At 74.5% G+C, this 57671-nt stretch carries 47 protein-coding genes (2 of these 47 cut by a window edge); 32 read left to right on the top strand and 15 right to left on the bottom strand.

The features are described 5' to 3' along the window. From ACGFXC_RS24770 to ACGFXC_RS24745, 6 genes are all read left to right on the top strand, one after another. Positions 1-1311 carry the 3' portion of an ABC transporter substrate-binding protein gene (locus tag ACGFXC_RS24770; RefSeq protein WP_393716194.1) on the top strand. The gene continues 282 nt to the left of window position 1, outside the view, so only the last 1311 of its 1593 coding nucleotides appear in the window; its start codon lies beyond the left edge, outside the window; its stop codon occupies positions 1309-1311. 32 nt (positions 1312-1343) lie between these two features. Then, entirely contained in the window at positions 1344-2300 is a 957-nt protein-coding gene (locus tag ACGFXC_RS24765; RefSeq protein ID WP_393716384.1) for an ABC transporter permease, read from the top strand. Then, on the top strand, positions 2293-3174 hold the full coding sequence (locus ACGFXC_RS24760) for an ABC transporter permease (protein ID WP_393716192.1): 882 nt from the start codon (positions 2293-2295) through the stop codon (positions 3172-3174). Before ACGFXC_RS24765 ends, ACGFXC_RS24760 begins: the two co-directional genes overlap by 8 nt. A gap of 65 nt (positions 3175-3239) precedes the next feature. After that, complete coding sequence (locus tag ACGFXC_RS24755; RefSeq protein WP_393716382.1) at positions 3240-4136, top strand: ABC transporter ATP-binding protein; 897 nt, start codon at positions 3240-3242, stop codon at positions 4134-4136. Next, complete coding sequence (locus ACGFXC_RS24750; protein WP_393716190.1) at positions 4129-4797, top strand: ABC transporter ATP-binding protein; 669 nt, start codon at positions 4129-4131, stop codon at positions 4795-4797. The genes ACGFXC_RS24755 and ACGFXC_RS24750 overlap by 8 nt, the downstream gene beginning before the upstream one ends. A 140-nt stretch (positions 4798-4937) precedes the next feature. Continuing rightward, positions 4938-6506, top strand: coding sequence for a hypothetical protein (locus ACGFXC_RS24745; protein WP_393716188.1), 1569 nt, complete (start codon positions 4938-4940; stop codon positions 6504-6506). A gap of 83 nt (positions 6507-6589) precedes the next feature. On the opposite strand, the gene ACGFXC_RS24740 is transcribed toward ACGFXC_RS24745, so the two are convergent. From ACGFXC_RS24740 to ACGFXC_RS24720, 5 genes are all read right to left on the bottom strand, one after another. After that, positions 6590-7201, bottom strand: coding sequence for a cytochrome b/b6 domain-containing protein (locus tag ACGFXC_RS24740; RefSeq protein ID WP_393716186.1), 612 nt, complete (start codon positions 7199-7201; stop codon positions 6590-6592). Continuing rightward, on the bottom strand, positions 7185-7922 hold the full coding sequence (locus tag ACGFXC_RS24735) for a molybdopterin-dependent oxidoreductase (RefSeq protein ID WP_393716185.1): 738 nt from the start codon (positions 7920-7922) through the stop codon (positions 7185-7187). The genes ACGFXC_RS24740 and ACGFXC_RS24735 overlap by 17 nt, the downstream gene beginning before the upstream one ends. 93 nt (positions 7923-8015) lie before the next feature. Next, complete coding sequence (locus tag ACGFXC_RS24730; protein WP_393716183.1) at positions 8016-8936, bottom strand: ion transporter; 921 nt, start codon at positions 8934-8936, stop codon at positions 8016-8018. A 233-nt stretch (positions 8937-9169) separates the two neighbouring features. Beyond that, positions 9170-9769 carry a DinB family protein gene (locus ACGFXC_RS24725; RefSeq protein WP_393716182.1) on the bottom strand — a complete coding sequence of 200 codons (600 nt, stop codon included), beginning with the start codon at positions 9767-9769 and terminating at the stop codon, positions 9170-9172. A 92-nt stretch (positions 9770-9861) separates the two neighbouring features. Continuing rightward, positions 9862-10266 carry a DUF5997 family protein gene (locus ACGFXC_RS24720; protein ID WP_393716180.1) on the bottom strand — a complete coding sequence of 135 codons (405 nt, stop codon included), beginning with the start codon at positions 10264-10266 and terminating at the stop codon, positions 9862-9864. Positions 10267-10324: 58 nt separating this feature from the next. Here ACGFXC_RS24720 and ACGFXC_RS24715 point away from each other — a divergent pair, with 58 nt between their 5' ends. Next, complete coding sequence (locus tag ACGFXC_RS24715; protein ID WP_393716178.1) at positions 10325-11113, top strand: LysR family substrate-binding domain-containing protein; 789 nt, start codon at positions 10325-10327, stop codon at positions 11111-11113. A gap of 131 nt (positions 11114-11244) precedes the next feature. On the opposite strand, the gene ACGFXC_RS24710 is transcribed toward ACGFXC_RS24715, so the two are convergent. Continuing rightward, entirely contained in the window at positions 11245-11820 is a 576-nt protein-coding gene (locus ACGFXC_RS24710; RefSeq protein ID WP_393716176.1) for a hypothetical protein, read from the bottom strand. A gap of 173 nt (positions 11821-11993) precedes the next feature. On the opposite strand from ACGFXC_RS24710, the gene ACGFXC_RS24705 reads away from it, so the two are divergent. Further along, positions 11994-13394: an NADP-dependent succinic semialdehyde dehydrogenase gene (locus ACGFXC_RS24705; protein ID WP_393716174.1), complete on the top strand. Its 1401-nt coding sequence runs from the start codon at positions 11994-11996 to the stop codon at positions 13392-13394. Here ACGFXC_RS24705 and ACGFXC_RS24700 read toward each other — a convergent pair. The 3 genes from ACGFXC_RS24700 to ACGFXC_RS24690 form a co-directional block, all read right to left on the bottom strand. Then, positions 13360-14007, bottom strand: coding sequence for a TetR/AcrR family transcriptional regulator (locus ACGFXC_RS24700; protein ID WP_393716172.1), 648 nt, complete (start codon positions 14005-14007; stop codon positions 13360-13362). The two genes, ACGFXC_RS24705 and ACGFXC_RS24700, sit on opposite strands and share 35 nt — an antisense overlap. 93 nt (positions 14008-14100) lie before the next feature. Next, complete coding sequence (locus ACGFXC_RS24695; RefSeq protein WP_393716380.1) at positions 14101-16092, bottom strand: discoidin domain-containing protein; 1992 nt, start codon at positions 16090-16092, stop codon at positions 14101-14103. Positions 16093-16378: 286 nt separating this feature from the next. After that, on the bottom strand, positions 16379-16840 hold the full coding sequence (locus tag ACGFXC_RS24690; RefSeq protein ID WP_393716170.1) for a GNAT family N-acetyltransferase: 462 nt from the start codon (positions 16838-16840) through the stop codon (positions 16379-16381). Positions 16841-17567: 727 nt separating this feature from the next. Here ACGFXC_RS24690 and ACGFXC_RS24685 point away from each other — a divergent pair. The 14 genes from ACGFXC_RS24685 to ACGFXC_RS24620 all read left to right on the top strand — a co-directional run bounded on the left by ACGFXC_RS24685 (position 17568) and on the right by ACGFXC_RS24620 (position 39295). Beyond that, entirely contained in the window at positions 17568-17753 is a 186-nt protein-coding gene (locus ACGFXC_RS24685; protein WP_393716168.1) for a thiazolylpeptide-type bacteriocin, read from the top strand. A gap of 90 nt (positions 17754-17843) precedes the next feature. After that, on the top strand, positions 17844-20612 hold the full coding sequence (locus ACGFXC_RS24680; RefSeq protein ID WP_393716166.1) for a lantibiotic dehydratase: 2769 nt from the start codon (positions 17844-17846) through the stop codon (positions 20610-20612). After that, on the top strand, positions 20609-21787 hold the full coding sequence (locus ACGFXC_RS24675) for a lantibiotic dehydratase C-terminal domain-containing protein (RefSeq protein WP_393716164.1): 1179 nt from the start codon (positions 20609-20611) through the stop codon (positions 21785-21787). The genes ACGFXC_RS24680 and ACGFXC_RS24675 overlap by 4 nt, the downstream gene beginning before the upstream one ends. Next, positions 21784-23523, top strand: a complete 1740-nt coding sequence (locus tag ACGFXC_RS24670) for a hypothetical protein (protein ID WP_393716162.1) — start codon at positions 21784-21786, stop codon at positions 23521-23523. Before ACGFXC_RS24675 ends, ACGFXC_RS24670 begins: the two co-directional genes overlap by 4 nt. After that, a complete protein-coding gene (locus ACGFXC_RS24665; protein ID WP_393716160.1) occupies positions 23520-25502 on the top strand; it encodes a TOMM precursor leader peptide-binding protein in 1983 nt (660 codons plus the stop codon). Before ACGFXC_RS24670 ends, ACGFXC_RS24665 begins: the two co-directional genes overlap by 4 nt. Positions 25503-25585: 83 nt before the next feature. Beyond that, positions 25586-27301 (top strand): thiopeptide-type bacteriocin biosynthesis protein, encoded by a 1716-nt coding sequence (locus ACGFXC_RS24660; protein ID WP_393716158.1) that lies wholly within the window; start codon positions 25586-25588, stop codon positions 27299-27301. Positions 27302-27373: 72 nt separating this feature from the next. Continuing rightward, the gene (locus ACGFXC_RS24655) at positions 27374-28819 is read left to right on the top strand and encodes a glyceraldehyde-3-phosphate dehydrogenase (RefSeq protein WP_362132994.1); all 1446 of its coding nucleotides are present in this window, start codon (positions 27374-27376) and stop codon (positions 28817-28819) included. Between the two features lie 266 nt (positions 28820-29085). Further along, on the top strand, positions 29086-30894 hold the full coding sequence (locus ACGFXC_RS24650; RefSeq protein WP_393716156.1) for a VanW family protein: 1809 nt from the start codon (positions 29086-29088) through the stop codon (positions 30892-30894). A 143-nt stretch (positions 30895-31037) separates the two neighbouring features. Further along, on the top strand, positions 31038-33746 hold the full coding sequence (locus ACGFXC_RS24645; protein WP_393716154.1) for a SpoIIE family protein phosphatase: 2709 nt from the start codon (positions 31038-31040) through the stop codon (positions 33744-33746). A gap of 132 nt (positions 33747-33878) precedes the next feature. After that, positions 33879-34034 carry a DUF6131 family protein gene (locus ACGFXC_RS24640; protein ID WP_393716152.1) on the top strand — a complete coding sequence of 52 codons (156 nt, stop codon included), beginning with the start codon at positions 33879-33881 and terminating at the stop codon, positions 34032-34034. A gap of 145 nt (positions 34035-34179) precedes the next feature. Next, on the top strand, positions 34180-34746 hold the full coding sequence (locus tag ACGFXC_RS24635; protein ID WP_393716150.1) for a PadR family transcriptional regulator: 567 nt from the start codon (positions 34180-34182) through the stop codon (positions 34744-34746). A 102-nt stretch (positions 34747-34848) separates the two neighbouring features. Continuing rightward, positions 34849-36579, top strand: coding sequence for an acyl-CoA dehydrogenase family protein (locus tag ACGFXC_RS24630; RefSeq protein WP_393716148.1), 1731 nt, complete (start codon positions 34849-34851; stop codon positions 36577-36579). Positions 36580-36672: 93 nt separating this feature from the next. Further along, positions 36673-38709, top strand: coding sequence for a DNA helicase RecQ (recQ, locus tag ACGFXC_RS24625; protein WP_393716147.1), 2037 nt, complete (start codon positions 36673-36675; stop codon positions 38707-38709). 73 nt (positions 38710-38782) lie between these two features. Continuing rightward, positions 38783-39295, top strand: coding sequence for an SRPBCC family protein (locus tag ACGFXC_RS24620; RefSeq protein ID WP_393716145.1), 513 nt, complete (start codon positions 38783-38785; stop codon positions 39293-39295). 42 nt (positions 39296-39337) lie between these two features. Here ACGFXC_RS24620 and ACGFXC_RS24615 read toward each other — a convergent pair whose 3' ends face one another. Both ACGFXC_RS24615 and ACGFXC_RS24610 read right to left on the bottom strand, forming a co-directional pair. Next, positions 39338-40504 (bottom strand): agmatine/peptidylarginine deiminase, encoded by a 1167-nt coding sequence (locus ACGFXC_RS24615; RefSeq protein ID WP_393716143.1) that lies wholly within the window; start codon positions 40502-40504, stop codon positions 39338-39340. A 182-nt stretch (positions 40505-40686) separates the two neighbouring features. Next, the gene (locus ACGFXC_RS24610; protein ID WP_393716141.1) at positions 40687-41289 is read right to left on the bottom strand and encodes a TetR/AcrR family transcriptional regulator; all 603 of its coding nucleotides are present in this window, start codon (positions 41287-41289) and stop codon (positions 40687-40689) included. A 123-nt stretch (positions 41290-41412) separates the two neighbouring features. Between ACGFXC_RS24610 and ACGFXC_RS24605 the strand changes: the two genes are divergently transcribed. From ACGFXC_RS24605 to ACGFXC_RS24570, 8 genes are all read left to right on the top strand, one after another. Beyond that, positions 41413-43047 (top strand): serine/threonine-protein kinase, encoded by a 1635-nt coding sequence (locus ACGFXC_RS24605; protein ID WP_393716139.1) that lies wholly within the window; start codon positions 41413-41415, stop codon positions 43045-43047. 106 nt (positions 43048-43153) lie between these two features. Next, positions 43154-43735, top strand: a complete 582-nt coding sequence (locus ACGFXC_RS24600; protein WP_393716138.1) for a TetR/AcrR family transcriptional regulator — start codon at positions 43154-43156, stop codon at positions 43733-43735. A gap of 336 nt (positions 43736-44071) precedes the next feature. Further along, positions 44072-45097 carry an agmatine/peptidylarginine deiminase gene (locus tag ACGFXC_RS24595; protein ID WP_393716136.1) on the top strand — a complete coding sequence of 342 codons (1026 nt, stop codon included), beginning with the start codon at positions 44072-44074 and terminating at the stop codon, positions 45095-45097. An 85-nt stretch (positions 45098-45182) separates the two neighbouring features. Further along, positions 45183-46847, top strand: coding sequence for an ABC transporter substrate-binding protein (locus tag ACGFXC_RS24590; protein ID WP_393716134.1), 1665 nt, complete (start codon positions 45183-45185; stop codon positions 46845-46847). Then, positions 46844-47803, top strand: coding sequence for an ABC transporter permease (locus tag ACGFXC_RS24585; RefSeq protein WP_393716132.1), 960 nt, complete (start codon positions 46844-46846; stop codon positions 47801-47803). The genes ACGFXC_RS24590 and ACGFXC_RS24585 overlap by 4 nt, the downstream gene beginning before the upstream one ends. Continuing rightward, a complete protein-coding gene (locus ACGFXC_RS24580; RefSeq protein WP_393716130.1) occupies positions 47800-48654 on the top strand; it encodes an ABC transporter permease in 855 nt (284 codons plus the stop codon). The genes ACGFXC_RS24585 and ACGFXC_RS24580 overlap by 4 nt, the downstream gene beginning before the upstream one ends. Beyond that, positions 48651-49703 carry an ABC transporter ATP-binding protein gene (locus tag ACGFXC_RS24575; protein WP_393716129.1) on the top strand — a complete coding sequence of 351 codons (1053 nt, stop codon included), beginning with the start codon at positions 48651-48653 and terminating at the stop codon, positions 49701-49703. The genes ACGFXC_RS24580 and ACGFXC_RS24575 overlap by 4 nt, the downstream gene beginning before the upstream one ends. Continuing rightward, positions 49693-50490, top strand: coding sequence for an ABC transporter ATP-binding protein (locus ACGFXC_RS24570; protein WP_393716127.1), 798 nt, complete (start codon positions 49693-49695; stop codon positions 50488-50490). Before ACGFXC_RS24575 ends, ACGFXC_RS24570 begins: the two co-directional genes overlap by 11 nt. A 32-nt stretch (positions 50491-50522) precedes the next feature. Here ACGFXC_RS24570 and ACGFXC_RS24565 read toward each other — a convergent pair whose 3' ends face one another. Further along, on the bottom strand, positions 50523-51170 hold the full coding sequence (locus tag ACGFXC_RS24565) for a TetR/AcrR family transcriptional regulator (RefSeq protein ID WP_393716125.1): 648 nt from the start codon (positions 51168-51170) through the stop codon (positions 50523-50525). A gap of 159 nt (positions 51171-51329) precedes the next feature. On the opposite strand from ACGFXC_RS24565, the gene ACGFXC_RS24560 reads away from it, so the two are divergent. Continuing rightward, the gene (locus tag ACGFXC_RS24560) at positions 51330-52481 is read left to right on the top strand and encodes an agmatine/peptidylarginine deiminase (RefSeq protein ID WP_393716123.1); all 1152 of its coding nucleotides are present in this window, start codon (positions 51330-51332) and stop codon (positions 52479-52481) included. Positions 52482-52521: 40 nt separating this feature from the next. Here ACGFXC_RS24560 and ACGFXC_RS24555 read toward each other — a convergent pair whose 3' ends face one another. The 3 genes from ACGFXC_RS24555 to ACGFXC_RS24545 form a co-directional block, all read right to left on the bottom strand. Further along, positions 52522-53640, bottom strand: a complete 1119-nt coding sequence (locus ACGFXC_RS24555; protein ID WP_393716121.1) for an LLM class flavin-dependent oxidoreductase — start codon at positions 53638-53640, stop codon at positions 52522-52524. Between the two features lie 11 nt (positions 53641-53651). Beyond that, positions 53652-54707 (bottom strand): LLM class flavin-dependent oxidoreductase, encoded by a 1056-nt coding sequence (locus tag ACGFXC_RS24550; protein ID WP_393716119.1) that lies wholly within the window; start codon positions 54705-54707, stop codon positions 53652-53654. A gap of 180 nt (positions 54708-54887) precedes the next feature. Next, positions 54888-55919 carry an amino acid ABC transporter permease gene (locus ACGFXC_RS24545; protein ID WP_393716117.1) on the bottom strand — a complete coding sequence of 344 codons (1032 nt, stop codon included), beginning with the start codon at positions 55917-55919 and terminating at the stop codon, positions 54888-54890. A gap of 643 nt (positions 55920-56562) precedes the next feature. Between ACGFXC_RS24545 and ACGFXC_RS24540 the strand changes: the two genes are divergently transcribed. After that, positions 56563-57671, top strand: partial view of an LLM class flavin-dependent oxidoreductase gene (locus ACGFXC_RS24540; RefSeq protein ID WP_393716115.1) — the 5' portion only. 49 nt of this gene lie beyond the right edge of the window; the window shows 1109 of its 1158 coding nt (coding positions 1-1109); its start codon is at positions 56563-56565; its stop codon lies beyond the right edge, outside the window.

Here is a 57671-nt window from a genome sequence, read left to right as displayed (position 1 = left end):
TACACCTACCGGCTGCGCCAGGGAGTGAAGTTCAGCGACGGGCGGCCCTTCACCTCCGAGGACGTCGAGTTCACCTACCGCACGATCCTCGACCCGCGCACCAACAACGCCTCCAAGACCGAGCTCGACGCGATCGAGAGCGTCACCGCCGACGGCCCCGACCGGGTCGTCTTCACGCTCAAGTACCCCTACGCCCCCTTCGCCGAGCGCACCGTCCTGCCCATCGCCCCCGCGCACGTGGCGGCCGGGCAGGACGTCAACGGCGGGGAGTTCACCACCCGGCCGATCGGCACCGGCCCCTACCTGCTCACCGGCTGGTCCAAGGGCGAGAAGATCACCTTCAGGGCGAACCCGTCCTACTGGGGCGGCGAGCCCGCCGTGAAGAAGTTCACCATGGCCGTCATCAAGGACGACGACGTGCGCGCCACCCGGCTGCGCTCCGGCGAACTCGACGCCGCGATCCTGCCCCCCGACCTGGCCCGGGGCTTCGCCGGGGACAAGACCCGCACCACCTACGCCGCGAAGACCTTCGACTACCGCAACGTGACCCTCCCGACGGACCACCCCGTCACCGGGGACACCGCCGTCCGCCGGGCCCTCGACATCGCCGTGGACCGCCGGGCCATGGTCGACAAGCTCCTGGACGGCGCCGGCAAGGCCGCCTACGGCCCCGTCCCCACCGACAGCCCCTGGTTCACGCCCGGCACCGAGCGCGCGCACGACCCCGGCCGGGCCGCGAAGATCCTCGACGACGCGGGCTGGCGGCCCGCCGCCGACGGCATCCGCGTCAAGGACGGCGTCCGCGCCGCCTTCCCGCTCTGGTACACCACCGGCGACAAGATCCGCCAGGACCACGCCCTCGCCTTCGCATCCGACGCCAAGAAGGCCGGCATCGAGGTCACGACGGAGGCCGGGACGTGGGAGGTCATCGAACCCCGCATGAAGACCGACGCCGTCCTCGCCGGCGGCGGCTCCCCCGCCGACCCCGACTTCGACCAGTACCTGCTGCTGAACTCCGCCCTCGCCGGCGACGGCTTCAACAACATGGCACGGTACGAGAACCCGGCGGTCGACCGGGCCCTGACCGACGCCCGCGAGAGCGGGGACCCGGCCGTGCGCAAGGCCGCGTACGACACCGTGCAGCGCGAGCTCCTCACGAACCCCGGCTACGTCTTCCTCACCCACATCGACCACCTCTACGTCGTGAACGACAAGTGGGACGGCCCCGGCACCCAGGTCGAACCCCACGACCACGGCCTGGGTTCCGGCCCCTGGTGGAACGTCGAGGACTGGAAGCCGAAGCAGAAGTGATCCGCCGCCTCCCCTGGGGGCCGATGGCACGCATGGCGGGGCGGCGCACCCTGTTCGCCGCCCCCGTCCTGCTCGTCGTCACCTTCGGCGTCTTCGCCGTCGCCGCGCTGTCCCCCTTCGACCCCGTCAAGGCCTACGCGGGCACCGCCGGGCTCACCGCCTCGCAGGCCGAACTCGACCAGCTGCGCGCCAACCTCGGCGCGGACCAGCCGCTCGTCGCCCGCTGGTGGCAGTGGCTGACCTCGGCGCTCACCGGAGACCTCGGCACCTCCTCCGTCATGCGCCAGCCCGTCACCGACGTCATCACCGGCCGGCTGGGCTGGTCCGCGCTGCTCGCCTGCTGCGCCTTCGCGGTGGCCGTCCTGCTCGGCACCGTCCTCGGCGTCCTCGCCGCCCGCCGCCCGGGCGGCCCGCTGGACCGCGGCGCCACCGCCCTCGCCTACATCCTGGAAGCGGCCCCCGCCTTCTGGCTCGGACTGCTCGCCATCTGGTTCTTCGCCGTACACCTCGGCGCACTGCCCTCCGGCGGCCTCACCGACGCCGCCAGCGACACCGTCACCGCCGGGCAGGTCGCCCGCCACCTGGTGCTGCCCGCGCTCGTGCTCGGCATCTCCCAGCTCCCCTGGTTCTTCCTCTACGTCCGCCAGGGCGTGGCCGACGCCCTGGCGGAGGACCCCGTACGCGGGGCCCGTGCGCGGGGACTGGCCGAGCGGCGGGTCCTGCTGGGCCACGGGCTGCGCTCCGGCATGCTCCCGATGCTCACCCTCATCGGCTCCCGGGTGCCCGAACTGATCACCGGCGCCCTGCTCGTGGAGACCGTGTTCAGCTGGCCCGGCATCGCCGCCGCCACCGTCCAGGCCGCCACCTCGGTGGACTTCCCGCTGCTGGCCGCCCTGACCGTGCTGGCCACCGCCGCCGTACTGGCCGGGAACCTGCTGTCCGACCTCCTGTACGGGCTGGCCGACCCGAGGGTGGGCTTCGATGGCTGACACCTCCCGCGCCCCGGTGCGCTGGCGCCGCCACGGCTCCGGCCGCCGCTCGACCCGCACCCTGCGGCTGCGCGCCTCGGCCGCCGCCCTCACCGTGATCGCCCTCGCCGTCCTGCTGGTGCCCCCGCTGGCGCAGCTCGACCAGCAGGCCGTCGACCTCTCCGCGAAGCTGCTGCCGCCCTCCGCGCACCACCCCTTCGGCACCGACGACCTCGGCCGCGACCTGCTCCTGCGCTGCGTCTACGGGCTGCGCGTCTCCCTGCTCGTCGGCCTCGTGGCGGCGCTGGCCGCCACCGTCCTCGGCACTGCGGTGGGCGCCGCCGCAGGCGCCCTGGGCGGCTGGACCGACCGGCTCGTCATGCGCGCCGTCGACGCCCTGTCCTCGATCCCGCACCTGCTGCTCGGGATCTTCGTCGTGGCCCTGTTCCGGCCCGGCATCTGGCCCGTCGTGGTCTCGGTGGCACTGACCCACTGGCTGTCCACGGCCCGGATCGTGCGCGCCGAAGTGCTCTCCCTGCGCGGCCGCCCCTACGTGGACGCGGCCGTCTCCGGCGGCGCCTCGCGGTGGCGGGTCGCCGTCCGCCACCTGGTCCCCGGGGTACTGCCGCAGGCCGGGCTGGCCGCCGTGCTGATGATCCCGCACGCCATGTGGCACGAGTCCGCCCTCTCCTTCCTCGGGCTCGGCCTGCCCGCCCGGCAGGCCAGCCTCGGCACCCTCGTCCAGAGCGGCCGCGGTTCGCTGCTCGCCGGCGACTGGTGGCCCACCCTCTTCCCCGGCCTGCTGCTCATCGCCGCGACGCTCGCCCTGGCCGGCCTCGCGGGCGCCTGGCGCGAGCGCCAGAACCCCCGCCGTCGCTCGGAGCTGACCCTGTGAACACGCCCCCGCCCCCGCAGGCCCCCGACGTGCTGCGCGTCGAGGGGCTCTCGGTGCGCTTCCGGATGCGGGCCGGACGCCACGTCGAGGCCGTCACCGACGCCACTTTCCGGCTGCGCCCCGGCACCTGCCTCGTCCTCGTCGGCGAGAGCGGCTGCGGCAAGTCCGTCCTCGCCTCCGCCCTGCTCGGACTGCTCCCCGGCAACGCCGAGACGGCCGGATCGGCGCTGCTGTCCGACGGCCTCGACCTGCTCGCCGCGGACGAGCGCACCCTGGCCCGCACCGTACGGGGCCGCCGCGTCGGCCTGGTCCCGCAGAGCCCCGCCGCACACCTCACCCCGGTCCGCACCGTCCGCTCCCAGCTGGCGGAGACCGTCCGGGAACTGGCCCCGCCCCCGGGCGGGAAGGCGGGGCTGCGCGCCGCCGCCGAAGCCGCCGCCGCCCGTGCCGCGTTCCCCGCCGGCCACCTCGACCGCCACCCCCACGAACTCTCCGGCGGCCTCGCCCAGCGCGCCGCCACCGCCCTCGCGCTCGTCGGGAACGCACCCCTGCTGCTGGCCGACGAGCCCACCACCGGCCTCGACCGGGACCTGGTCGAGCGCACCGTCGACGAACTGCGCGCCCACACCGGGGAGGCCGGCCGGGCCCTGCTGATGATCACCCACGACCTCGCCGCCGCCCACCGCGCCGCCGACACCGTCGCAGTCATGTACGCGGGCCGGATCGTGGAGCTCTCGCCCGCCGACGCCTTCTTCGGCGCGCCCGGCCCCCGCCACCCCTACGCCCGGGGCCTGCTCGACGCCCTGCCCGAACGCGCCTTCACCCCCGTCCCCGGCACCCCGCCCGAGCTCGGGAACCTCCCGCCCGGCTGCGCCTTCGCCGCGCGCTGCGCCCTGGCCGACGACACCTGCCGGACCGTGCGGCCCGCCCTCACCGAAGGGGTGGCCTGCCACCGTGCTTGAGCTGGAGGGCATCACCGCCGGATACCACCCCCGCGAGCCCGTCGTGCGGGACGCACACCTCGCGCTGCGCCCGGGCGAGGCCCTCGGGCTGCTCGGGCCCAGCGGCTGCGGCAAGTCCACCCTGGCCCGCGTGGCGGCCCTGCTGCACCGGCCCGACCGGGGGAGCGTGCGCGTGGACGGCCGCGCGGTGACCGGCTTCAGGCACCGGGCGCCGCGCTCCCTGCGCACGCAGGTCGGAGTCGTCTTCCAGCAGCCCCGGCTCTCGGCCGACCCCCGCCTGCGGCTCTACGACCTCGTCGCCGAACCGTTGCGCGCCACGGGCCGTCGTACCGCCGTGGCCGGCGCGGTGCCGGAGCTCGCGGACCGGGTCGGCCTCGGCCCGGACCTGCTCGCCCGGCGGCCGCACGAGGTGAGCGACGGGCAGCTGCAACGCGCCTGCCTGGCCCGGGCGCTGGTGCTGCGGCCGCGCTGGCTGGTCTGCGACGAGATGACCGCGATGCTCGACGCCTCCACCACGGCCGCCCTGGTCGGCGTCGTCGAGGAGTACCGGGCCGCGACCGGCGCCGGACTGCTCGCCGTCGGCCACGACCCGGTGCTGCTGGGCCGCTGGTGCGACCGCACCCTGCACTGGCAGGAGGTCACCGGCCACGGCGCCGGATGATCGGCTTGTTGCGCCTTCGTGAATCATCCGGCGCTTCCATGGACTCCTCGGGCGGCGCGATCTAGCGTCTGGCGGCGGCGCGATGACACACATTGTCAGCAGACCCCAACGACGATCCACAGGACAAGGAGGATGCCCGGATGTTACGAAGAGCGCTGAACTGCGCCGTGGTCCCCGCCCTCGCCGCACTCACGGTGATGTACGGGATCGCCCCGGCCCAGGCCGAGGAGATCCCCAAGGCTCCCGGCCACCGCCTGGTCAGCCACTACGACGGCGCCCCGGCCGCCGCCGCGCCGCTGCCCGGCGAAGCCCCGCCGCAGCACCCCCACCTCGCGCCCAACGGCCGCAGCGGCATGCACTCCGACGCGGCCGGCAGCGCCACCTCGCCGTGGTCCGGCCCGCTGGGCAAGAACCCGCAGGTCAGCAGCGAGAAGATCGCCGCCCTCGGTGGCGAGTGCGCCACCGCCACCTTCGACGCGGGCGGCCGCCTGGTCACCGTCTGCGGCACCTTCTCCGGCTTCAAGGTCAAGCTCCTGGAGCCCCGTACGCTCGCCACGCTCGCGGAGTACCAGCTCCCGCAGCGTTCTTCGACGGTCGAGGCGATCACCTCGCTCGACTTCGCGAAGATCTTCAAGGACACCTCGGGCGGCGCCTACTTCTACCTGGACGACCAGGACCGCGCCGTGCTGGCCGACTCCCGCCAGCACGTCCTGCGCCTGGCGCACAGCCAGAACCCGGACGGCAGCTGGAAGTTCACCGTCGACGACGACTGGGACCTCACCGGCCAGGTCCCGCACGACTGCGTCAGCTGGACCAACCTGTGGCCCAGCGGCACCTGCGACCCCGTCACCTCCGTGATGCCCGACTGGGACGGCCGCATCTGGTGGGTCACCCGCCAGGGCCGCGTCGGCACCGTCGACCCGGACACGGGCGCGATCCGCTCCGTCCGGCTCGCCGGCGAGGAGATCCAGAACTCCTTCTCGGTCGCCGAGGACGGGGTCTCCATCGTCACCGATCACGCGCTCTACAGCTTCCGCGCCACCGCCGACGGCACCCCCCAGGCCCAGTGGCGCCAGACCTACGACCGCGGGACCGGCACCAAGCCCGGCTCCGTGAACCAGGGTTCGGGCACCACCCCGGACCTGTTCGGCAACGGCTACGTCGCCATCACCGACAACGCCGACGACCGCATGAACGTCCTGGTCTACAAGCGGGGCAACGACGTGCCCGCCGACCGGCGGCTGGTCTGCAAGGTGCCCGTCTTCGGCTCCGGCGCCTCGACCACCGACAACTCGCTGATCACCTGGGGCAACAGCATCGTCGTCGAGAACAACTACGGCTACGAGAACCCCACCTCGCTGCTGCTCGGCAAGTCCGTCACCGGCGGCGTCAGCCGCATCGACGTGCGCCCCGACGGCAGCGGCTGCGACACCGTCTGGACGAGCAACGTCCGCGCGCCCTCCGTCGTCCCCAAGCTCTCCACCGGCAACGGGCTGCTCTACTTCTACGAGAAGGAGCCCAACGTCTGGGGCATCGATGCCTGGTACCTCACCGCGGTGGACTTCCGCACCGGCGAGCGCCGCTGGCGGCAGCTGACCGGCACCGGCCCGCTGTACGACAACAACTGGGCACCGATCACCCTCGGCCCCGACGGCACGGCCTACGTCGGCGTGTTCAACGGAATCGTCGCCGTCCGCGACGGCGGCTGACCCCGTCCGCGACGGCTGACCGCGCCGTCGCCCGGCCGTCGCCCCGCCCCCGTCCGACCGGTGGGTGCGGGGGGCGGCCCGGCTCAGTCCCCGGGCCGCCACAGCGGATGCTCGGCGTCGGCCCACCACCGGCCCACGAAGCCGGTGCGCATGCCCCGCCGGGCCTCCGGATCGCCCAGGGCCTTGCCGATGTGCCCGGCCAGTACGAGGCCCAGGGCCAGGGCCAGCCAGTCGTGGACGAAGGTGGCCCCGGTCCGCCACACCAGCGGCGCGAGACCCGTGAACCACATCAGCAGCCCGGTCCCCAGCATCACCAGCACGGCGCCGGCCAGCCACGCCGCGTAGACCTTCTGGCCCGCGTTGAACTTGCCGGCCGGCCGCGGCCCGCGGCGCCGCAGGGCCGACCGCAGCCAGACCCGGTCGTGCGCCCCGAACCGGTTCAGCACCCGCAGATCGGCGCGGAAGGCGCGCGAGAGCAGCCCCAGCAGGAACGGCACCAGGAGCAGCAGCCCCGACCAGGTGTGGACGGTGACCACCAGGTGCCGGCGCCCGACGAGCTCCGCGAGCGGCGGCAGGTACAGGGTGGCGGCCGATCCCGCGCACACCCCCGCGAGGACGGCCGTCGCGCGGTGGACCCAGCGCTCGGCCCCGCTGAAGCGGCGTACGCGGGGCGGGAGTTCAGACCGTGGGGGCATCGTCACGTCCGTTCGAACGGCCGACCCAGGCGTCGACGTCGTAGCCGAGGCGCTCCCAGTAGCCCGGCTCCACCCCGTCGGTGACGGTGATGCCCGACAGCCATTTGGCCGACTTGTAGAAGTACATCGGCGCGACGTACAGCCGGGCCGGGCCGCCGTGGTCGTGCCCCAGCGGCTCGTCCCGCATCCGCAGCGCCACCATGACGTCCTCGCGCCGCGCCTGCGGCAGCGTCAGGCTCTCCGTATAGGTGCCGTCGAAGCAGCTGAAGCGGATCGCCCGGCCCTCAGGCCGCACCCCGGCCGCGTCCAGCAGCCGCGCCACCGGCACCCCCTCGAAGGGGGTGCCGGGCACCCGCCAGCCGGTGACGCACTGCACGTCGCGCACCACCCGGGTCTGCGGGAGCCGCCGCAGGGCGTCCAGGTCGTACGTCGCGGGCCGGTCCACCAGGCCGTCGACGGTGAGCCGGTAGTCGGCCGGACCGCGCCGGGGGACGGACGCGGCGACCGAGTAGTACCGGAACCCGCCGCCGTTCGGCAGCAGCCCGGTCAGGCCGGTCGGATCCTTGCCCGCGGCGGCGCCGAGCCCGCTCTCCACCGCCCGGCGCAGCGCGGGCGCGGCCACCAGCGCGGCCGCGCCGAGCGCCACCGTGCCCAGGACCAGCCGGCGCCCGACGGGGGCGCCGTGCCCGTCGGGATCCTCCGTACGCGTGTCTGTGCTCACCCGCCGATTCGACCACCACCGGCGCCCCGGCACCAGGGCGGACGGCGGCCCGTCAGACTTCCGTCACATTCCGGGCGCCGCGGGCCGGGCCGGCTACACCGCGGATTCGAGCTGCCGCTCCGGCCCCCGGCCCGGAGGCTCCGGCGCGGGCTCCGGCCGGACGTGGGCGAGGCTCGCCTCCAGGTCGTCCAGCGCCAGCCGGGCGGCGACGATCCGCTCCCGGACCTCGTCGGCCGGGTCCGTGTCCCGTGCCGCCCGCTCCCGGGCCCGGGCCTCGGCCTCCTCCATCTCCCGCGCCTCGTCGAGGGAGTTGAGCACCACCCCGATCAGGACGTTGACCAGCACGAAGGAGGCGAGCAGCGCGTAGGAGGCGTAGTAGATGATGCTGAACCGGGAGATCTCCAGCCCCGCCCGGACGGCATCGGTCAGCCCGTCCAGGGTGGTGAGCAGGAACAGGGTGAGCGCGGCCCGCCCGATCGACCCGTAGTGCTGGGGGTCGGACTGTGCGAAGCAGACCCAGCCGACCATCGCGTACACGTACACCACCAGCGCGCCCACGAACAGGAAGCTCGCGGTGCCCGGCAGGCTGCGCCCGACCGCGATCAGCAGGATCCGCAGGTGGGGCAGGAAACGGGCGGTGCGCAGCACGCGCGCCAGCCGCAGCAGCCGCAGCACGGTGGTGTTCTCGCGCAGGAACGGCAGGAACGCCGAGGCGACGATCAGTAGGTCGAAGATGTTCCAGGGGTCCCGGAAGAATGCTTTCGGCCGGTCCGCGAACGCCCCCAGGCGCAGCAGCATCTCCAGCGTGAACAGGGTCAGGCAGGCCTCCTCCGCCAGTTGCAGCACCTGGCGGTGCGCCGCGGCCAGCCCGCTGTAGGTCTCCGCCCCCATCAGCCCCGCGTTGAGCAGGATCACGACGAAGACGGCCATCCCGAACGACGGGTCGTCGGTGATGCGCCGGCAGTGGGCCGCCAGTCTCCCGCGGCCGGTTCCGGCCTGCTTGGGGTCCGTCATCTCGCTCCTCGTACTCGCTCGTGGCACTCGTATCCGCCCTTCTAACGCCCCACGGCCGGACGGGTTTCAGCGCGGCGGGGCGGTGGCGGTACGGAGCGGGGGCGAGGAGGGCCGGGCGGCGGCGAGCGGGGGCACGCAGCGTGAACGGGAGGTGCCCGCCCGGGCCGGCGGAGGCGGCCGGACGCCGGGATCGCGGGTCGGGGGCGGGGGCCGTGGGGCCGCTGGGGCTGCCGTCAGGGGGCCGACCCGTCGGCGCGTCCGGCCTCCCGGGCCGCCCGTTCCACCCGGGCCCGGTGCTCCCGCCACCACGCCGCGTCCCCGTCCGGCAGGCTCTCGGCACCGGGGCGCAGGCCCGTCCGGCCGTCGACGAGCTCCCGTACGAGGTCGGCGTGCCCGGCGTGCCGGCCGGTCTCGGCGATCATGTGGACGAGGCTGCGGTGGAGGCTCACCTCGGCGCGGTCGCCCCAGCCGACCCGGCCGACGTGCTCCAGGTCCAGCGCGGCGATGGTCTCGTCGGAGTGGGCGCAGGCGGCCCGGTAGAGCCCGACGACCCGCTCACGGGTCTCGTCGGGCGTGACCCACAGGTCCGCGTTGGGCTCGGCGTCCCCGGTGATCCACAGCCCCGGGGCGTCGAAGGGGCGCCCGAAGGTCGCGCCGAAGTACATGGCCTCGGCGCCGGTCGCGTGCTTGACCAGCCCGAGCAGATTGGTGCCGCTCGGGGTGACGGGACGGCGGACGTCGTACTCCGAGAGCCCTTCGAGCTTCCAGAGCAGGACGTCACGGGCGTCCCGGAGGTAGACGTGGAGGTCTTCCTTGGGGTCGGATGTGATCATCCGGCCAGTCTGGCGACCGTGCCCCCGGCGCCCACGGAATTTCACGATGCGGACCGGACGAAGTGGTCCGCGCGGTGGACCGGCGGTGAGGACTAGCGGGGGTCGTCGGCCTGCCTCTGGGCCTTCTGCGCGTTCTTCTCCTTGATGCGCACGGCTTCCTTGCGGACGTCGGCCTGGGTGGCGCGCTCCTTCTGCAGCCACTCCGGGTCGTCCTGCTTGATGGCCTCGATCTGCTCCGTGGTCAGGGCCTCGGTGACCCCGCCGCGGGCGAGACCGGCGATGGAGACGCCGAGCTTGGCCGCCACGACGGGCCGCGGGTGGGGGCCGTTGCGGCGCAGTTCCACCAGCCAGGCGGGCGGCTCGGACTGGAGTGCGTTCAGCTCGGAGCGCGAAACCACACCCTCCTGGAACTCTGCGGGGGTGGCTTCGAGGTACACACCCAGCTTCTTCGCCGCGGTGGCGGGCTTCATCGTCTGGGTGCTCTGGTGCGACGTCATGGGGTCAAGGGTATCGAGCGTGTGCGCTACCTCCGACCACGACCGGTAACCTGGCGGAGTGACAGGCTCGGATGTACCCCCTTCGTTCCGGCTCGCCTATGTCCCGGGAGTGACGCCCACGAAGTGGGTGCGGATCTGGAACGAGCGGCTGCCCGACGTCCCGCTGGCCCTCGTGGGCGTGAGCGCCACCGAGGCGTTCGGCGCGCTGCGCGCCCGTGAGGCCGACGCCGGCTTCGTGCGGCTGCCCGTGGACGGTACGGACCTCAGCGCGATCCCCCTGTACACCGAGACCACCGTGGTGGTCGTCCCGAAGGACCACCTGGTGGCCGCCGTGGAAGAGGTGTCCACCGAGGACCTGGCCGACGAGATCGTGCTGCACCCCCTCGACGACGTCCTCGGCTGGGAGACCCCGCCGGGGCGGCCCGCCTTCGAGCGCCCCGCCACCACGGCGGACGCGATCGAGCTGGTGGCGGCGGGCATCGGGGTCCTCCTCGTCCCGCAGTCGCTGGCCCGGCTGCACCACCGCAAGGACCTCACCTACCGGACGGTCACGGACGCCCCCGCGTCCCGCATTGCGCTGTCCTGGCCCGAGGAGCGGACCACCGACCTGGTGGAGGAGTTCATCGGCATCGTCCGGGGCCGGACGGTGAACAGCACCCGCGGCCGTCCGCCGACGCCGCCCCAGCCCAAGCAGCGCAAGGCCGCCGCGGGCAAGGCGGGCGCCGGGAAGTCCGGGGGTGGCAAGGCGGGCGCCAAGGGCGGCGGCAAGCCCACCGGCAAGAACGCCCGGGGCGGCTCGGCGGCCCCGAAGGCCGGAAACCGCGGCAAGCCGCGCCGCCGCCCGTAGCCGGTCACCCGTCCGTAGCCGGTCACCCGTCCGGCGCCGGTTCGCCGGCCTGGCCGGTTGCCCGTCCGGCGCCCGTTCCCCGTCCGGCGCCGGGCCCGCTCCCGGACCCGGCCCCCGTCCCCCCTGTCTCCTCAGCCGGGCGGCTTACGGGGTCCGGCGTCGGGGACCTGTACCAGCCGGTAGGAGTGGCCGGGCCGTGTCCCGCGGTCCTTGCCGCGCCGGCCGCGGGCCTGCCGGACGGCCGCGTCGAGCAGCGCCGACACCTGCGGGTTGGCCCGGCGCAGCCGCAGCAGCTGGTCCGGGCGCAGCCCGGCCATCGCGGCGGCGCTGCTCGCGCGCACGCCGCCGGCCACGGCCTGGAGCAGCAGGCGGAGCCCGAAGCCGCCGATCCCGCCGGCCTGGTGTGCCGGGCCCAGCGCGGACGCGGCGGTGAGCGCCCCGTCGAAGGCCGGGTCCCGGACGCGCCAGCGCGCCAGCATCGCCTCCGGGATCCCGGCGGCCGCCGCGCAGCCGGCCGGACCGAAGCCCAGCGCGGCCGCGTGGACGGCCCGGGCGCGCCGGACGCCGTTCTCGGCGCTCAGGTCGGGGCGCGGATCGAGGGCGGCGGCGAGCGTCCGCTCGATGTCCTCGGCCGCGCCGAGGCCCGCCACGAGCGCCGCCGCCCACTGCCGCCGCTCCCGCTCCGCATCGCGTTCCTGATCGTCCACCGGGTACGTGCCTCCCGCCGTCCTCGCCCGGGCCGGGGGCCCTGCACCCATTGTGCGACCGGAACGGGCCGGGAGCGGATCCGTCCCGGCCCCGGCTCCCGTCCCACGCGTTGCGCGGCGGCGGGCCCGGGGGCAGGGTCGGTGGGGCGGTTACCTCGCAGGAAGGCCCCACCATGCCCATCGCCACCGTGAACCCCACGACAGGCCAGACGCTGAGCACCTACGACGAGCTCGACGCCGCCGGCGTCGAGCGCGCCCTGGCGGAGGCCGCGCGCGCCGCCGCCGCCCACCGGCTCACCACCTTCGCCGAACGCTCCGCACTGCTCACCCGTGCGGCCGCCCTCCTGGAGGCCGAGACGGAGGACATCGCGCGCACGATGACCACCGAGATGGGCAAGCCGCTGACGGCGGCCCGCGCCGAGGCCGCCAAGTGCGTGAAGGCGATGCGCTGGTACGCCGCCCACGCGGAGTCCCTCCTCGCCGACGAGCAGCCGGCCCCCGACGACGTGCGCGACGCGGGCGCCTCGGGCGTGCGGGTCCACTACCGGCCGCTGGGCGTCGTGCTCGCCGTGATGCCGTGGAACTTCCCGCTCTGGCAGGTCGTCCGGTTCGCCGCGCCCGCCCTGATGGCGGGCAACGTGGGCCTGCTCAAGCACTCCTCGAACGTCCCCCGGACGGCCCTCTACCTCGGTGACCTCTTCCACCGGGCCGGGTTTGCGCGCGGCTGCTTCCAGACCCTGCTCATCGGCTCGCGCGCCGTCGAGGCCGTCCTGCGCGACCCGCGGGTGGCGGCGGCCACGCTGACCGGCAGCGAGCCCGCCGGGCGGGCGGTCGCCTCCGTCGCCGGGGACGAGGTCAAGAAGACGGTGCTGGAGCTGGGCGGCAGCGACCCGTACGTGGTCATGCCCTCGGCGGACGTCGCCCGCGCGGCCCGCACGGCGGTGACCGCCCGGGTGCAGAACAACGGCCAGTCCTGCATCGCCGCCAAGCGGTTCATCGTCCACACCGAGGTCTACGACGAGTTCGCCCGGCTCTTCACGGCCGGGATGCAGTCGCTCACGGTGGGCGATCCGATGCTCGAATCCACCGACGTCGGCCCGCTGGCCACCGAGGCCGGCCGGGCCGACGTGGAGGAACTCGTCCGCGACGCCGTGGCCAAGGGGGCCACCGTGCTGTGCGGGGGCGGGCGCCCGTCCGGCCATCCGGGCGGCTGGTTCTACGCCCCCACCGTCCTGGCCGACGTCACCGAGGACATGCGGATCGACCAGGAGGAGACCTTCGGCCCCGTCGCCACCCTCTACCGGGTGGCGGACCTGGACGCGGCCGTCGAGCGGGCCAACCACACGCCCTTCGGCCTCAGTTCCAACGTCTGGACCCGCGACGAGGCCGAAACCGAACGCTTCGCGCGCGACCTGCAAGCCGGCGGGATCTTCTTCAACGGCATGACCGCCTCCCACCCCGCGCTGCCCTTCGGCGGGGTCAAGCGCTCGGGGTACGGGCGGGAGCTGTCCGGGCACGGCATCCGCGAGTTCTGCAACGTCACCACGGTGTGGCGGGCAGCGGATCCGAGTTGAGCGGCCGCCGGTCCGCCGCGGCCGGCTCCATCAGGGCGGCGACGTGCTCGGTGACCATGTCGAGGAGCCCGGCCGTGCCCCTGGCGTCCCCGAGGACGAGGACGTTGAGGGTCAGCCCGTCGGTCATGGCGGCCAGGTAGCGGGCCAGCACCGGGACCGGGACGCGCAGTTCGAGGTCCATCTCCCGCGCCAGCTGGGACAGCAGCTCCCCGAACGTCTCGCAGTACAGCTCGTACTGGCGGCGCGCGAGGTGCTCGAAGCCGGGCTGGCGCAGGGCGTACTGGGTGAGCTCGTAGGTCAGCATGTGCTCGCCGGGCCGTTCGCGGACGTGGTCCCAGTACGCCCCAAAGCCCGCCCGGACGGTCTCGCGCACGGTGGCGCGCGGCCTGAGGGCCTGCCTGACCACCGTGACGTAGTGGGCGGTGATCGCCTCGATGACGGATTCGAGCAGGGCCTGCTTGGACGCGAAGCAGTAGTGGAAGACGCTCAGGGACACGCCCGCCTCGGCCGCGATCGAGCGGGTCGTGGTCCGGGCGACGCCGTCGCGGGTCATCGCCCGGATCGCCGCCTCGGTCAGCTGGCGGCGCCGCTCGGCCGAGGGCATCCGGGCCATGGGGATCCTTCCTGGTGGCTGGGGGAGGGCGGACGGGAACGCGGCGGGGCCGGACGGACCGGGAAGCGCCGGTCCGTCCGGCCCCGCCGGGCGTCAGCCGCCGTAGACGCCCAGCTCGCGCAGCGAGTAGCCCCACTGGCTGCCCCGCTGCACGCCGTGGACGCGTACGTAGCGGGCCGGGGTGCCGGCGAAGCGGACGGTGTCCACCCCGCCGTCACCCGTGGTGGTGGACGCGACCGTCCGCCAGTCGCCGCCGTCGGTGGAGACCTCGACGCGGTACGCCTTCCCGTACGCGGCCTCCCAGTCCAGGGTCACGCGCCGCACCGTGTGCGCCGATCCGAGGTCGACCTGCACCCACTGGTCGTCGCTCCACTCGCTGGCCCAGCGGGTCGCGGTGTCCCCGTCGACGGCCTTGCCGGGCGCGTAGTCGACGAAGGGGTTCCACCACTGGGTGGAGCTGGCCGAGGCGGCGGCGCCGGCGGCGAGGTTGACCCCGGCCCGGTGGTTCTCGGTGGCGCCCCAGGTGTGCAGGTAGGACTCGGCCCCCTTCATCAGGTCGTCGACCACGCCCTGGCCGCCGACCTGCCGGATGTCCTCGATCCAGTCGGGGACCATGCCGACGTGCGCGGCGCCGTCGGTGTTGAGGTCCCAGGTCCGCGAGCCCGTGGTCTGCCGGTCGACGACCGAGCCGCCGTCGGCGGTGCGGAAGGGGTAGCGCACCGGGTTGGGGGTGTCCGCCCCGCGCGGGCCGGGCCAGCCGCCGACCCCGTTCATGTCGGTGCCGTAGCCGTAGCCCACGCCGTACTTGTCGCGCAGTGCCTTGGTGCGGGCGGCCTCGGCGGTGAAGCCCTCGGAGCCGTTCATGTACTGGGCGGCGAATCCGCCGAGCTTGTAGAGCCGCTCCGTCCAGCCCAGGTCCATCCAGCTGTGCGAGGAGATCACGCCGGGGTAGGACTCGGACTCCAGGATGTCGAAGGCCTGACCGGCGGCCTTGACCCCCATGTGGTCGACCTCCAGCATCATGTTGCGCTTCATCATCCCGCGCACCGCGTAGGCGCCGAGGTCGGTGAGCCCGCGCGCGTTGCACTGGGCGTCGGCGGCGTAGGAGGGCACCGACACCCCCGCGGGAAGCTCCTTCTGCGCCTGCGGGGCCGGTGCGAGGCCGATCGGGTTGTCGTGCTGCGGGCCGGTGCACTTCTCCGTCTGCCAGAAGGTCCCGGTGGACAGGAACTGGCCGACGTTGATGGCGGTGCCCAGGGTGCCCTCGTCGAAGCGGACCCCGCACAGGGCGTTGTCGAACTTGTGGCACAGGAACATGCTGCGCACGCCGAGCTTGTACAGCTCGTCGAGGCCGCGGTCGACGTCGGCCTTGCTGCACTGGGCGACGTCCAGGATCTGCTTGCAGCCGAAGGGCTCGGAGGTCTCCACCCCGAGGACGACGGCGAGCTTGCCCTGGGCGACCACCTCGCGGGCCTGGGCGGAGTCGGTGACGATGCGGAACCAGCCCTTGCCCGGGCCGCCGTACATCTTGTCGATGTAGGCCTGCATGTCGTAGGTCTTCTGCGCCTCCAGGCGGATGGCGGACATCTCGTCGCAGCCGCGGTCCTTGAAGAAGTAGACCGAGCAGATCACGCCGTTGGTGACGAGGTCGTTGACGAGGACGCGCTCGCCGCCGCGCCAGGCGCGTTCGATCCAGGCGTAGTAGTTCTGCTGGTGGGTCAGCGAGTCGTGGGCGGGCCAGTCCTTGAAGGTGGGCCAGCCGACGGGGTCGTGCTTGCCGTCCCCGCCCTTGGTGATCATGTCGAAGACGGCCAGGCTGCCGTCGGGATAGTGCTCGGGACAGTCCTTGAGCGCGTCGGCGACGCCCACTTCGGAGAAGGGCTTGCCGCAGATCAGCCGCCCGCCGAAGCCCTCGTTGGACATGATGTGGTCGTGGGCGTCGACGAAGCCGCGGACCCGGCCCTGGGCGTCGGTGCCCTTGAACGGCTCGCCGGTGACGTTGACGTCGGAGTCGGGCTGGGGGCGCGCGGTGGGGGTCCACCAGCCGGCGTCGGCCGAGGAACTGGGGACGGGCCCCAGCACCATGGCCAGTACGGCGGCGAGCAGCAGCGACAGGAGCGCGACGGGCCGGCGGCGAGGGCGCGGCGGGCGGGGCGGGCGGGGGTGAGGGTTCAAGGTCATCACTCGCGTCTTCGGTCGGCGGAGGGGCGCGGACGAATCCGGGCATGAATTGTCATGCCCCGCACAAACGGTGCGTCGAGAATCCCGAGTGGCGCGAACGGAGTCAAGGGTCCGGGACGGATGACCTGATGGGCCGTCGCACGCGCCGGCCCGCCGCGGCCGGCGGCGAAGGGCCCGCCCCGGCCCCGCTTCAGCGCCCGGCGGCCGGGGCCATGTCGTAGGTGACCCACATGGTGCGGGCGGCCACCTGGTCGTACTTGGCGCGGGCCCGGTGGTTGTCGTCGGCGGTGATCCAGCGCACCACGCTCCAGCCGCGCTCCCGCGCCAGCTCGCGCAGCGCGCCGAGCAGCAGGTCGGCGGCGCCCGACCCGCGGTGCTCCGGAGCCACGAACAGGTCGTCGAGGAAGCAGCCGACCGTCGCGGACAGCGGCCGGGCGAAGGGGCGGTGGTGGGCCAGCCCCAGCAGCCGGCCCGCGCCGTCCTCGGCGACGAGCGCGCCCACCTCGTGGCCGGGGTCGTGGATCCACCCCCACACCGTGGCGGCCGCCTCCTCCGTCTGCTCCACCCGGTAGAAGTCGGCGTAACCGCGGTAGAGGGCGCGCCACTGGCCGAAGTCGGCGGGGCGGGCGGCGCGGACGGTGATCTCGGACATCGGGCGGCTCCTGTGCTCGGGGGACCGGCGCCCCGGGCGCGCGGGGGCTCGGGGCGGGTCAACCGATCATGCGGGAGCGGGGCGTCCGAGGGGCCTGCCGCCGTGTCGAAACGCGGACCGCGGGCCCGCCGCCGTGGACAGGTCGGCGGGCCCGCCCGACGGCCTCGGCGATCACCGCCGTACGGCACCCCGGCGGATGGGCGCGCATCGCGTCGCGCGGGACGTGCGGGTCCGGGGTGAGGACAAGCACGCGCCGCACCGGCCCGCCGAGGACCGCGCGAACGTCCACCCCGCCGAGGGGGACCCTGCCGCACCGGGCCCCTTCCGGGTCCGGGCGCCGCCCTCGGATTCGGGCATTGCATTTCTTTTTATTCACCTCTGCGTGACGATTCCTTGAGGTCGGGGGCTCTCTTTCTGACCTGTCTCTGACGCGTGACTGACATGATGCTGACGCTATGTCGTCGCATCGGAAACGGGGTCCGTGGAAATTCCCAGGTGGCCGGATCTGGAGCGCTCTTGACCTGCTCAAACCTATGTTCCAAGCCGGTGGGTGGGGGTCTTTTTCGGGATGGTCGGCATATGTTTCCGAGGCTTGCCGACGGCCGCTTCTGCTTGCCATACTTCCGACGGAAAGGCGGCCCGGAATACCGGTGGACAACAGCCGTCCGGGGTCGCCCCTTTCCTTTCGTGCACATTCGGCTATCGCTTCCACTTCCGGGAGACACCCATGTCCGACACCGCACCCGCCGCCGCCTTCGACCTCCAGGACCTGGAGCTCGACCTCGGCGACCTCACCGTCACCTCGATGCGCGACACCGCGGCGCTGCCCGAAGGGGGAGCGTCCTGGGGGTCGTGTTCCTGCCAGGGCTCCTCCTCCTGCGCCCAGCCCACCACCGACCACCCCACCGCCTAGTCCTCCCCGGCCACGGGCTTCCGCCGCGCCCCCCGTGCGGCGGGAGCCCGTGCGCCACCACCGACCCACCGACCGGAAACGGGGGAGCCCATGCCACAGCCGACGCCTCGCCCGGCATCCCGGACCGCCCTGCGGCCCGCGCCGCGGACCGCGCTCCGGCCGGACGCGGACGCCGGTGCCGGTGCCGGCGCCGACGGCCGGGGCTACCGGGTCCGGCCGGCCCCGTACGCGCTGGTCCGCGCCACCGTGCTGACCCATCCCGCCCAGCGCCCCGACGCCGAGCGCTTCCGCGACCTGCTCGGCCGCCTGCACCGGGTCGAGACCGAACTGCGGCGCGCCACCGGCCCCCTCTGCGACGCCCTGCACGACAGCCTGGACGGCCATCCGGCCGGCTTCCACCGCGACGTCGTCCTCCCGCTGCGCCGCGCCCTGCACAACGGGCGCGAGCCGCGTCCCGCCCTGCTGGCCCGGCTCGGCGACCTGCCGGACCGGCTGCCCCCGCTCGCCGACTGGACCGCCCTGCGCGCCGCCCGCGCCGCCCTCCTCGCCGCACTCGACGCCGCGGCCGCACCCGCCCTGGCCGCCGAACGCGAGGCCCTCGCGGGACTGTGCCGCGAGTCCGCGCTGGCCAGGGCCGTCGCCCTCACCAGCGCCGATCTGCTGCGGGCCGTGCTGCGGGCCGGCACCGGCGCCACCGACCGGCGGGCCCGCAAGGAGGAGGCCGGAGTGCTCCGGCACGCCCTGCGGGCCTGCACCAAGACCAGCCCCCTGTCCTGGTTCACCGCCGTCGGCTGGGGCCCCCTGACCCCCGCGCCGGACCGCCCGGCGCCCTCCTGGGGCGGGGCCGACCCGCTGGGCGGCCCCCCGCACGCCGTCGTACGGGTCAACCGCACCCTGACCACCGCCCTCACCCTCGCCCTCCTGGACGCCCCGCACCGCCGGGCCGCCCTCCCGCACCGCATCACCAGCACCGCCCGGACCGCCGACGGCCGGGCCGCCTACGCCCGTGACCTGACCGCCTTCGCCGGCGGCCGCTACCTCGTGGCCCGCGAGGACGAGGCGGAGCTGCCCGACAGCGGCCCGCTGAGCCTGGTCACCGCGCGGGCCGCGAGCCCCCTCCCGGTGCCGGAGCTGACCGACCTGCTCGCCGCCGCCCTGCGGGGGGCCGCGGGCGGCGACCGCCGCGCCGCCGCGGCGGCCTTCCTCGAACGCCTGCGCGCGGCGGGCCTGCTGGTGCCCGCCGAGCCCGTGCCGCCCCAGGACCCCGACCCGCTGGAGCGGATCGCCGCCTGGCTGCGCGCGTCCGGTGCGCGGGCCGGGGAGGACGCCGACGGGGAGGCCGCCGCCGGGGACGTGGAGCGGGCCGAGCGGATCTCCCGGCTCGGCCGGGACACCGCCGCCTTCGCCGACGCCCCCGCCGCGGACCGGCCCGCCCTGCTGGCCGGCCTCGCCGGGCGCTGGGCGGCCGAACTGGCCTCCGCCGGGCGGCCCGTGCCGGCCGGCTCGGCCCCCTTGTCGGTGCTCTCCGAGGACGTCGTCGCCCCGCACCCGGCGGCGCTCGGCGGCTTCCTGGACCCCGCCGATCACGAAGCCCTCGCGGAAGTCACCCCGCTGGCCGAACTGTTCGACCTCGGCCACCTGCTCCGCCGCGTCGTCCGCGACCGGTTCGTCGCGCGCTACGGACCCGGCGGCACCTGCCCCCGCCCCTGGGAGTTCGGAGCCGAGATCGAGCGGGCCTGGCAGTCCGCGGGACGGCTCGCGGACCTGGACGCCGCGGACCCCGGCGCCCTCCCCGCCGGGGCGGAGCAACTCGCCGCGCTCCGCGCCGATTTCCTGGCCGACGTACGGGAATCCCTCGCGGGGGCGCCCGCCGACGCCGACGAGGTCGTCCTGCCGCCCGGCCCCGTCCGGTCCCTCGGCGGGCGGCTGCCGCGCTGGGCCGTCGCCCGCCCGCTCAGCTACGCCTACTTCCTCCAGCGCGACCCGGACCGGGGGCTGCTCGCCGTCAACCACGTGTACGGCGGCTGGGGCCGCTTCGGCAGCCGCTTCCTCGACGCCCTCGACCCGCGCGCCGCCGCCGAGACCGCCCGGCAGATCCGGCGCGGGCTGGACCCCGGCGCCCGCGCCGCCCAGATCCGCCCCGTCGGCGGGTTCAACGCCAACCTCCACCCCCTGCTGGTCCCCGACGAGATCGGCCCCGACCGCGCCCGGACCTCCCTCGGCGAGGGCGACCTGGAACTCGTCCACGACGAACCCACCGACCAGGTGCGGTTCCGGCTGCGGGACACCGGCGAACTCCTCGACGTCCTCTACCCGGGCTTCCTCGCCCCCGTGCTGCTGCCCCGCCGCATCGGCGCCCACCTGAGCGACCACCCCCACGGGGTCGTCGACTTCCGGACGCTCGTCACGCCCCGCGCCCTGCCCGCCCCCGGCGGCCGGGTCGTGCACAGCCCCCGGCTGCGCCACCGGCACGTCGTCCTGCGCCGGCGCCGCTGGCAGCTGCCGCCCGGCGTCCTGCGGGAGCTGCGCGCCGACCTCGCCGCCGCGCCCGTCCCGGCCGAGGCCGCCGCCCGCTGGCGCGCCCTGCTGGATCTGCCCGAACAGCTCTTCCTGCACCCGGCGGGCCCCGCGCCCACCGGCCGCGCGGCCGAGGACTTCCTGAGCCGGCTGAGCCGCCCCAAACCGCACTTCGTGGACCTCGGCAACGCACTGCACCTGCGCTGCCTGCCCAAATGGCTGGCCCGGCACGGCGAGGGCGCGGTCCTCGAAGAGGCCCTGCCCGCGCCCGGCGGCCTGGCCGCCCCGGCCCGCGCGGTCGAACTGGTCCTGGAGGTCTACCGGGCCGGAGGGACGCGATGACGGCTGGTACGGATACGGATACGGGGGAGGGCGGGGGCCGGTCCGGCGCGCTCGACGTCGTCGCCTACCACCACCACCCGGTCAAGGCCCCGCTGCTGCACGAGGTGATGCTGCCGCTGGCCGCGTCCTGCGCCGCCGACGGCCTCGCCGCGCACGTCGAGCGGCACTGGCTGCACGGCCCCCACCTGCGGCTGCGCCTCCAGGGCCGGCCCGACCTGGTCGAGACCGCCGCCGGAGCGGCCGCCGAACGGATCCGGACGTGGCTCCGGGCGAACCCCTCGCGCTCCGGCCTGACGCCGGCGGAGCTGCTGGCACGGGCGGCCGAGGCGGGCCGAGCCGAACTCGTCCCGCCGCCCCACGGCCCGATCGAGCCGGACAACACCGTCCGCGTCGCGCCCGTCGACCGCGCCCCGCTGCGCGCCCTCCTCGGCGAGGACGGGGCCGGGCTGCGCGAGGAACTGCTGCGGGCCGGACTCGGCGCGCTGGAGGCCGGCGCCGCGTTCCTCGTCGGCCGGGCAGACGGCGCGGACAGCGCCCCGGCACGGCTCCAGCTGGCGGTGGCCGCGCTCGCCGCACACGCCGGGGCCCACCCCGGGGGCCTGGCCGGCGCCCACTACTCGTACGTCTCCCACCTGGAGGACTTCCTCGTCCACGACGACGTCGACGGGCGCGTCCGGGCCCGCTTCGAGCAGCACGCCGAGCGGGCGGGCGCCGCCGCGACCGCCCTCGTCGGACGCGTCTGCGGGGGCGGGGCGCAGGGCTGGGAGCGGGCCTGGGCGGACTTCTCGGCCGGGGCCTGGGAGCTGGCGCGCGCCCGCCACGAGGCCGGGGCGGACCTGCGCGGCGACCCGCTCGCCTACCGGGCCCGGGCGGCCGCCACCGGGGACGCGGCGGCCGCCGAGCGCTGGAACCCCGAAGTCCGCACCCGCTACAGCGAGTTCCACCGGCTGCTGGCCCGCTCGGACCCGCGGGGCGCCATGTGGAGCCGCCCGGACTACCTGATCCACCGCGTCGCCACCAACGCCCTGTACCGGCTCCTCGCCCTCTGCGACGTCCGCCCGCTGGAGCGCTACCTGGCGGCCCACCTCGTCGTCCGCGCCGTACCCGCCCTCACCGGCTGCGACTGGCGCACCGAGATCGGCGCCGCCATCGCCGTGGTGGAGCGCGGCGCATGAGCGGGACCGCGCCCCGGCCGGTGCCGCCCGCCGGCGTGACCGTGCGCCGGCTGCGGCCCGGCACGGCCGCGACCGTCCTGCGCGACGGCCTCCATCTACGGGGCCGGCGCGGCAGCGTCACCCTGGAGGGCAGCGCCGCCCTGCCCGCGCTGTGGCGCGCGCTGGAGCCCCGGCTGCGGGCCGGGGAAGCGGTCGAGACCCTGCTGGCCGGGCTGGCGGCGGGCTCCGCCGTACGCGCGGCCGTGGAGACCCTGACCGGGCAGCTGGAGGCCCACGACCTCCTCGTCACCGGGCCCGCCGGTGCCCAGTCCGGTCCGGCCGGATGCTGGCTCGCGGCCGGCGCCGCCGACCCCGACGGTGCGGCGCGGGCACTGGCGGCGGCGCGGGCCGAGGTGCTCGCCCAGGACCTCGACGGCCCCCTGGCCCGGGCCGCCGGGCGGGCCCTGGAACGGGGCGGACTGGCCGTGTCGTTCGCCGCCGGTCCGGCCCTGCCCGAGGGCCGGATCCACCTCCACGCCCACGGGACCGGGCCCGTCCTGGCCGTCGCGGCCGGCTGGTGCGGGAACACCGGGTACGTCACGCGGGTCGCCGCCCCCGACCGGGTCCGCGCCGACGCCGCGGCCCTGGAATCCCGACTCGCCCTCGCCCCGGGGGCGGACGGGGCGGACGGGAGGGACGCGGCGGTGCCGGGACGGGGCGGCCGCCTGCTGCTCGTGGGGGCCGCCGCGCAGCGGCTGCTGTGCGCGGTGGCCGGGCTGCCCGACCCGGCGCGGGAGGGGGACGACGACCGGCTGGTGCCCGGGCTGCCCGCGGTGCTGCTCGCGCAGGGCGGCCCGGCGCGTGCCGAGTACCGCACGTGGCTCGGGCCCGGCCACGACGGCGCCGCCCCGGCCCCCGCCGGGACCCTGCGCGAGGCGTTGCGCCGGGTGGCCGCCCTCGGTGACGAGCGGTGCGGGCCGCTGTCCGATCCGGGGCCGGGGGACCTGGCGCAGCTGCCGGTGCCGCTGGCCGCCTGCGCGGTGCCCGGCGGGACGGCCCTGGCCGGCGGCGCCCCGAGACTGGACCTGGCCCGTCTGGAGGTGTTCTGCCGGGCCGCCGAACGGGGCCTGGCGGGCCCGGGCGGGGAGCGCTTCACCGTCGGCGCGAACCCCGGCCACGCCCGGGGCCGGGCCCTGCGCGCCGCCGCCGCACGGCGCGCGACGGCGGGGGCCGGGTGGGCGCCGGTGCCCCGGGCCCGCTGGGCGGGGCATCCACAGGCCCGCCACTGGTGGACCACCCTCACGGTCCGCCTCGCCGTACCGGCCCGCCTGTACGTGTCCCGGGCCGCCTCCGGCGCGCAGGCGTACCGGGCCGTCGTGCGGGAGGCGGACCGGGTGCTCGGCGAGGCCGTCGAGGCGACCCCGGGGGACGCGGCCGCGTACGCGGGGCTCGCCGCGGTGGCCGCGGTGGCCGCCGCCGGTGCGGGAGGGGACGCGGTCGCCGCCCCTCCCTCGGGCGGAGCCGGCGCCGCACTGGCCGTCGCCGGGGCGCGGACGGCCGCCTGGGAGGACGGCGGCTGGACGGGACACTGGCTGGCCGCGGCGGCCGCCCGCGAGGAGGCCTTCCAGGACGCGCTCGGCCCGCTGGCCGGACCCGCCCGCCCCGCGCCCGCGGAGCCCGGCCAGGCCGGTGAACCGGGCCGCCTGCTGCGGGCGTTCGGCTTCACCGTCCTGCACACCCGGGAGGCCGCACCGTGACCGCGACGACCCCGCTCGGCGAGCTGGACGTGCCGCTCCTCGACGCCGCCTCGGCGACGGCGGCCACGGCCGGCCCGGCCGTGGTGCTGCTGACGCGCTGGACGCTGGCCCTCGCCGAGGAGCTGAGCCGGCACGCGCTGCGCAACCCCGTCGCGCTGGTCCCGGTCCGCTGCGACGGCGCGCTGCTGGTGGTGGGCCCGGTGCTGCGGCCCGGAGCCGCGGCCTGCCTGTGCTGCGCCGAGTACCAGCGGCTGGCCACGGCCGGCGGCCGCGTGCCCTGGGGGAGCGGGGAGCTCGCGCTGGCCGGCGTACCGTCCCCGGCGCTCGCGGAGGCGGCGGGCGCGCTGGCGCTGGAGCTCCTGGACGGGACGCCCCCGCACACCCCGCCCGGCGAAGGCGAGGGCGAGGGCGAGGGCGACGGCGGCGCCCGGGACGCGGACCCCGCCACCGCCACCGCCCTCGTCCACGTCGTCCACCAGGGCCGCGCCACCTGGTCGTCCCACCGCATCCGGCCCGTCGGCGGCTGCGCCGTCTGCCGTCCCCTGCCCGCCGACTCCGCCGCCGCGCCGGCCCCGCTGCCCGCCGCGCCCCGCCCGCTCCCCGACCCGTACGTCCTGCGCGCGCCCAACCCCCGTACCGCACCGGGCCGGTTGCGCGCGGCCCTGTACGACGAACGGTTCGGCCCGGTCCGCCGGCTGCTGCGCGCCGAGGACTCGCCCTTCTCGCTGACCGCCGCCTTCGTGACCGACGGCCGGCTCGTCGAGGACGGCGGCTACGGCCGGGCCCGGGACTTCACCGCCAGCGAGCGCGTCGCCCTGTTCGAGGGCGCCGAGCGGTACGCGGGGATGCGCCCCACCGGCCGGCGCACCGATCTGCGGGCCTCCTTCGCCGCCCTCGGGCCCGGCCGCGCGGTGGACCCCGAGCGGTTCGGCCTGCCCGACCCGGCCCATCACGGGCATCCGGCCTCCCCGACCGTCCCGTACGCGCCCTCCCTCGCGCTCGACTGGGTGCGCGCCTGGTCGCTGACCCGGCAGCGGGCCACGGCCGTTCCCGAACACATCGCGTACTGGGACGTGCCGCGCCGGCCGGACGGCCCGGGGGCAGGCCCGGGCCCGCGCGTGGTCTACGAGTCCTCCAACGGCTGCGGCCTCGGCAACAGCCCCGAAGAGGCCGCCCTCTACGGCCTGTTCGAGGTCGCCGAGCGCGACGCCTTCCTGATGGCCTGGTACGCGGCCACCCCGCTGCGGCGCGTCGCCCTCCCGCCGGCCGACCTCGACACGGCGCTGCTCGCCGACCGCGCGGCCCTCGCGGGCTACCGGCTCACCCTCCTCGACGCGACGAACGACTTCGGCATTCCGGCCGTCGTGGCCGTCTGCCGCTACGGGGGCTCCCATCCGGACGCGCCCCGGATGTTCCTCGCGGCGGGCGCGCACCACGACCCACGGGCGGCGATCCGGTCGGCGGTGGCCGAAGTGGTCACCAACGTCCTTGAGGCGCCCGGGCGTTCCCTCGCCGAGGGCGGCCCGCGCGATCCGGCACGGCTGCGGCCCATGCTGCGCGAGCCCGCCCGGGTGGTGACCCTGGACGACCACGTCGGCGTCAACGCCCTGCCCGAAGCGGGCCCCCGGCTGGAGTTCCTCTTCGCCGACACACCGCGCGTGTCCGTCGCGCAGGCCTGGCCGGGAGCGCCCGCCCCGGTCGGCGACCTGTCCGCACTGCTGAGCACGACGGTGGAGCGGCTGGCCGGGGCCGGTCTGGAGGTGATCGCGGTCGACCAGAGCGAACCGGGCCTGCGCGCCGGGCTGGGCCTGCACTGTGTGAAGGTCCTCGTCCCGGGCGCGCTGCCGATGACCTTCGGACACGTCAACCACCGCACCCGGGGCCTGCCCCGGCTGCTGGAAGTGCCCCACCGGCTGGGCCGCACCCCCCGGCCCCTGCGCCCGGAAGACCTCGCCCTCCATCCCCACCCGTTCCCCTGACCCCCCGGCGCGCACCAGCCACGCCCCGGCCTCCGACGCCCGACAGCCCTGCGCCCGCGCCCCCGACACCCCGAGGACCGCACGTGACCGCGACCGGCACCGACACCGCCACCAGCAACGGCACCTGGCACAGCCACCACCTCTTCCTGCACTCCGGGGCCGCCGACACCGACGCGTTCCTCGTGCGGTCCGCGGCCCCGCTCCTCGACGGCCTGGTCGCCGCCGGGGAGGCCGCCGGATGGTTCTTCATCCGGTACGGGGAGGACGGCCCCCACCTGCGGATCCGGGTACGTGGGCTGTCCGGCCCGGCCGCCGGCCGGTTGACGCAGGAGCTCGCCCGGGCGGCGCGGGAGGTGCCCGCCGTCCCCGGTCCCTGGCCCTCCCGGCACGGGGAGGTCCGCGCCGTCCCCTACGAACCCGAGACGGAGCGCTACGGCGGCCCGCGCGCCCTGCCGGTCGCGGAGGAGGTCTTCGCCGACTCCACCCGGGTCGTGCTGGACGCCCTGCGCGAGGCCCCCGCCCGGGCGGCGGACGCGGCCCGGCTGACCCGCGCGGCGGACCTCGCCCACGCGACGGCGTACGCCCTCGGCATGGACCGGCTCACCGCCGCGCGCTGGCTGCGCCGGCACGCGGCGGGCTGGCGCTGGGTCACCGGCCTGCCCCTGCTGCCCGGCGCCGCCGTGCACGCCCGGGTCAACACCGTCTACGCCGCCCAGCGCAGTGGGCTGGCCCACCGCGCGCGGACCCTGCGCGAGGGACTCGCCCGGGGCGCCGGGCAGCCCTGGCTCGCGCACTGGGCGGACCGGGTCCGCGAGGCCGACGCCCTGCTGCGCACCGACGCGGGGGGAGGCCTGTCGCAGAGCGCCTCGGAGTGGGTCTGGGGCTCGCAGCTGCACATGCTGTTCAACCGGCTCGGCGTCGGCCCCGACGAGGAGCGGGCCGTGTGCCGGCTGGCGGCCCGGACACTGCTGGAGACGGAGGAGCCGGCCGCGTTCTTCCCGCCGGGCCACACCGCCCCCGACCTGCAGTACCTGGAGCGCAGCAAATTCCAGATCGGCCGGGGCGAGGACACCGCCCTGCGGCCGCTCCCGGCGGCCGCCCCCCACCCCCCGGCGGCGGTGCCGGCGCCGGAGACGGACCTCCCGGCGGCCCCCCTGCCCGACGTGCCGCTCGGCGCCGTCCTGGCCGGCCGGGCATCGGTGCGGGGGGCCCTGGGGGGACCGCTGGACGCCGCCGCGCTGGGCTCGCTGCTGTGGCACGCCCTCGCCGGTGGCGCGGGGACGGCGACCGGCGCCCCGGACGGCCCGGAGCGCGCCCCGGCCCACCGCCCCTATCCGAGCGCGGGCGCCCTCTACATGGCCCGGGTGCGACTGCTGGTGCTGGACGTGGCCGGCGTCGAGCCCGGTACGTACGACTGCGTGCCCGAGCGGCGCACGCTGCGCCGCGTCGGCCCGGCGCCGTCGGTCGGGGACGTCAAGGCACTGTCGACGTACCTCTCCCGCCCGGCGACGGAGCCGGACTGGATCGGCGTGGACGAGGCTCCGGTGGTCCTCGGCCTGTACGCGGACCTCGGCCTGCTGCGCCGCCGCTACGGCCTGCGCGCCCTGCGGCTGGCCCTGCTGGAGACCGGCCACCTGGCCCAGAACCTGCTGCTGACGGCCGGGGCCCTGGGCCTGGGCGGCACCCCGCTGGGCGGCTTCCACGACGACCTGGCCCACGAGCTGCTGGGCCTGGACGACCTGGAACAGCCGCTCCAGTACCTCCTGCCGCTGGGCCGGCGGGCCGTGGAATCGCCTTAGCAGGGACCGGCGGAAGGACAAAATTTCGAAGGGGTTAGCATATGAGCGCTGCCTAGCTCGAAAGATGGATCTGTGACTGTCAACGAGGACTCGTTCACCAACTGGAAGAACCGCGAAGAGATCGCGGAGTCGATGATCCCGATCATCGGGAAGCTGCACCGCGAGCGGGACGTCACGATCCTGCTGCACAGCCGCTCCCTGGTGAACAAGTCGGTGGTCAGCATCCTCAAGACCCACCGCTTCGCCCGCCAGATCGCGGGCGAGGAGCTCTCGGTCACCGAGACGCTCCCGTTCCTCCAGGCGCTCACCACCCTCGATCTCGGTCCGTCCCAGATCGACCTGGGCATGCTCGCCGCCACGTACAAGGCCGACGACCGGGGTCTGTCGGTCGAGCAGTTCACCGCCGAGTCCGTCGCCGGTGCCACCGGCGCGAACAAGATCGAGCGCGGGGCCGGCCGCGACGTCGTCCTCTACGGCTTCGGCCGCATCGGCCGCCTCGTCGCCCGCCTGCTCATCGAGAAGGCCGGTTCCGGCAACGGCCTGCGCCTGCGCGCCATCGTCGTGCGCGGCGGCGGCGAGGCGGACCTCGTCAAGCGCGCCTCGCTGCTGCGCCGCGACTCCATCCACGGCCAGTTCCAGGGCACCATCACCGTGGACGAGGCGACCAGCACGATCATCGCCAACGGCAACGCCATCAAGGTGATCTACGCCAACGACCCGTCCGAGGTCGACTACACGGCGTACGGCGTCAAGGACGCCATCCTCATCGACAACACGGGCAAGTGGCGCGACCGCGAGGGCCTCTCCAAGCACCTGCGCCCCGGCATCGACAAGGTCGTCCTGACGGCCCCGGGCAAGGGCGACGTCCCGAACATCGTCCACGGCGTCAACCACGACACGATCAAGCCGGACGAGCAGATCCTGTCCTGCGCCTCCTGCACCACCAACGCGATCGTCCCGCCGCTGAAGGCCATGGACGACGAGTACGGCGTGCTGCGCGGCCACGTGGAGACCGTCCACTCGTTCACGAACGACCAGAACCTGCTGGACAACTACCACAAGGCCGACCGCCGCGGCCGCAGCGCGCCGCTCAACATGGTCATCACCGAGACCGGTGCCGCCTCCGCCGTCGCCAAGGCGCTGCCGGACCTCAAGGCGCCGATCACCGGCAGCTCGATCCGCGTCCCCGTCCCGGACGTCTCGATCGCCATCCTGAGCCTGCGCCTGGGCCGCGAGACCACCCGCGAGGAGGTCCTCGACCACCTCCGTGACGTCTCGCTGCACTCGCCGCTGAAGCGCCAGATCGACTTCACGACCGCTCCCGACGCCGTCTCGATGGACTTCGTCGGCTCGCGCCACTCCTCGATCATCGACGCGGGCGCCACCAAGGTCGACGGCGACAACGCGATCCTCTACCTCTGGTACGACAACGAGTTCGGCTACTCCTGCCAGGTCGTGCGCGTCGTCCAGCACGTCTCGGGCGTGGAGTACCCCACGTACCCGGTCCCGCAGGCCTGACCGGCCGGCCCCACCGGGCCCCGCCGCACGCGAAGGCGCCCGTCCGAGCTCTCACGCTCGGGCGGGCGCCTTCGCGCGTACCCGGTGCCGGTGCCGGTGCCGGTGCCGGGCCGCCATCCGGAACGGCGTGAGAACCGTTACACATCTCGTGCAAATCGCGCCAAATTTACTCTTTCGGGTCAATCATGAAGGTTCGGAAACGTCTTCGAGGGGCCGCTGGAGCGGTCCGCGGCGGCCGTCATCGGCCGGGGCCGCAAGGGAGCGACATGGGACGCACGGGCAACAGGACGGGCAACTGGCGGATCGCCGTACCGCTGGTGGGCGGCGCCGCCGTACTCGGATTGGGCGGCCTCTACGTCACCGGACTCGTGACCGGCGCGGACATCGAGCAGGGCACCCGGGTCCGGGGCGTGGACCTCGGCGGGATGAGCCGCGGCGAAGCGCACCGGGCGCTGACCCGGGAGCTCGGCCCCCTCGCCGCGGCGCCGATCGCCCTGAAGATCGGCGACCACGTCGAGCAGGCCGACCCGGCCGCCCTCGGCCTGTCCCTCGACACGGACGCGACCGTCGACCGGGCCGCCCGCACGGGCCACGACCCCGTCACCGTCATCGGCAGGCTCTTCGCCTCCGGCGGCCACGACGTGGAACCCGTCGTCCGCTTCGACGAGCCGGCCGCCCGGGCCGCCCTCGGCCGCCTCGACGAGAGCACCCGCCAGGAGGTTCGCGAGGGCTCCGTCGCCTTCGAGAAGGGCGAGGCCAAGGCCATCGCCCCGCGCCCCGGCACCGACCTGATCGAGGACCGGGCCCTGGACACCGTCCGCGGGGCCTACCTCGCGGCCGGTGCCCCCGCCCCCGTCGTCCTGCCGGCCGAGCGCGCGCAGCCGCGCGTCGGGGCCGCGGAGACGGACCGGGCCCTGCGCCAGTTCGCGCAGCCCGCGATGTCGGGGCCGGTGACGGTCGCCGTCGCGGGCAAGCGCATACCCATAAGCCCCGCCGTGCTCGGCGAGCACCTGAAGATGAACCCCGACGCCCAGGGCCGCCTCGTACCGGCCCTCGACTCCAAGGCCCTGCTGGCCGACCCCGCCGTGGCCCGCCCCGTCGGGCAGGCCGAGCAGGCCCCGCGGGACGCCGTCCTCGGCGTCGACGCGGCCGGCCGGGTGGCCGTGGACAGCGACAGCCGCCCGGGCCGGCAGGTCACCCAGGCCGCCCTCGGCGACGCCGTCCTGCCCCTGCTGACCCGCACCGGCGCCGCCCGCAGCGGCGAGGTCGCCACCCGGGCGGTGGAACCGGACCTCACCAGCGCCGAGGCGGAGCGGCTCGGGATCAAGGAGAAGGTCTCCTCCTTCACCGTGAACTTCCCCTCCGCCCCCTACCGCACCACCAACATCGGCCGTGCCGTGGAGCTGATCAACGGCTCCGTGGTCCAGCCCGGCGAGGAGTGGAGCTTCAACAAGACCGTCGGCGAGCGCACGAAGGAGAACGGCTTCGTCGACGGGATCATGATCAACGACGGCCAGTACGTGAAGTCACCCGGCGGAGGCGTTTCGGCCGTCGCCACCACCATGTACAACGCCGCGTTCTTCGCCGGCGTCCGGCTCGTCGAGCACGGCGCCCACTCGTTCTACATCGAGCGCTACCCCGAGGGCCGCGAGGCCACCGTGGCCTGGGGCAGCCTGGACCTGCGCTGGGCCAACGACTCGGGACACGCCCTCTACGTCCAGGCCCGGTCCACGGACACCTCGCTGACCATCACCCTCCTCGGCACCAAGAAGTACGACGAGGTGCGCGCCACCAAGGGGCCCCGCACCCAGATCACGCCCCCCGGCAAGCGCACGGGCAGCGGACCGGCCTGCGAGGTCCAGACCCCGCTGGAGGGCTTCGACGTCTCCGTGGGCCGGGTCTTCGTCCAGGGCGGCCAAGAGGTCAAGCGCCAGGACTTCAAGACCCACTACACCCCGCGCGACGAGGTCACCTGCACCCCGCAGGGCACCCCCGCCCCGCAGGCCACCCCCACCGTGCCTACTCCGGCCGCGGCCGCCGCCGCCCCCGGTGCCACTCCCGCACCGGCGTCCTGATCCCGGCGGGCCGGGCCGGTCCCCGGGGCCACGGCGCGTGACCGGCCCCACCCATTTCGCGCTTGCCGGGGGCCAGGGCCAACGGGAAGTGCTACAACTGGGTGCGTGACCCTTCCTCGCCGCCAGCCGTGCCGGGCACGTCGGTGCGGTCACCCCTAGGCAAGCGCTTCAGGACCGTCGCCGGACAGGTATTCGTCCTCCAGGTGGCGATCGTGGTGTTGCTCGCGGCCGGGGCCCTGCTGGCCCTGCTGCTCCAGTCGAGGCACGACATCGACCGGGAGGCGCGCAACCGGTCGGTCGCCGTCGCCGAGACGTTCGCCCACTCCCTGGGCCTGCCGGCCGCCCTGAAGAGCGCCGATCCGTCCGCCGTCCTGCAACCCCTCGCCGAAGCCACCCGCAAGGACGCCGGCGTGGACTTCATCGTGGTCATGGACACCGACGGCATCCGGTACACGCATCCCAAACCCGACCGCATCGGCAAACGCTTCGTCGGTAGCATCGGGCCCTCGCTCGCCGGACACACCTACACCGAGAGCGTCGACGGCCCCCTCGGCCGGGAGATCCAGGCGGTCGTCCCGGTCAAGGCGCCCGACGGCACGGTCACCGGGCTCGTCTCGGCCGGCCTGACCGTGAAGAACGTGACCGGCGTCGTCGACCGCCAGCTCCCCGTCATCCTGCTGGCCATCGCCACCGGCATCGCCCTGGCCACCGCCGGCACCGCCCTGATCAGCAGACGCCTGCGCCGCCAGACCCACGGTCTGGGCACGCAGGAGATGACCCGCATGTACGAGCACCACGACGCGGTGCTCCACGCCGTCCGCGAGGGCGTGCTGATCACCGACGGCGACGGGCGCCTCCTCCTGGCCAACGACGAGGCCAGACGGCTGCTCGGCCTCCCCGAGGATGCCGAGGGCCGCTCCGTCGGGGACGTCCCCGGCCTGGACCGCAGGATGGCCGACCTGCTGCTCTCCGGCCGGGTGGCCACCGACGAGGTGCTGGAGACCGGCGAACGGCTGCTCGTCGTCAACCAGCGCCCCACCCACCCCCGCGGCCGCCGCGAGGGCAGCGCCGTCACCATCCGCGACTCCACCGAGATGCAGGTGCTGACCACCCGCGCCGACACCGCCCGCCGCCGCCTCAAGCTGCTGTACGACGCCGGGGTCGACATCGGCACCAGCCTCGACGTGGTCCGTACGGCCGAGGAGCTCGCCCGGGTCGCCGTCCCCCGGTTCGCCGACTTCGTCACCGTCGACCTCGCCGACCAGGTCCTCGACGGGGACGAGCCCGCCCCGGGCGCCGACATGCGGCGCACCGCCGTCAGCGGCATCCGCTCCGACCACCCCCTCTACCCCCGGGGCCGGCTGATCGACTTCCTCCCGTCCACCCCCCAGGCCCGCGGCTTCGCCGCCGGCGAGGCGGAACTGGTCACCGACCTGGGCGCGGCCCCCGGCTGGCAGGCCCAGGACCCGCCGCGCGCCCGCGCCATCGTCGACTACGGGATCCACTCGCTGATCGCGGCCCCGCTCAACGCCCGCGGCGTCGTGCTCGGCGTGGTCAACTTCTGGCGCTCGGAGAAACCGGAACCCTTCGACGCGGACGACCTCTCCCTGGCCGAGGAACTCGTCGCCCGCGCGGCCGTCAGCATGGACAACGCCCGCCGTTACACCCGCGAGCACGCCCTCGCCGTCACCCTCCAGACCAGCCTGCTGCCGCGCGCCCTGCCCGAGCAGAGCGCCGTCGACGTGGCGCACTTCTACCTGCCCGCCCAGTCCGGGGTCGGCGGGGACTGGTTCGACGTCATCCCGCTTCCCGGCAGCCGCGTCGCGCTCGTCGTCGGCGACGTCGTCGGCCACGGCCTGCACGCCGCCGCCACCATGGGCCGGCTGCGCACGGCCGTGCACAACTTCGCCTCCCTCGACCTGCCGCCCGACGAGATCCTCGCCCGCCTGGACGACCTCGTCCAGCGCATCGACCACGAAGCCGACGACACGGGCGGCGGCGTCCTCGGAGCGACCTGCCTCTACGCCGTCTACGACCCGGTCTCCCGGCGCTGCACGGCGGCGCGGGCCGGACACCTGCCGCCCCTCGTCGTCGCCCCCGACGGCACGACGGAGTTCCTGGAGCTCCCCGCCGGGCCGCCGCTCGGCCTGGGCGGGATGCCCTTCGAAACCGCCGAGCTCCGCCTGGCCGAGGGCAGTCAGCTCGTCCTGTACACCGACGGACTGGTCGAGGAGCGCGGCCGCGACATCGGCGAGGGCCTGGAACTGCTGCGCTCCGCGCTGAGCCACCCCGCCCGGGATCCGCAGGAGAGCTGCCGGGCCGTGCTCGACCGGCTGCTGCCCACCCGGCCCTCCGACGACGTGGCCCTGCTCATCGCGCGCACCCGCACCCTCGGCCCGGACCGCGTCGCGGAATGGGAGGTGCCGTACGAGGCCAGCGAGGTGGCCACCGTACGCAACGCCGCCGCGCGCAAGCTCGACGCCTGGGGACTGGGGGAGCTCGGCTTCGCCACCGAGCTGATCCTCAGCGAACTGATCACCAACGCCCTGCGGCACGGCGGCGCCCCGGTGCGCGTGCGGCTGCTCTACGACCACACCCTGACCTGCGAGGTGTGGGACGGCAGCAGCACCGCCCCGCACCTGCGCTACGCCGCCACCACCGACGAGGGCGGCCGGGGACTGTTCCTGGTGGCCCAGCTCAGCGAGCACTGGGGCACCCGGTACATGCCGTCGGGCAAGGTCATCTGGGCCGAACAGCATCTCCCCGGCACTCCCGGCAGCGCGGGCTCCCCGGCCGTCGCGGACACCGAGGAAGCCGCCCTCGCGGCCTTCCTGGACGTCGAACCCCTCTGACCGCGGCCGGGGCCGCGCGAATTTTCCCGGTCCGCGGACAGCTAAGGGGGCCATCGCAGGGTAGACGCCGGTTGCGACACTCCGGCGGATCCACCGTTCCGCCGCGTTCCTAACGGGAAAGCGAGGGACACCATGCTCGTCGTCGGCCTCATTCTCCTGATCATCGGCTTCCTGACCGGCATCTCCATCCTGTGGACGATCGGAATCGTCCTGCTCGTGGTGGGGGCGGTGCTGTGGATCCTGGGTTCGGTCGGTCACGCCGTCGGCGGCCGGCGCCACTATTGGTGACCGGCTCGCGCACCGTCCGGTGTGTGGCCCCGCGCGTCCTCGTGACGTGCGGGGCCACACGGCTTTGCGGGGGGCGGGGGTGAGCCGCGTCTCACCGGGGCGCCCGGCCTTGTCTATGCAACGAGTTGCATAGAAAGATCGGGGCATGGCGCTCGAACACGCGATCCTCGTGTCCCTGCTGGAACAGCCGGGCTCCGGATACGAACTGGCCCGGCGGTTCGACCGCTCCATCGGGTACTTCTGGACCGCCACCCACCAGCAGATCTACCGGGTGCTCGGCCGCATGGAACGCGACGGCATGCTCGCCGTCCGCGCGGTGGCGCAACAGGGCCGGCCGGACAAGAAGGAGTACTCCGTCGCGGGCCCCGGCAGCGCCGCCCTCGCCCGCTGGCTGCACGAGCCCATCGACCCCGAGAGCCTGCGCCACGACCTCGCCGTGAAGATCCGCGGCGCCGCCTTCGACGACCCGGCGGCCCTGATCCGCGAGGTCCGCCGCCACCACCAGGTGCACGGCGACCGGCTCGCGCACTACCTCGCCGGCGAGTTGCGCGACTTCACCGGCCCGGACGCGCCCGCGCCCCTCGACGCCGGACAGGAACTGCAGCACGTCGTGCTGCGCGGCGGCATCGCCTACGAGCGGATGACCCTCGCCTGGCTGGACGACGTCCTCGCCACCCTGCACCGGCTCGGCGGCGCACCCTCCCCGGGCTGAACGCCGCGCCCCGGGCCCGCACCTCCCGGCCTCGGGCCCACCTCCCGGGCCCGCACCTCCTGACCAGCCCCTCCCCGACCGCACCTCCGGAAGGCGACCTCCATGGCCGACGGCCTGCTCTTCAACCCGCGCACCTACGACCCCGCGCACTTCGACCCCGAAACCCGCAGGCTGCTGCGCGCCACCGTCGACTGGTTCGAGGCGCGAGGCAAGCGCCGGCTGATCGAGGACTACCGCACGCGCGCCTGGCTGGGCGACTTCCTCGCGTTCGCCGCCAAGGAGAACCTGTTCGCGACCTTCCTCACCCCGGCCTCCGCCGCCACCCGCGAGGACCAGCGCTGGGACACCGCCCGGATCGCCGCCCTCAACGAGGTCTTCGGGTTCTACGGACTCGACTACTGGTACGCCTGGCAGGTCACCGTCCTCGGCCTCGGCCCCGTCTGGCAGAGCGGCAACGCCGACGCCCGCGCCCGCGCCGCGCAGCTCCTCGGCCAGGGCGAGGTCTTCGCCTTCGGCCTGTCCGAGAAGACCCACGGCGCCGACATCTACTCCACCGACATGCTGCTGGAGCCGTACACGGACGCCGACGGCGCCGAAGGGTTCCGCGCCAGCGGATCCAAGTACTACATCGGCAACGGCAACGCCGCCGGGCTCGTCTCCGTCTTCGGCCGCCGCACCGACGTCGAGGGCCCGGACGGCTACGTCTTCTTCGCCGCCGACAGCCGCCACCCGGCCTACCACCTGGTCAAAAACGTCGTGGACTCCTCCAAGTTCGTCAGCGAGTTCCGCCTGGAGGACTACCCGGTCTCCGCCGCCGACGTCCTGCACACCGGGCGCGCCGCCTTCGACGCCGCCCTGAACACCGTCAACGTCGGCAAGTTCAACCTCTGCACCGCCTCCATCGGCATCTGCGAGCACGCGATGTACGAGGCCGTCACCCACGCCCACGGCCGCGTCCTCTACGGCCGCCCCGTCACCGCGTTCCCGCACGTGCGCCGCGAGCTGGCCGACGCCTACGTGCGCCTCGTCGGCATGAAGCTGTTCAGCGACCGGGCCGTCGACTACTTCCGCTCCGCCGGTCCCGACGACCGCCGCTACCTGCTCTTCAACCCGATGACGAAGATGAAGGTGACCACGGAGGGCGAGAAGGTCATCGACCTCATGTGGGACGTCATCGCCGCCAAGGGCTTCGAGAAGGACACCTACTTCGCCCAGGCGGCCGTCGAGATCCGCGGCCTGCCGAAGCTGGAGGGCACGGTCCACGTCAACCTCGCGCTGATCCTCAAGTTCATGCGCAACCACCTGCTCGACCCCGTCGATTACGCCCCCGTGCCGACCCGCCACGACGCGGCCGACGACGGCTTCCTCTTCCGGCAGGGCCCGGCCCGCGGCCTCGGCTCCGTACGCTTCCACGACTGGCGCCCCGCCTACGACGCCTACGAGGCCGTCCCCAACGTCGCCCGCTTCCGCGAGCAGGCCGACGCCCTGTGCGCGTTCGTGACCACCGCCGCCCCCGACGAGGAGCAGAGCCGCGACCTCGATCTGCTGCTCGCCGTCGGCCAGCTCTTCGCACTGGTCGTCCACGGCCAGCTGATCCTGGAGCAGGCCCGGCTGACCGGCCTCGACGAGGACGTGCTCGACGAGCTGTTCGCCGTCCTCGTGCGCGACTTCTCCGCGCACGCCGTCGAACTGCACGGCAAGGACAGCGCCACCGCGGCCCAGCAGGCCTGGGCGCTCGGCGCCGTCCGGCGGCCCGTGGCCGACGAGGCCCGCTCGGCCCGCGTCTGGGACCGCGTCGAGGCGCTGGCCGGCACGTACGAGATGGCGCCGTAGCCCGTTCTCCTGCCGCAGCCCGCCCTCGCGCCCCCGCCCGCCCCCGCCCCGGCGGCGGGCGGGGGTGTCGGCGGGTGCCGCTAGGCTTCTCGGATGGCCCTTCCGGACGCTTCCCCCGACACCCGCGACGACACCTCCGACGCCCTGCGGGTACTGCACCGCGTCTTCGGCTACAGCTCGTTCCGCGGTGCGCAGCAGGAGATCATCGAGCAGGTGGTCGAGGGCGGCGACGCCCTCGTCCTGATGCCGACCGGCGGCGGCAAATCGCTCTGCTACCAGATCCCGGCGCTGGTCAGAGGGGGCACGGGCGTGGTGATCTCGCCGCTCATCGCCCTGATGCAGGACCAGGTGAACGCGCTGACCGCGCTCGGCGTCCGGGCCGGGTTCCTCAACTCCACGCAGGACCCGCAGGAGCGCCAGGCCGTCGAGCGGGCCTTCCTGGCCGACGAGCTGGACCTGCTCTACCTGGCTCCCGAGCGGCTGCGCGGCGAGGGCACGCAGCGGCTGCTCGACCGGGGCCGGGTGTCGCTGTTCGCGATCGACGAGGCGCACTGCGTCGCCCAGTGGGGCCACGACTTCCGGCCCGACTACCTCGCGCTGTCCATGCTGCACGAGCGCTGGCCCAAGGTGCCGCGGATCGCGCTGACCGCCACCGCCACCGAGGCCACGCACGCGGAGATCGTGGCGCGGCTCGGCCTGGAGGAGGCCCGGCACTTCGTCGCCAGCTTCGACCGGCCGAACATCCAGTACCGCATCGCCCCGAAGAACAACCCGCAGAAGCAGCTCCTGGAGCTGATCCGCACCGAGCACGAGGGGGACGCCGGCGTCGTCTACTGCCTGTCCCGGGCCTCGGTGGAGAAGACCGCCGCGTTCCTGGCGGAGCAGGGCATCGACGCGGTGGCGTACCACGCCGGGATGGACGCCCGTACGCGTGCGGCGAACCAGGCGCGCTTCCTGCGGGAGGACGGGGTCGTGGTGGTCGCCACGATCGCCTTCGGCATGGGCATCGACAAGCCCGACGTCCGCTTCGTGGCCCACCTGGACCTGCCGAAGTCGGTCGAGGGCTATTACCAGGAGACCGGCCGCGCGGGCCGGGACGGCGAGCCCGCCACGGCGTGGCTGGCGTACGGGCTCCAGGACGTGGTCCAGCAGCGCAAGCTCATCGAGGGCTCCGAGGGGGACGAGGCGCACCGCCGGTCCCTGAGCGCGCACCTGGACGCGATGCTGGCGCTGTGCGAGACGGTCGACTGCCGCCGCGTCCGGCTGCTGGAGTACTTCGGCCAGTCCGGCGAGGCGTGCGGCAACTGCGACACCTGCCTGACCCCGGCCGAGTCCTGGGACGGGACGGTCGCCGCGCAGAAGCTGCTGTCCACGGTGTGGCGGCTGGCCAAGGAACGGCGCCAGAAGTTCGGCGCCGGTCAGATCATCGACATCCTCCAGGGCAAGAAGACCGCCAAGGTCATCCAGTTCGACCACGACGGGCTCTCGGTGTTCGGCGTCGGCGCGGACCTCGGCACGGCGGAGTGGCGCGGGGTCGTGCGCCAGCTGCTGGCGCAGCGGCTGCTGGCCGTCGAGGGCGACTACGGAACGCTCGTCCTGACGGACGACAGCGGCGAGGTGCTGGGCGGGCGGCGCAGCGTCATGCTCCGCAAGGAGAAGGCGCCCGCCGCCCCGGCGCGCAAGGAGTCCGGATCCCGCTCCGGGAAGGCCGCCCGGGTCCCGGTCGACCTGCCGGCCGAGGCGGAGCCGGTCTTCCTCGCCCTGCGCGCCTGGCGGGCCGCGACGGCGCGCGAGCAGGGCGTCCCGGCGTACGTCGTCTTCCACGACGCGACGCTGCGGGAGATCGCGACCCGGCTGCCCGCGTCGGTGGAGGAGCTGGCGACCATCGGCGGCGTGGGCGAGGCCAAGCTCACCAAGTACGGCCAGGGCGTCCTCGACGCGCTGGCGGAGTCGGCCGGCGCCGGTGGGGCGGGCGCTGCCGCAGCCGCCCCGGCGGGCGTGCCCGCGGCGGCCGCTCCGGCCGCAGCCGCTCCGGCCGCCGGGCCGGGCCCGGCGCGCGCCGCGGCGGATTCGGACGAGCCGCCCTTCGACTTCGACGAGACCGAGCCCCCGTGGGACGACTGGGAGTAGGCCCGGAAGTTACCCGAGGGTAGCCAGGGGCGTGCGGGCCGGGTAGCGTCGGCGGCGAGAAGGAGGCGCCGCCATGCCCCGTACGTTCACGGTGTCCGACAGCATCGTCATCCACGCCCGCCCCGCCGACGTCTACCGGCACGTCCGCGATCCCGCCCGGATGGGGGAGTGGAGCCCGGAGAACCTCGGCGCCACCGTCCACGGCGGCGCCGGTGAGACCCGGGTCGGGACGGTGTTCGACGGGCGCAACAAGCGCGGCGCCTTCCGCTGGACCACCCGGTGCACGGTGACGGCGATCGAGGAGGACCGGCTCTTCCGCTTCCGGGTGCACGCCATCGGGATCCGGCGTCCCCGGGTGCCCGGCCCGATCGCCACCTGGGAGTACCGATTCGAGCCGGTGCCGGAGGGCACCCGGGTGACCGAGACCTGGACCGACGACCGGCGCGGGTGGCCGGACCCGGTGGCGAACGCCTTCGACCGGATCGCGACCCGGGGCCGCACCTTCGCCGACTTCCAGCGCGGGAACATCCGCACCACCCTGCGCAACCTCAAGCGGGTCCTGGAACCGGTCCCGGACGCCGCCTGAGTCCGCTGCCCGCCGGCCGCTGCCCGCCGCCCGCCCGCCGCGTCAGGCGGCGGGCTTGCCGGGCTGGTCGTGCGTCGAGCAGTGGATGCCGCCGCCGCCCGAGGCGATGGTGTCGATGGCGACCGGTACGACCTCTCGCTTGGGGAAGTGCTCCCGCAGGATGCCGCGGGCCCGGTCGTCGGCCTTGGCGTCACCGAACCTGGGCATGAAGACCGCGTCGTTGGCGACGTAGAAGTTCGCGTACGTCGACACGAAGTCGTCGCCCCGGCCCGTGATCCGGTCCAGGTCGGGCTGGGGCAGGTCGATGACCTCGAAGCGCCGGCCGCGGGCGTCCGTCGCCTTCGACAGGACGGACTTGGCCTGGTCGGCCGAGCGCGACCAGGAGTCGGCCGGGGTGTTGGGGTGGGCCCGGTCCAGCAGGACCACGCCGGGCGCGGTGAAGCGCACGAGGCTGTCGACGTGGGCGTCGGTGATGTCCTTGCCGCGGACGCCGGCCAGCCAGATCACCTTGTCCAGGCCCAGGGTCTTCTCCAGCTCCGCCTCGATCGTGTCCCGGTTCTTGCCCCGGTTGCGGTTGTCGTTGACGATCGAGCTCTCGGTGATGAGCAGCGTGCCCTCGCCGTCGGTCTCGAAGGAGCCGCCTTCGGCGACGAGCGGGGCCTGGACGCGGGGGATCCCGTACTTCTGCAGCAGGTTGCGGCCGACCGCCCCGTCGTTCTTGTGCTCCTGCTTGTTGCCCCAGCCGTTGAAGTTGAAGTCGACGCCGACGACCTTGCCGCCCTCCTCGACGAAGACGGGAACGGTGTCGCGCGCCCACAGGTCGTCCACGGCCAGCGGGATGACCTCCACCTGGGAGCCGCAGGCCCGCTGAGCCGCGTCCACCTGGTCGGGCCGGGCCATCATGACGACGGCCTCGTACTGCCCGACGGCGCGGGCGATCCGCGCGATGTCCTCGCGCACGTAGCGCAGGTCCTCGCGCCAGACGGAGTTCAGCGCGGGCCAGGCCATGAAGGTGCGGGTGTGGCTCTCCCATTCGGCACCGAGGCGGCGGTCGCCCTCGTCCGCGGCGGACCGGGCGGATCCGGCGGGGGCGGTGTCGGCCTCGGTGCCGGAGGGGGAGGGGCCGCAGGCGGCGGCGCCCGCGACGGCGGCGCCGATTCCGGCGAGGGTGCGAAGGACGGTCCGGCGAGTGGGGGGAAGGAAGGACACGGGGACTCCGATCGTGGGCTGGCGGAAAGGGTGCATCCGGCCAGGGCGGGCGCGAGGTGCCTCGTAGGCCGGCGAACCAGGGCCCTACGGACAAGAGTGCGCGCTCCGCGCCGCGAACGGCCGCTCGGCACGGTGAGTGCTGCGGCCACGTGTCGTCACTGTGGCACTGACTGGAAATTCAGTCAAACCGTCGCCGAGGTGGAACCCAGGCGGCCGATTTCCACTCCGACGGCCTCGCGCAGCAGGCTCCGGGCGTGTTCCAGGGGGAGCAGTCCGCTCAGCCAGCGGACGCTGAGCCCCTCCAGCAGGGCGGTCAGCCGCTCCGCGGCGGCCGTGACCGCGCCGGGCCGCGCGGCCGGGCACGTCGCGGCCAGGAGCTCCGCGACCTCGGCCGCCCAGGCCGCGCCGGCCGCGGCGAGCTCGTCGCGCAACTCCGGATCGAAGACCGAGTGGGCCCGCAGTTCCCCCCAGGCCGTGCTGTTCTCGCGTACCTCGGGCAGGTCCTGGAACTCCAGCAGCAGGGTCCGCTCCAGCAGCTCCCGCGGGTCGGCGGGGCCGGACCGGGCGGCTCCGTCCTCACCCGTCCCGGTGTAGCGGTCGGCCCGGTCGCCGATGAAGGCCAGGGCCTGGCGCAGGATGCCGGGCCGGTCCTTGAAGTGGTAGTAGATCAGCGCGGTGGACACGCCGGCCTCGGCCGCGAGCTCCGCCACCCGCAGCCCCCGGACGCCCCGACGTGCGATGACCCGCGCGGCGCCCGTGAGGATCGCCTCCCTGCGGTCGGTCACTGTGTGATCCCTCCTGGTGATCCCTCCTGGCCGTGTGCGTCTCGCATTGTCACACATTGACTGAAACTTTAGTTAGCGGCACGATGCGCCAGGACAATGCCGCATCGTTGAAAGAGCCACCGCATGTCCGAACAGCTCCCCGGCGTCCGATCCACCCCCACGGCCCTGTCCGCCGAGGACCCCTACGAGATCGGTGGCTACCGGCTGCACGCCCGGCTCGGCTCGGGCGGCATGGGGGTGGTCTACCTCGCCTACACACCCGGGGGCCGCCCCGTCGCACTGAAGGCGGTCCGCAGCGAGTTCGCCGCGGACCCGGAGTTCCGCGAGCGGTTCGCCCAGGAGGTGGCCAGCGCCCGCCGGATCCACGGCCTGTTCACGGCCCAGGTGATCGACTCCGGGGTCGAGGACCGCACGCCCTGGCTCGCCACGGCCTACGTGCCCGGGCCTTCGCTGCACGAAGTGGTCCGGCGGCACGGACCCCTGCCCGTCCGCACGGTCCTGCTGCTCGTCGCGGGCATAGCCGAGGCGCTCCAGGCCATCCACCGCGCGGGCGTCGTCCACCGGGACCTCAAGCCGGCGAACGTACTGATCGCCGGGGACGGCCCGCGGGTGATCGACTTCGGCATCGCGCGCGCGGCGGACGCCGCCGCCCTCACCGGCACGGGACTGCGGATCGGCACCGCCGCCTTCATGGCGCCCGAGCAGGCGCTGGGCCTGCGGGCCACACCGGCCACCGACGTCTTCGCCCTCGGAACACTGGCCGGGTACGTGGCGAGCGGGGTCCCGCCGTTCGGCCGGGGACCGGAGTCCGGCGCGCTGTACCGGGTCGTCCACGAGCACCCCGACCTCGGCCACGTACCGGGTGACCTGCGGGAACTGGTCTCGTGGTGCCTGGCCAAGCAGCCCGGCGACCGTCCCACGACCACCCAGCTGATCGAGGCCGTGCACGCCCACCCGGCGGTGGGCCCGCGGCCGGAGTTCACCGACGGCTGGCTGCCCGCCCCGGTCCGCGACGAGCTCGGGGGCCGGGTGGAGCCGCCGGTGCGGCAGGCCCCGGCCCACTTCCAGCCCACCAGGACCGCGACGGCGCCCCCGGCCCCGCCCGCTCCCGGGCCGGGCCCGGCCGGGGCGCCGGGCCCGGTGGCTCCGGCTCCCGGGTTCGGCCCCGCGCCCGTACCCGGCCCCGAACCCCTGCCCGGCGCCGTCTCCGCGACCGGTCGCGGGGCGGCGCGGCGCGGCCGGCGGCGCCTGCCCGCGGTGGCCCTGGCGGTCGCCGTCACACTGCTGGCCTGCGGCGGAGCCGTGTACTACCTGGACGGTTCCGAGGACGAGGGGGCAGCGGTCACCGATGCGGGCCCGCCCCCGCGGTCGGCCCCGCCCGCCACCCCCGGTTTCCTGCCCGGTTACGCGCGGGCCGAGCTCACCGCCCCCGACACCGGTTACGAGTTCGACCTGAAGGCGGGCAAGGTCGTGTCCACGGAGACGGCCTCCTGGTACCTCGCGCGCGACGGCCAGGCCTTCCTGCCCTCCGAGGAATCGGACGCCTTCGTGTCCGACGGGGCCGCGCTGACGCCCGCCGACTGCGTACGCGGCATCGAGACGCGCCCGGCGGCCGCCCTGTCCTTCGCCGCACTGGCGAAGGAGCGGCCGTTCTGCGTGCGCAGCCCGGACCGCAACGAGGTCGCGCTGGTGCGGCTGGTCGGGGTCACGGCCGACGGCGCCGTCACCATCGTCGTGGACCAGTACCGCCGTGCCTGACGGCCGCCGGACGGCCACCGCCGCGCCTGACGGCCCCCGCCCCGCCCGCACTCCCGGTGACGGGCCGAGTACGGCCGCTCCGGACGGCCCCGGTAAGGTGCCGGTCATGGCGTCTCGCAGCACTCAGATCCTCGAAGCGGCCGCCCGGGTGATCGCCCGGCGCGGGGTCCGCGGGCTGCGCGTGGAGGAACTCGCGGCCGAGGCCGGCGTGTCCACCGCCTTGATCTACTACCACTTCAAGGACCGCACGGGGGTGCTGCGCCAGACCCTCGAGTTCATCAACGACCGTGCGGAGAGCTACACCACCGACCGCGATCCGGACGCTCCGCCGCTCTCTCCCCGCGAGGAGCTGGAGGAAACGTTGCTCCTGGAGCTCCAGGACACCGCGGAGGTGCGGGAGAACAGCTCCGCCTGGGGTGAGCTGCGGGCGAGCGCCGTCTTCGACGAGGTGCTGCGCGAGGACCTCGCCCGGGCCACCCTGGTCTGGGTCCAGGAGGTCGCCGCGCTGTTGGGCCAGGTGCAGCCGATGGCGCCCGCCTCCTCGCTCGCCGCCTCCGCCGAGCGGCTCACCGCCCTGCTGGAGGGGCTCAGCGTGCGCTGGCTCAGCGGTGGTACGCAGATCGGGCACGCGCGCGAGCTCGTACGCGGTGCCATCGACGCCGAACTGGCCGGCCTCCGCCAGATCTGACCCGCCCCGCCGCCGGCCCCCGAGGGGGCGCGCGCGCCGGCCCCTTTTCCGCCGTTCCCTTCCCGGCTTTCACCGGCCCTTGATGGCCGGGACGTTTCGCTGCCCGAGCTATTGACTGAATTTTCAGTCAATGTCAGAGTGAGGCCGAGCCGCCGGAGGGCCACCAGCCCCGCCCAGCCCCCGCTCCTCGCCGCCGAACCGCCGCCGCCCCGATCGTCGACGCCGGCCGGCCGCCGCCCCGTACCGCGCCTCGCCGCCCCACCTCGCAGAGCTCAGGCCTTGACTGAATTTTCAGTCGAGTGGAAGACTCTGCCAACGAAAGAAACGAGACAGCTCATGGCCGAATACCGAATGCCCGCCGAGTGGTCCGAGCACGAGGGCTGTCTGATGGCCTGGCCCACCCGCGAGGACCTGTGGGGGAGCGTCCTGGCCGACGTGAAGGAGGAGTACGCCGCCGTCGCCCGCGCCGTCGCCGCCTTCGAGCCCGTCACGATGGTCGCTCCGCCCGGACACGGCGAGGACGCCCGCTCCCACTGCGGCGCCGACGTCACCGTGATCGAGCTGCCGCTCGACGACTCCTGGTTCCGCGACTCCGCCCCGCTGTTCGTCCTCGACGGGGACGGCAACCGGGCCGGCGTCGACTTCCGGTTCAACGCCTGGGGCCGCAAGCACCACCCCTTCGACTCCGACGACCGGATCAGCACCCTGCTGCTGGAGCACCTGGGCGCCGACCGCATCGCCTCCGACATGATCCTCGAAGGCGGTGCGATCACCGTCGACGGCGAAGGCACCCTGATCACCACCGAGCAGTGCCTGCTGCACCCCAACCGCAACCCCGGCATGACCCGCGAGGGGATCGAGGCCGAACTGATGGCCCGGCTCGGGGTCACCAAGGTCATCTGGCTGCCGTACGGCGGCCTGCTCGACACGGAGACCGACGGCCACGTCGACGGCGTCTGCGCCTTCGCCGCGCCCGGCACGGTCGTCGTCTCGCTGCCCGCCGATCCCGCCCACCCCGACCACGCCCGGATGCGCGCCAACCGCGCCGTCCTGGAGGCCTCCACCGACGCCCGCGGCCGCCGGCTGGAGATCGTCGACGTACCGCAGACGGCGTTCACGGACCTCGGCGACGGCGAGATCGAGGTGTCCTACCTCAACTACTACCTCGCCAACGGCGGAGTCGTCGTCCCCGTGGCCGGGGTGCCCCAGGACGAGGAAGCCCTCGCCGTCATCGCCGCCGCGCACCCGGGCCGCAAGGTCGTCGGCGTGCGGGCCCTCGCCATCGCGTTCGGCGGCGGCGGCGTCCACTGCATCACCCAGCAGATCCCCGCCGCCCGCACCGCCGCCCGCACCGAAGGCTGATCCGGACTTCGGCCGTTCCCCGCGGACCGCGCCGCCGGTCCGCCCGCTCCTCCCCCCGCACCCCTCCCGGAAAGAGAGCGCGACGATGACCACCTCCCCGCCCCGCGCGGGCGGACGCCCCCACCGCGGGGCCGTCCGCCGCGCGGCGGCCCTCGCCACCGCCGCCCTGACCTCGCTCGCCCTGCTCACGGCCTGCGGCGGTCCGCCCAAGGACGGCGGCGGCCTCACCGACGTCCGGCTCTCCGCCGCCACGCCCCCCGCCCGGGGCGAGATCGACTCCTTCAGCTGGGCCGTGTACGCCGAACCGCCCACCCTCGACTACACGGTGGCCTTCGACTACCCGCAGAACACCATCCTGTCCAACGTGTGCGAGAGCCTCATGCGCTGGACCCCGGGCCTGACCACCGAGCCCGGTCTCGCCCAGAAGGCGTCCAACCCCGATCCCACCACCTGGGTCTACGACCTGCGCCCCGGCGTGCGCTTCCACGACGGCAACGAGATGACCGCCGACGACGTGGTCTTCAGCCTCGGCCGGCAGATGGACCCCGACAACGCCGCCGCCTGGGCCCAGGTCTTCCAGAACGTCTCCGCCGTCACCAAGAGCGGGCCGCTCCAGGTCACCGTCAAGCTCAAGAAGCCCGACTCGCAGTTCCCCCAGTACATGGCCACCGCCGCCGGAGTGGTGGCGTCCAAGGCGGCGGTCGAGGCGGCGGGCAAGGACTACGGCACCACCGGCGGCCTCGCCTGCACCGGCCCCTTCCAGCTCGGCACGTGGAACAAGGGCCAGTCGATCGAACTCGACCGCTTCGACGGCTACTGGGGCACCAGGGCCAAGGCGAAGAAGGCGGTCTTCCGCATCCTCACCGACCCCTCCGGCCGCACCAACGCCATGCTCAGCGGAGAGGTCGACGGCGGCTACCTGATCCCCACCGAGAGCTACGCCCGCCTGCGCGACAGCGGCGCGGGCACCCTGTACTTCGGTGAGGGCCTGAGCACCGTCAACGTCAACGTCACCGACCTGAAGGGTCCCCTCGGCGACGTCCGCGTCCGCCGGGCCCTGTCCCTGGCGCTGGACCGCAGCGGCTTCGTCAAGGCGGGACTCGGGGGCGCCGGTACCGCCACCAACTCCCTGACCACCCGGGCCGCCTGGGCCGCCGCCCCCGAGCACACCCTGAAGACGGCCTTCGACAGCCTGCCGCCCACCGGCCAGGACATCGAGCGGGCCAAGGCGCTGGTCAAGGAGGCCGGGGCCGAGGGCAAGACCCTGACCATGGCCACCAGCTCCATAGGCCAGGACGTCTCCCTCCTCGCCACCGCGGTCCAGGCGGCCGGCACCCGGATCGGCCTGGACGTCAAGCTGAAGACCATCGCCCCGAACGCCTTCACCGCGCTGTTCACCGACCCCGGGGCGCGCGAGGGCATCGACATGTTCCCGCTCACCTACTACGACTCGATCACCGACCCGCTCGACCTGCTGTCGAACTTCAAGACCGGCGCGTACCTGAACTTCGGCGGGTACAGCGACCCCGAGTACGACCGCCTCGTCGAGCAGGCCGCCGGGGTCTACCCCGTGCAGGAGCGGCTGGAGATCGAGGCCAAGCTCCAGCACCAGGCCTCCGAGCAGCTGCTGTGGATCCCCGTCGCCGAATGGCCCACCGCGCTGTTCCTGGGCAAGCGGATCACCGGAGCGCCCACCACCATCTCGTACATGTACTACCCGTGGGCCGCCGACGTGGGGGCCGCACAGTGAGCTTCGTCCGCTTCGCCGTACGACGGGTGGCGGAGATGGCCGCCACCCTGTTCGTCGCCTCGTTCGTGGTCTTCGGCGCCCTGTACCTGGCGCCCGGCAGCCCGGCGAGCTTCCTGCTCGCCGGCCGGTCGGCCTCCCCGGAGGCCCTCGCCGCGATCAACGCCCAGTACCACCTGGACGATCCCTTCCTCGTCCGGTACTTCCGCTGGCTCGGGGACGTGGTGCAGGGCGACTTCGGGCGCTCGATCACCTACCGCACCGACGTCTCGCACCTGCTGGCGGACCGGCTGCCCGTGACGCTGCTGCTGATCGCCATGGCCCTCGTCGTGGTCGTCGCCGTCGGGCTGTTCCTCGGCCGGCTCGCCGCCGTCCGCGGCGGCGGGACCGACTCCGCCATCCTCGTCACCACCACCTTCGCCGTCGGCACCCCGTCCTTCGTCGCGGCCGTCCTGCTCCAGGGGCTCTTCGCCGTCCAGCTCGGCTGGTTCCCCAGCAGCGGCGCCGGCGACGGACTCGGCGACATGCTCTGGCACCTGACGCTGCCCGCCGTCGCCCTGGCGCTCTACCTGATCGGCATGCTCGCCCGGGTCACCCGCTCGGCCATGCTCGAAGCCCTCGACAGCGAGCACGTCATCGTCGCCCGCAGCCGGGGAGTGCCCGAACGGCAGGTCATCCGGCGGCACGTCTTCCGCAACTCCCTCGGGACGGTCCTGACCACCGGCGGGCTGATCGTCTCCACCCTCCTGGTGTGCACCATCCTCGTGGAGACGGCCTTCAGCATCGGCGGGATCGGCCAGCTCCTCGAACTGTCCACCACCACCAAGGACTTCCCGACCGTCCAGGCCATCTCCCTGATCATCGTCGCCCTGTTCATGACCGTGAACCTGGTCGTGGACCTGCTGCTGCCCCTGGTCGACCCCCGGGTCACCCTCGGCACGAGAGGGGCCTCCGCGTGAGCGCCGTCCTGACCCGCCGCCCCGGCCTCGCCCGGATCCGCGCCACGGGTTCCCCGCTGCACCTGCTGTGCCTGGGCCTCGTCGCCGTCGTGGTCCTCGCCGCACTGGCCGCCCCGTGGCTGGTGCCCCACGACCCCAACGACGTCGACCTGGGCAACGCCCTCGCCGGACCCTCCGCCGCGCACCCGCTCGGTGCGGACGCCGCGGGCCGCGACACCCTCTCCCGGCTGCTGCTCGGCGCCCGCACCTCCCTGCTCGGCCCGCTGGGCGTCGTCGTCTTCTCCACCGTCGCCGGCATCGCCGTCGGCACGGCCGCCGCCTGGCGCGGCGGATGGCTCGACTCCGTCCTGTCCCGCAGCACGGAGCTGGTCTTCGCCTTCCCCGGCATGCTGCTCGCCATCCTGATCATCTCCGTCTACGGCGAAGGGCTGCTCGCCCCCGTCCTCGCGCTGGCCGTCGCCTACCTGCCCTACGTCAGCCGGCTCACCCGCTCGCTGGTCCTCGCCGAACGGGCCCGCCCCTACGTGAGCGCCTACCGGGTCCAGGGCCACTCGGCGCTCCAGATCTGCCTGCGCCACATCCTGCCCAACATCGCCCCCGTCGTCCTCGCCCAGTCCACGATCAACTTCGGGTACGCCCTCATGGACCTCGCCGGCCTGTCCTTCCTCGGGCTCGGCGTTCCCGCCCTCACCCCCGACTGGGGCCGCATGGTCTTCGACGGGCAGAGCGCCATCCAGCACGGCTACCCGCTGTCCGCCGTCCTGCCCTGCGCCTTCATCGTGCTGACCGTGGTCGCCTTCAACGTGGTGGGCGAGCGATGGGCCGACCGCATCGCCAGGAGGGACCGATGAGCCCCACGAGCCCCACGAACCCGGCGGGTCCCGTCGGTCCCCACAGCGCGGAGAGAGCCGTGGAACCCCTGCACACGCTCGACATCCAGGGGCTGCGGATCACCCTGCCCGGCACCGCCCGGCCCGTCCTCGACGGCGTCGACCTCACCGTCGCCGCCGGCGAGACCGTCGCCCTCGTCGGCGAGTCCGGCTCCGGCAAGACCCTCACCTCCCGCAGCGCCCTGAACCTGCTGCCGCGCGGAGCGGTCGTCGAGGGAGCCGTCCGGGTCGGCGGCGAGGACGTGCTCGCCATGGACACCGGCCGGCTGCGCGACGTACGCGCCACCTCCGTCGCCATGGTCTTCCAGGACCCGCGCGCCGCCGTCAACCCGCTGCGCCGCATCGGGGACTTCCTCACCGAGAGCGTCACCCTCACCGGCGCCATGAGCCGTACGGACGCCACCGCGCGGGCCCTCGAACTCCTGCGGGCCGTCGGCCTGGACGAGGCGGTCCTGCGCAAGTACCCCGGCCAGGTCTCCGGCGGCATGCTCCAGCGCGTCGTCATCGCGGCGGCCCTCATGGGGGACCCGGCGCTGCTGCTCGCCGACGAGCCCACCACGGCGCTGGACGTCAGCAGCCAGGCCGAGGTGATCGCACTGCTGGCCGCGCTCCGCGAACGCTTCGGGACCGGCCTGCTGTTCGTCACCCACGACCTGGACCTCGCGGCCGCCATCAGCGACCGCGTGTACGTCATGTACGCCGGACGGATCGTGGAGACCGGCCCGGCCGAGGTCCTCTTCACCCGCCCCCGCCACCCGTACACGGCCGCCCTCCTCGCCTCCACCCCGCGCATGGAGGGACCCCGCGGCAGGCTCGCCGCCATCGAGGGCCAGCCGCCGGACCTGCGGGAGCCGCTGCACGGCTGTGCCTTCGCCGCCCGCTGCCCGCTCGCCACGGAGGTGTGCGACCAGCGCGCCCCGCAGCAGTCGGCCGCCCCCGGCCGGCCGGCGCACCTGGCCGCCTGCCACCACAGCGACCTGCTCGAAGGGAGCGCCGTCGATGCCCGATAACGTACTGGAGGTCACCGGACTGCGCCGTTCCTTCGGCTCGGTCCGTGCCGTCGACGACGTCTCCTTCGCCCTCCCCGAGGGCGGATCGCTGGGCATCGTGGGCGAGTCCGGCTCCGGCAAGACGACCACGGCCCGCATCGTCGTCGGCCTGGAGCGCGCCGACGACGGGGACGTCCTGGTCCGGGGCCGGTCCCGTACCGGGCACACCCGGGGCCGGGCCGCGCGCCTGGCCCGCGCCCGCGAGGTCCAGATGGTCTTCCAGGACCCGTACCTCTCCCTCGATCCGCGCACCAGCGTGGAAGCGGCCCTGCGCGAAACGCTGGGCCTGCACTTCCCCGGCCGCGACCACGCACGGCGGGTACGCGAACTGCTCGACCAGGTGGGCCTGGGCACCCGGGCCGCCGACGCCCTGCCGCGCCGGCTCTCCGGGGGCCAGCGCCAGCGCGTCGCCATCGCCCGGGCCCTCGCCGTCGAACCGGCCGTCCTGGTCCTGGACGAGGCCGTCGCGGCGCTCGACGTCTCCGTGCAGGCGCAGATCCTGAACCTGCTGGCCGACGTCAGGGAGCAGACGGGGATCGGCTACCTCTTCATCACCCACGACCTCGGCGTCGTACGGTGCGTCACCGACGAGATCGTCGTGATGCGCCACGGCGCCGTGGTCGAACAGGGCAGCACCCAGGAGGTCCTCGCCGCCCCCCGGCATCCGTACACCCGGCTGCTGCTGGAGTCCGTGCCGCGGCCGGGCTGGGATCCGGCGGCCATCGCCGAGGCCCGGCGGGCGCTGTAGCCGGGGGTGTACCCGGGGGCGGGCCGGGCGGATCAGCTCCCGGGCCGGGTCCCGGCGGCGAGCGTACGGATCAGCGTGCGCAGCACGGGCCCGGAGTCGACCTCGGAGCCCAGTGACTCGGCGGCCGCCAGGCCGTCCACCGCGGCGGCCACGGCCTCGCCGAGCAGGACCGGGTCCACGCCCCCGCCCCGCTCCTCGGCCAGCACCCGGAACAGGGTGACGAAGCAGTCGCGCCATCGCACGTACTCCGCCTCCAGCGACTCCCGTACCCGGGGGTCGTTCAGGGCGTGCCAGTGCAACGCCGAGTGGAGGTGGGAGAGTTCCGCGCCCTCGGGGCGACCCAGCAGCTCGACCACCCGCCCGGCCCGCTCCTCGAACGGCCCGGGGGCGGAAACGGCCTCCTCCAGGGGGTGGATCCACTCGGGGCGGATGTCCTCGATGACGGCCAGGACGAGATCGGTCCGGTCCTGGAAGTGGTAGTGGCACATCCCGTGCGAAACCCCGCACAGCGCGGCCACGTTGCGGGTGGTGAACCGTTCGCTCAGCCCGCCCGCCAGCAGGGTCCGGGCGGCGGCGATCAGCCCGGCCCGGGTCTGTTCGCCCTTCGCCGAGACCCGGGGCCGCCGCGTGCGCGCAGGGGGAGCGGACAGGTCCGGTGGGTTCTTCGCGGATGCGGCCATGGCGTCACTCTAACGATCCTCCAGCCCGTCACCTGGGGCTTCTCCCGAACCGCCGGAATGACCTCGTCGAAACTATTGACCGAGCGCTTGGCCAGTTTTAGCTTTCGGGTCAACCCCGCTACCGCCGCGGGGAGTTGATCCCCCCCAAGGAGACCCCTCATGAACGATCACGCAGCACGCCCGCCCGCCGGCGGCATGGCCAGGCGCAGCTTCCTGGCGGCCGCCGGCCTCACCGCCGCCACCGCCGCACTGGCGGCGGCCGAAGGACGGGCGCGGGCGGCGGCCCGCCCCGCTCCGGCGGCGGGCACCCTGCGCGTCCCGATCGAGGAGGTGCGCCACACCCGCACCTGGATGGCCTGGCCCGACAGCACCTCCATCTGGGGCAGCACCCTCAGCGGGGTCCAGTCGGACATCGCCCTCATCGCCCGCACCATCGCCAAGTACGAGCCGGTCCTCCTCTGCGCGAACCCGGCGAGCGCCGCCAAGGCCCGCTCCCAGTGCGGTCCCACCGTCACCGTCGTCACCACCATCCCCGTCGACGACTGCTGGATGCGCGACACCGGCCCCGTCTTCCGCACCGACGGGGCGGGCGGCCTCGACGCCGTGGGCCTGAACTTCAACGGCTGGGGCAACAAGCAGACCCACGCCAAGGACGCCCTCGTCGCCGGCCGGATCGCCGCCTACGCCGGCGTCCCCTTCACCGCCGCCGCCCTCGTCGGCGAGGGCGGCGCCGTCGAACAGGACGGCGCGGGCACCCTGATGGCCACCCGCAGCAGCCTGGTGAACCGCAACCGCAACCCCAACATGACCCAGGCACAGATCGAGACCGCGCTGCGCACCGCCTACGGCGCCTCCAAGGTCATCTGGTTCGACGGCGTGAGCGGCCAGGACATCACCGACGACCACGTCGACGCGACCTCGCGCTTCCTGGCCCCCGGCAAGGCCCTCGTCCAGATGCCCCTGGCCTCGGACAACGACGTCTACGCCAAGGACGCCCGGCAGCAGTTCCAGATCCTCTCGGCGGCCACGAGCGCGGGCGGCGCCCGCATGGCCGTCGAGAAGCTCCAGGGCCCCGACTACGACAAGATCCGCTCCACCAACCGGGACTTCCTCGCCTCCTACGCCAACTACTACGTGTGCAACGGCGCCGTCATCAGCGGCCAGTTCGGCGACACCCGGGCGGACGCCGCCGCCAGGGCCACCCTGACCCGGCTCTTCCCCGGCCGCACCGTCGAGCAGCTCAACATCGACCGCCTCGGCACGGGCGGCGGCGGCATCCACTGCGTCACCCAGCAGCAGCCGGTGCCCTAACCCCGCACCCCGCACCCGTGCCTCGCCGGCCGGCCGGGCCTCAGTCCCGGCGGGCCCACTCCTCGGCGAGCAGCCGGTACGAGCGCACCCGGTCGGCGTGGTCGTGGGTGATGGTGGTGATCAGCAGTTCGTCGGCGCCGGTGGCCTCCCGGAGCCGCTCCAGGTGGTCGGCCACGGTCGCGGGGGAGCCGACGAACTGCGTCTCCACCCGGTCGGCGACCAGGGCGTCATCGGCGTCCGTCCACGGCAGCGCCCGGGCCTCGGCGGGCGACGGGAAGGGGATGGCGCCCTCCCCGGAGCGGATGCCGCGCACCCACGGCGCGTACCCGGCGGCCAGCTCGCGGGCCCCGGCGTCGTCCTCGGCGACCACCACGTCCGCGGACACCGTCAAGTGGGGCCGCTCCAGCTCGGCCGAGGGCTTGAACGCGGCCCGGTAGCCCTCGGCCGCCTCCAGCACGCTCCCCGGGCTGACGTGGTAGTTCGCCGCGAAGCGGAGCCCGTTCGCGCCCGCCGTCGCGGCGCTCACCCCGCCGCTGCTGCCGAGGATCCACACCTGTACGTCGGCCCCCTCACCGGGGACGGCATGCGCCTCGACGCCCTCCGGGGAGCGGTACTCGCCGCGCAGCAGGGCCAGTACGTCGGCCACCTGGGCGGCGTAGTCCTGCGGCCGTGCCCCGGGATGGTTCAGGAGCCGCTGCTGGAGGGCCAGCCGGGGGTGGCCCAGCAGCGGGGCGAAGGAGAAGCGCGCGGGGATCCGCAGCCCGCCCGGCGTCCACCCCTCGAAGGGCGGGGGCGCGTCGGGCTCGGGAGCCGGGGGCCGGCCCGCCGAGCGGCCCAGACCGAGGTCGAGGCGCCCCGGGTGGAGGGCGTCGATCAGCCCGAACTCCTCGACGGTCGACAGGGCCGTGCGGTGCCCCAGCTGCACGGCCCCCGACCCGATGCGGATCTTCGTGGTCGCGGAGGCGGTCAGCGCGAGCACGACCGCCGGGGAGGTCCCGGCGACCCCGGGATTGAGGTGGTGCTCGGCGAACCAGTAGCGGGCGTAACCGAACCGTTCCGTCTGCCGGGCCAGGTCGATGCTGCGGTGCAGGGCCTCGGCGGCGGTGGAACCGGAGGTGACCGGGACGAGGTCGAGGACCCCCAGGGGCGTGCGGGACATGGCCGGGCTCCTTACAGATCGGGGGAGGAGGGGAAGAGGGGGTCCGGGATCGAGCGGCGCAGCACCGGAGCGACCCGCGACTGGAACAGTTCCAGCGAGGCCCGGTGCTCCGCCTCGCCCAGGCCGCCCGGCTCCGCCTGGAGGTGGAGCACCGTGTGGCCGAACGCCTCGTGGTAGCGGTGCACCTTCTCGATCACCTGCTGCGGGCTGCCGATCAGCGCCGAACTGCGCTCCACGAAATCCTCCAGGGTCGCGAAGACCGGCTCCAGCCCCTGCGCCCGGTGCTGGGCGAGGTACCGGGCGAAGGCCGGCCGGTAGGCGGCCACCGCCCCCTGCGAGGTGGGCGCCGTGTGGAAGCCCGCCGTGCCCGCGCCCACGACCGCGCGGGCCGGATCGTGTCCGTGGTGCGCCCAGCGCTCGCGGTAGTGCCGGATCAACTCGGCATAGGGGCCGAGGGGATGGGTGACGTTCGCCGAGAACAGCGGATCGCCGTGGCGCGCCGCGAGATCGACGGACTCCCGGCTGGTGGCACTGCCGTGCCACACCCGCAGCGTCCGCTGGTACGGCCGGGGCAGTACTTCGGCGCCGGTCAGCGCGGGCCGGAACCGCGGCCGCGCGGTCACCGCGTCCTCGCGCCAGATCCGCCGGAACAGCTCGTACCCCTCGGAGTTGCGCTCCCACTGGTCCTCGGGCGTCACGTCGAACAGCTCGCGCTGCGCCGTGCCGTTCCCCTTGCCGATCATCAGCTCCAGGCGCCCGTCGCTGAGGTGGTCGAGCGTCGCGTAGTCCTCGTACGCCCGGACCGGATCCAGCAGGCTCAGCGTGGTCACGGTGGTGTAGAGGCGGATGCGGCGGGTCAGCGCGGCGATGTGCGCCAGTACGACGGGTGGCGACGACGACAGGAAGGGCCGCTCGTGACGCTCACCGACCCCGAACCCGTCGAAGCCCAGTTCCTCCGCCCGCACCGCGGCGGCGGCCACCTGCCGGAACCGCTCGCGCGTGGGGGTCGCCCCGCCCGTCGCCGGGTCCGGGGTGTCGGTGATGAGGGTGATGGCCAGGAACTTCACGGTGCGGCGGCCTCCCTTTCGCTTGCTCGGCAACGCCGTTGCGGGGATGGGGAATTCGACCCGTCGGCCCTTTTGATCCCCTCCTCCACGACGCTACGTCCGGCCGATGGGGCACACCATGACCGCAGTGTTAAATGACCGCGGCCCGCTGAAAGGGCCGTGCGCACGGCGCCGTCCGGCTCAGCGGCCGCCGGCTGCGGTCACCGCGTGCAGCCGGCCCCGCAGGGCGGCCAGCCGGACGCGCAGGCGCCGGGCCGGGGTCGGCGGCAGAGCGCGGGAGGCGCCGCGCGCGTAGTACCGCTCGACGTAGTACTGGCCGGCGCTCAGCACGCTCGTGACGGCGATGTACCAGAGGGTCGCCACCATCAGCAGCGGAATCACCCGGTAGTTCTGGTTGTAGACCAACTGCACCGAGTACAGAAGGTCGTGCACGGCCAGCACGCTGACGATGCTCGTGCCCTTGAGCGTGCCGATCAGCATGTTCCCCGCGGTCGGCACGATGGAGCGCATCGCCTGCGGGACGACGATCCGGCGCAGCGTGCGCCGCCGTCCCAGGCCGAGCGCCTGCGCGGCCTCGGTCTGGCCGGGGTCCACGGAGAGGATGCCGCCGCGCACCACCTCGGCCGCGTACGCCGTCTCGTGCAGGGTCAGCCCGATGACGGCGGTGAGGGTCGGGCCGAGCAGGTTGACCGTCGTGAGGGTGAACAGCTGCGGTCCGTAGGGGATGCCGAGCCCGAGGGTGGGGTACAGGGCGCCGATGTTGAACCAGAACAGCAACTGCACCAGCAGCGGAGTGGACCGGAAGATCCACACGTAGCCCCAGCTCAGCGTGCGCAGCACGGGATTGGCGGACAGCCGCATCACCGCCAGCAGCGTGCCGAACAGGAAGCCGAGCGCCATCACGGCGCCGGTCAGCCACAGGGTCAGCAGCAGCCCGTCGAGCACGGCGGAGGTGGTGAAGTACTGCCCCACGACCTGCCATTGGAAGGCCTCGTTGCGCACGACGGAGACCAGCAACAGCGCGGAGACCAGCAGCGCGGCGGCGGCGGACAGCCGGCGGCCGGTGCGCCGGCGCGGCACGATCGGCGGCAGCGCGCAGGCGCCGGCGGAGCCGGGCGGTGGCGGCTCGGTGGCGGACGCGCGGCCCGCGGCCGGGACGGGAGGGGGAACGGCAGCGTCGGACACGTCGAAGACGTCGGAAGGGGTGGCCATGGGAGGCGCTCCAGGGGAGGGTCGCGGGCGTGGACGGATCATCACGCTCACCGCGTCCCTCAACGCGGGCACAGCGGCTTCCCCGCACACGGGAGCCGCTCCGGCCTCGATCGTATGCGCCTGCCGCCCGGCCCTGTCAACAGCGCCCGCGGCGGGCCGGCGGCGCCCGTCCCGATCCGGGCCGTTGCTTGACGAAGAGCCGGAAGTCCTGTTCAAGTAGGCGCATGAACGCCCATCAGCGCCTGGTTTCGCGCGACTACATCGACTTCGGTCGCGTGTGGTCCGCGGCGTGTTGCGCCTGACGCGGCAGCGGGCTGTCTGACCGGCCCTTCCCTCCCTCGGTGACCCCGTCGCGGGCCCCGTCGCGGGCCGAGGACTCCCTTCCGCACCCCACCGGGCGCCCGTCGGCCCGGGCGTGCGCTGCCGCCTCTCCGGACCCTCCCGACGCTCCGCGTCGTCACGCCCGCACCGCGTTCCCCGCACCGCACCGCACCGCCCTGCCCGGAACCGCCCTGCCCGGAACCGCCCTGCCCCGCTCCCGGCACGTCGGATGCCGTCCCGACCGCCGTCCCGCCGGCGGTCGCCGCGTCCTGCCCGCCCGCGGGGATCCACCGTTCACCATCCGAAAGGCCAAGGCCACCCCATGCCCGTGGAATTCCTCGGCATCGCCGCCACCAACGACGGATCCGAAACCACCGCACGCTCCGGCGCCGCGTTCGACAAGGAGTACACGCTGCGGCTCGCCCGGGCCCACGAGGACCACGGCTGGGACCGGGTGCTGTTCGCCTACGGCTCCGGATCCCCGGACCCCGCGCCGGCGGCCGCGTACGTCGCGAGCAGACTGGACCGCCTGCGGATCCTGCTCGCCCACCGGCCCAACGTCTCCTACCCCACCTACGCCGCCAAGACGTTCGCCACCCTCGACCAGATCAGCGACGGCCGGCTGACCGTGCACTTCATCACCGGCGGCAACGACCACGAACAGGGCCGCGAGGGCGACACCCTCACCAAGGACCAGCGCTACGCCCGCACCCGCGAGTACATCCGGATCGTCAAGAAGATCTGGACCACCCACGAGCCCTTCGACCACGAGGGCGAGCACTACCGCTTCCACGACTTCCTCAGCGACGTCTTCCCCGTCCAGCAGCCGCGCCCGGACGTCTCGTTCGGCGGCTCCTCGCCCGCCGCGTACGCCGCCGGAGGCGCCGAGGCCGACGTCTACTGCCTGTGGGGCGAGCCGCTGGCGGACACCGCCCGCCAGATCGAGGAGGTCCGGGCCGCCGCGCGGGCCGCGGGGCGTACCGACACCCCGCGCATCCAGGTGGCGTTCCGCCCGGTCATCGCCCCCACCGAGGAGCTCGCCTGGGAGAAGGCCCACCGCACGCTGGGCGCCATCGAACGGCGGCGGCAGGCGGGGCCCGTACGCCGTCTCCGGGGCGGCGGCGCGCCGGACGCCGCGCCCGAGAACACCGGATCGCGGCGGCTGATCGCCATCGCCGAAGCGGGCGAGCGCTACGACCGGGCGCTGTGGACCCCGACCGCCGCCGCCACGGGCGGTGCGGGCAACTCCAACGCGCTGGTCGGCACGCCGGAGACGGTCGCCCAGGCCCTGCTGGACTACTACGACCTCGGAGTCGACGTCCTGTCGGCCCGCGGCTACGACCTGCTGGACGACGCCGTCGACTTCGGCCGGTACGTGATCCCGCTCGTCCGTGCGGAGGTCGCCAAGCGCGACGCCGAACGCGACGCCGA

Source organism: Streptomyces sp. NPDC048507 (assembly GCF_043199995.1).
Classification (GTDB): Bacteria; Actinomycetota; Actinomycetes; order Streptomycetales; family Streptomycetaceae; genus Streptomyces.
The sequence above is the reverse complement of the archived record's forward strand: the minus strand, read 5'-3'. Positions and strand labels throughout refer to the sequence as shown.

Bases quoted from the DNA above. Each gene is read 5' to 3' on its own strand.
- ACGFXC_RS24765 (WP_393716384.1), top strand. From the start codon at position 1,344: ATGGCGGGGCGGCGCACCCTGTTCGCCGCCCCCGTCCTGCTCGTCGTC.
- ACGFXC_RS24760 (WP_393716192.1), top strand. From the start codon at position 2,293: ATGGCTGACACCTCCCGCGCCCCGGTGCGCTGGCGCCGCCACGGCTCC.
- ACGFXC_RS24755 (WP_393716382.1), top strand. From the start codon at position 3,240: ATGCGGGCCGGACGCCACGTCGAGGCCGTCACCGACGCCACTTTCCGG.
- ACGFXC_RS24745 (WP_393716188.1), top strand. From the start codon at position 4,938: ATGTTACGAAGAGCGCTGAACTGCGCCGTGGTCCCCGCCCTCGCCGCA.
- ACGFXC_RS24740 (WP_393716186.1), bottom strand. From the start codon at position 7,201: ATGCCCCCACGGTCTGAACTCCCGCCCCGCGTACGCCGCTTCAGCGGG.
- ACGFXC_RS24730 (WP_393716183.1), bottom strand. From the start codon at position 8,936: ATGACGGACCCCAAGCAGGCCGGAACCGGCCGCGGGAGACTGGCGGCC.
- ACGFXC_RS24725 (WP_393716182.1), bottom strand. From the start codon at position 9,769: ATGATCACATCCGACCCCAAGGAAGACCTCCACGTCTACCTCCGGGAC.
- ACGFXC_RS24720 (WP_393716180.1), bottom strand. From the start codon at position 10,266: ATGACGTCGCACCAGAGCACCCAGACGATGAAGCCCGCCACCGCGGCG.
- ACGFXC_RS24705 (WP_393716174.1), top strand. From the start codon at position 11,994: ATGCCCATCGCCACCGTGAACCCCACGACAGGCCAGACGCTGAGCACC.
- ACGFXC_RS24700 (WP_393716172.1), bottom strand. From the start codon at position 14,007: ATGGCCCGGATGCCCTCGGCCGAGCGGCGCCGCCAGCTGACCGAGGCG.
- ACGFXC_RS24695 (WP_393716380.1), bottom strand. From the start codon at position 16,092: ATGGTGCTGGGGCCCGTCCCCAGTTCCTCGGCCGACGCCGGCTGGTGG.
- ACGFXC_RS24690 (WP_393716170.1), bottom strand. From the start codon at position 16,840: ATGTCCGAGATCACCGTCCGCGCCGCCCGCCCCGCCGACTTCGGCCAG.
- ACGFXC_RS24685 (WP_393716168.1), top strand. From the start codon at position 17,568: ATGTCCGACACCGCACCCGCCGCCGCCTTCGACCTCCAGGACCTGGAG.
- ACGFXC_RS24680 (WP_393716166.1), top strand. From the start codon at position 17,844: ATGCCACAGCCGACGCCTCGCCCGGCATCCCGGACCGCCCTGCGGCCC.
- ACGFXC_RS24675 (WP_393716164.1), top strand. From the start codon at position 20,609: ATGACGGCTGGTACGGATACGGATACGGGGGAGGGCGGGGGCCGGTCC.
- ACGFXC_RS24670 (WP_393716162.1), top strand. From the start codon at position 21,784: ATGAGCGGGACCGCGCCCCGGCCGGTGCCGCCCGCCGGCGTGACCGTG.
- ACGFXC_RS24650 (WP_393716156.1), top strand. From the start codon at position 29,086: ATGGGACGCACGGGCAACAGGACGGGCAACTGGCGGATCGCCGTACCG.
- ACGFXC_RS24640 (WP_393716152.1), top strand. From the start codon at position 33,879: ATGCTCGTCGTCGGCCTCATTCTCCTGATCATCGGCTTCCTGACCGGC.
- ACGFXC_RS24635 (WP_393716150.1), top strand. From the start codon at position 34,180: ATGGCGCTCGAACACGCGATCCTCGTGTCCCTGCTGGAACAGCCGGGC.
- ACGFXC_RS24630 (WP_393716148.1), top strand. From the start codon at position 34,849: ATGGCCGACGGCCTGCTCTTCAACCCGCGCACCTACGACCCCGCGCAC.
- recQ (WP_393716147.1), top strand. From the start codon at position 36,673: ATGGCCCTTCCGGACGCTTCCCCCGACACCCGCGACGACACCTCCGAC.
- ACGFXC_RS24620 (WP_393716145.1), top strand. From the start codon at position 38,783: ATGCCCCGTACGTTCACGGTGTCCGACAGCATCGTCATCCACGCCCGC.
- ACGFXC_RS24605 (WP_393716139.1), top strand. From the start codon at position 41,413: ATGTCCGAACAGCTCCCCGGCGTCCGATCCACCCCCACGGCCCTGTCC.
- ACGFXC_RS24600 (WP_393716138.1), top strand. From the start codon at position 43,154: ATGGCGTCTCGCAGCACTCAGATCCTCGAAGCGGCCGCCCGGGTGATC.
- ACGFXC_RS24595 (WP_393716136.1), top strand. From the start codon at position 44,072: ATGGCCGAATACCGAATGCCCGCCGAGTGGTCCGAGCACGAGGGCTGT.
- ACGFXC_RS24590 (WP_393716134.1), top strand. From the start codon at position 45,183: ATGACCACCTCCCCGCCCCGCGCGGGCGGACGCCCCCACCGCGGGGCC.
- ACGFXC_RS24575 (WP_393716129.1), top strand. From the start codon at position 48,651: ATGAGCCCCACGAGCCCCACGAACCCGGCGGGTCCCGTCGGTCCCCAC.
- ACGFXC_RS24570 (WP_393716127.1), top strand. From the start codon at position 49,693: ATGCCCGATAACGTACTGGAGGTCACCGGACTGCGCCGTTCCTTCGGC.
- ACGFXC_RS24565 (WP_393716125.1), bottom strand. From the start codon at position 51,170: ATGGCCGCATCCGCGAAGAACCCACCGGACCTGTCCGCTCCCCCTGCG.
- ACGFXC_RS24560 (WP_393716123.1), top strand. From the start codon at position 51,330: ATGAACGATCACGCAGCACGCCCGCCCGCCGGCGGCATGGCCAGGCGC.
- ACGFXC_RS24555 (WP_393716121.1), bottom strand. From the start codon at position 53,640: ATGTCCCGCACGCCCCTGGGGGTCCTCGACCTCGTCCCGGTCACCTCC.
- ACGFXC_RS24545 (WP_393716117.1), bottom strand. From the start codon at position 55,919: ATGGCCACCCCTTCCGACGTCTTCGACGTGTCCGACGCTGCCGTTCCC.